At 73.4% G+C, this 56,794-nt stretch carries 50 protein-coding genes (2 of these 50 cut by a window edge); 28 read left to right on the top strand and 22 right to left on the bottom strand.

Annotation, left to right across the window (positions count from 1 at the left end; genetic code table 11):
- Together ABZT47_RS13740 and ABZT47_RS13745 are read left to right on the top strand one after the other, a co-directional pair.
- A protein-coding gene (locus tag ABZT47_RS13740; RefSeq protein ID WP_354840394.1) for a hypothetical protein crosses the window boundary here: on the top strand, positions 1-493 show its 3' portion. 311 nt of this gene lie to the left of the window's left edge; only the last 493 of its 804 coding nucleotides appear in the window; its start codon lies beyond the left edge, outside the window; the stop codon is at positions 491-493.
- Entirely contained in the window at positions 483-1,040 is a 558-nt protein-coding gene (locus tag ABZT47_RS13745; protein WP_354840396.1) for a DNA-3-methyladenine glycosylase I, read from the top strand. Before ABZT47_RS13740 ends, ABZT47_RS13745 begins: the two co-directional genes overlap by 11 nt.
- Before the next feature lie 14 nt (positions 1,041-1,054).
- On the opposite strand, the gene ABZT47_RS13750 is transcribed toward ABZT47_RS13745, so the two are convergent.
- Positions 1,055-1,867: an enoyl-CoA hydratase-related protein gene (locus ABZT47_RS13750; RefSeq protein ID WP_354840399.1), complete on the bottom strand. Its 813-nt coding sequence runs from the start codon at positions 1,865-1,867 to the stop codon at positions 1,055-1,057.
- Positions 1,867-2,691 carry a PaaX family transcriptional regulator C-terminal domain-containing protein gene (locus ABZT47_RS13755; protein ID WP_354840401.1) on the bottom strand — a complete coding sequence of 275 codons (825 nt, stop codon included), beginning with the start codon at positions 2,689-2,691 and terminating at the stop codon, positions 1,867-1,869. Before ABZT47_RS13755 ends, ABZT47_RS13750 begins: the two co-directional genes overlap by 1 nt.
- 143 nt (positions 2,692-2,834) lie before the next feature.
- Here ABZT47_RS13755 and ABZT47_RS13760 point away from each other — a divergent pair, with 143 nt between their 5' ends.
- Both ABZT47_RS13760 and ABZT47_RS13765 read left to right on the top strand, forming a co-directional pair.
- Complete coding sequence (locus tag ABZT47_RS13760) at positions 2,835-3,002, top strand: DUF3117 domain-containing protein (RefSeq protein ID WP_114033903.1); 168 nt, start codon at positions 2,835-2,837, stop codon at positions 3,000-3,002.
- 104 nt (positions 3,003-3,106) lie between these two features.
- On the top strand, positions 3,107-4,546 hold the full coding sequence (locus ABZT47_RS13765) for a leucyl aminopeptidase (protein ID WP_354840403.1): 1,440 nt from the start codon (positions 3,107-3,109) through the stop codon (positions 4,544-4,546).
- A 107-nt stretch (positions 4,547-4,653) separates the two neighbouring features.
- Here the strand turns inward: ABZT47_RS13765 and ABZT47_RS13770 are convergent, their stop codons facing one another.
- Positions 4,654-5,304 (bottom strand): O-methyltransferase, encoded by a 651-nt coding sequence (locus tag ABZT47_RS13770; RefSeq protein WP_354840405.1) that lies wholly within the window; start codon positions 5,302-5,304, stop codon positions 4,654-4,656.
- Positions 5,305-5,491: 187 nt separating this feature from the next.
- On the opposite strand from ABZT47_RS13770, the gene sigE reads away from it, so the two are divergent.
- From sigE to ABZT47_RS13790, 4 genes are all read left to right on the top strand, one after another.
- Positions 5,492-6,151, top strand: a complete 660-nt coding sequence (gene sigE, locus ABZT47_RS13775; RefSeq protein WP_354840408.1) for an RNA polymerase sigma factor SigE — start codon at positions 5,492-5,494, stop codon at positions 6,149-6,151.
- The gene (locus ABZT47_RS13780; RefSeq protein ID WP_354840411.1) at positions 6,148-6,675 is read left to right on the top strand and encodes an anti-sigma factor; all 528 of its coding nucleotides are present in this window, start codon (positions 6,148-6,150) and stop codon (positions 6,673-6,675) included. Before sigE ends, ABZT47_RS13780 begins: the two co-directional genes overlap by 4 nt.
- 227 nt (positions 6,676-6,902) lie before the next feature.
- The gene (locus tag ABZT47_RS13785; protein ID WP_354840414.1) at positions 6,903-8,627 is read left to right on the top strand and encodes a trypsin-like peptidase domain-containing protein; all 1,725 of its coding nucleotides are present in this window, start codon (positions 6,903-6,905) and stop codon (positions 8,625-8,627) included.
- A 119-nt stretch (positions 8,628-8,746) separates the two neighbouring features.
- A complete protein-coding gene (locus ABZT47_RS13790; RefSeq protein WP_354840417.1) occupies positions 8,747-9,142 on the top strand; it encodes a sec-independent translocase in 396 nt (131 codons plus the stop codon).
- Between the two features lie 197 nt (positions 9,143-9,339).
- Here ABZT47_RS13790 and ABZT47_RS13795 read toward each other — a convergent pair whose 3' ends face one another.
- The 3 genes from ABZT47_RS13795 to ABZT47_RS13805 all read right to left on the bottom strand — a co-directional run bounded on the left by ABZT47_RS13795 (position 9,340) and on the right by ABZT47_RS13805 (position 12,537).
- Positions 9,340-10,479, bottom strand: a complete 1,140-nt coding sequence (locus tag ABZT47_RS13795; protein ID WP_354840420.1) for an Mrp/NBP35 family ATP-binding protein — start codon at positions 10,477-10,479, stop codon at positions 9,340-9,342.
- A 272-nt stretch (positions 10,480-10,751) separates the two neighbouring features.
- Positions 10,752-11,255 carry a DUF1003 domain-containing protein gene (locus tag ABZT47_RS13800; protein ID WP_354840423.1) on the bottom strand — a complete coding sequence of 168 codons (504 nt, stop codon included), beginning with the start codon at positions 11,253-11,255 and terminating at the stop codon, positions 10,752-10,754.
- A complete protein-coding gene (locus ABZT47_RS13805) occupies positions 11,245-12,537 on the bottom strand; it encodes a CBS domain-containing protein (protein WP_354840426.1) in 1,293 nt (430 codons plus the stop codon). Before ABZT47_RS13805 ends, ABZT47_RS13800 begins: the two co-directional genes overlap by 11 nt.
- A gap of 143 nt (positions 12,538-12,680) precedes the next feature.
- On the opposite strand from ABZT47_RS13805, the gene ABZT47_RS13810 reads away from it, so the two are divergent.
- Positions 12,681-13,703, top strand: a complete 1,023-nt coding sequence (locus ABZT47_RS13810; RefSeq protein ID WP_354840429.1) for a DMT family transporter — start codon at positions 12,681-12,683, stop codon at positions 13,701-13,703.
- Between the two features lie 407 nt (positions 13,704-14,110).
- Here ABZT47_RS13810 and ABZT47_RS13815 read toward each other — a convergent pair whose 3' ends face one another.
- On the bottom strand, positions 14,111-14,680 hold the full coding sequence (locus ABZT47_RS13815; RefSeq protein WP_354840432.1) for a biotin transporter BioY: 570 nt from the start codon (positions 14,678-14,680) through the stop codon (positions 14,111-14,113).
- 144 nt (positions 14,681-14,824) lie between these two features.
- Here ABZT47_RS13815 and ABZT47_RS13820 point away from each other — a divergent pair, with 144 nt between their 5' ends.
- The gene (locus tag ABZT47_RS13820) at positions 14,825-15,766 is read left to right on the top strand and encodes a CoA ester lyase (protein WP_354840434.1); all 942 of its coding nucleotides are present in this window, start codon (positions 14,825-14,827) and stop codon (positions 15,764-15,766) included.
- A gap of 15 nt (positions 15,767-15,781) precedes the next feature.
- Here ABZT47_RS13820 and ABZT47_RS13825 read toward each other — a convergent pair whose 3' ends face one another.
- Together ABZT47_RS13825 and ABZT47_RS13830 are read right to left on the bottom strand one after the other, a co-directional pair.
- Positions 15,782-16,366, bottom strand: a complete 585-nt coding sequence (locus ABZT47_RS13825) for a DUF6529 family protein (RefSeq protein WP_354840437.1) — start codon at positions 16,364-16,366, stop codon at positions 15,782-15,784.
- A 120-nt stretch (positions 16,367-16,486) separates the two neighbouring features.
- The gene (locus tag ABZT47_RS13830; RefSeq protein ID WP_354840440.1) at positions 16,487-17,179 is read right to left on the bottom strand and encodes a hypothetical protein; all 693 of its coding nucleotides are present in this window, start codon (positions 17,177-17,179) and stop codon (positions 16,487-16,489) included.
- A gap of 823 nt (positions 17,180-18,002) precedes the next feature.
- Here ABZT47_RS13830 and ABZT47_RS13835 point away from each other — a divergent pair.
- Entirely contained in the window at positions 18,003-18,797 is a 795-nt protein-coding gene (locus ABZT47_RS13835; protein ID WP_354840443.1) for a CPBP family intramembrane glutamic endopeptidase, read from the top strand.
- A gap of 272 nt (positions 18,798-19,069) precedes the next feature.
- The gene (locus ABZT47_RS13840) at positions 19,070-22,717 is read left to right on the top strand and encodes a hypothetical protein (protein ID WP_354840446.1); all 3,648 of its coding nucleotides are present in this window, start codon (positions 19,070-19,072) and stop codon (positions 22,715-22,717) included.
- A 114-nt stretch (positions 22,718-22,831) separates the two neighbouring features.
- Here the strand turns inward: ABZT47_RS13840 and ABZT47_RS13845 are convergent, their stop codons facing one another.
- Positions 22,832-23,239, bottom strand: coding sequence for an NUDIX domain-containing protein (locus ABZT47_RS13845; RefSeq protein WP_354840448.1), 408 nt, complete (start codon positions 23,237-23,239; stop codon positions 22,832-22,834).
- 27 nt (positions 23,240-23,266) lie between these two features.
- Between ABZT47_RS13845 and ABZT47_RS13850 the strand changes: the two genes are divergently transcribed.
- The 3 genes from ABZT47_RS13850 (at position 23,267) to ABZT47_RS13860 (ending at position 25,749) form a co-directional block, all read left to right on the top strand.
- Positions 23,267-23,947, top strand: a complete 681-nt coding sequence (locus tag ABZT47_RS13850; protein ID WP_354840451.1) for a DUF6758 family protein — start codon at positions 23,267-23,269, stop codon at positions 23,945-23,947.
- Positions 23,948-24,068: 121 nt separating this feature from the next.
- The gene (locus ABZT47_RS13855) at positions 24,069-24,797 is read left to right on the top strand and encodes an MBL fold metallo-hydrolase (protein ID WP_354840454.1); all 729 of its coding nucleotides are present in this window, start codon (positions 24,069-24,071) and stop codon (positions 24,795-24,797) included.
- Between the two features lies 1 nt (position 24,798).
- A complete protein-coding gene (locus ABZT47_RS13860) occupies positions 24,799-25,749 on the top strand; it encodes a PD-(D/E)XK nuclease family protein (protein ID WP_354840456.1) in 951 nt (316 codons plus the stop codon).
- A 41-nt stretch (positions 25,750-25,790) separates the two neighbouring features.
- Here ABZT47_RS13860 and ABZT47_RS13865 read toward each other — a convergent pair whose 3' ends face one another.
- Positions 25,791-26,666, bottom strand: a complete 876-nt coding sequence (locus ABZT47_RS13865; protein WP_354840458.1) for an alpha/beta hydrolase — start codon at positions 26,664-26,666, stop codon at positions 25,791-25,793.
- A 199-nt stretch (positions 26,667-26,865) separates the two neighbouring features.
- The gene (locus ABZT47_RS13870) at positions 26,866-28,761 is read right to left on the bottom strand and encodes a DEAD/DEAH box helicase (RefSeq protein ID WP_354840461.1); all 1,896 of its coding nucleotides are present in this window, start codon (positions 28,759-28,761) and stop codon (positions 26,866-26,868) included.
- Between the two features lie 466 nt (positions 28,762-29,227).
- Between ABZT47_RS13870 and ABZT47_RS13875 the strand changes: the two genes are divergently transcribed.
- Positions 29,228-29,941, top strand: a complete 714-nt coding sequence (locus ABZT47_RS13875; RefSeq protein ID WP_354840463.1) for a ferritin-like fold-containing protein — start codon at positions 29,228-29,230, stop codon at positions 29,939-29,941.
- Between the two features lie 356 nt (positions 29,942-30,297).
- On the opposite strand, the gene ABZT47_RS13880 is transcribed toward ABZT47_RS13875, so the two are convergent.
- The 4 genes from ABZT47_RS13880 to ligD all read right to left on the bottom strand — a co-directional run bounded on the left by ABZT47_RS13880 (position 30,298) and on the right by ligD (position 32,604).
- Positions 30,298-30,528, bottom strand: a complete 231-nt coding sequence (locus ABZT47_RS13880) for a DUF3107 domain-containing protein (protein ID WP_354840466.1) — start codon at positions 30,526-30,528, stop codon at positions 30,298-30,300.
- Positions 30,529-30,666: 138 nt separating this feature from the next.
- Positions 30,667-31,287, bottom strand: coding sequence for a TetR/AcrR family transcriptional regulator (locus ABZT47_RS13885; RefSeq protein ID WP_214412694.1), 621 nt, complete (start codon positions 31,285-31,287; stop codon positions 30,667-30,669).
- A 111-nt stretch (positions 31,288-31,398) separates the two neighbouring features.
- Positions 31,399-31,632: a hypothetical protein gene (locus ABZT47_RS13890; protein ID WP_354840469.1), complete on the bottom strand. Its 234-nt coding sequence runs from the start codon at positions 31,630-31,632 to the stop codon at positions 31,399-31,401.
- Between the two features lie 63 nt (positions 31,633-31,695).
- Positions 31,696-32,604 carry a non-homologous end-joining DNA ligase gene (ligD, locus tag ABZT47_RS13895; protein ID WP_354840472.1) on the bottom strand — a complete coding sequence of 303 codons (909 nt, stop codon included), beginning with the start codon at positions 32,602-32,604 and terminating at the stop codon, positions 31,696-31,698.
- A 177-nt stretch (positions 32,605-32,781) separates the two neighbouring features.
- On the opposite strand from ligD, the gene ABZT47_RS13900 reads away from it, so the two are divergent.
- Entirely contained in the window at positions 32,782-33,699 is a 918-nt protein-coding gene (locus tag ABZT47_RS13900; protein WP_354840475.1) for a Ku protein, read from the top strand.
- A 255-nt stretch (positions 33,700-33,954) separates the two neighbouring features.
- Here ABZT47_RS13900 and ABZT47_RS13905 read toward each other — a convergent pair whose 3' ends face one another.
- A complete protein-coding gene (locus ABZT47_RS13905) occupies positions 33,955-34,488 on the bottom strand; it encodes a hypothetical protein (protein ID WP_354840477.1) in 534 nt (177 codons plus the stop codon).
- Between the two features lie 327 nt (positions 34,489-34,815).
- Here ABZT47_RS13905 and ABZT47_RS13910 point away from each other — a divergent pair, with 327 nt between their 5' ends.
- Together ABZT47_RS13910 and moeZ are read left to right on the top strand one after the other, a co-directional pair.
- On the top strand, positions 34,816-35,727 hold the full coding sequence (locus ABZT47_RS13910; RefSeq protein ID WP_354840480.1) for an alpha/beta hydrolase: 912 nt from the start codon (positions 34,816-34,818) through the stop codon (positions 35,725-35,727).
- A 166-nt stretch (positions 35,728-35,893) separates the two neighbouring features.
- Entirely contained in the window at positions 35,894-37,072 is a 1,179-nt protein-coding gene (gene moeZ / locus ABZT47_RS13915) for an adenylyltransferase/sulfurtransferase MoeZ (RefSeq protein ID WP_354840483.1), read from the top strand.
- A gap of 271 nt (positions 37,073-37,343) precedes the next feature.
- On the opposite strand, the gene ABZT47_RS13920 is transcribed toward moeZ, so the two are convergent.
- Positions 37,344-37,649 (bottom strand): transcriptional regulator, encoded by a 306-nt coding sequence (locus tag ABZT47_RS13920; RefSeq protein ID WP_354840486.1) that lies wholly within the window; start codon positions 37,647-37,649, stop codon positions 37,344-37,346.
- Positions 37,649-38,263, bottom strand: coding sequence for a hypothetical protein (locus ABZT47_RS13925; RefSeq protein WP_354840488.1), 615 nt, complete (start codon positions 38,261-38,263; stop codon positions 37,649-37,651). The genes ABZT47_RS13920 and ABZT47_RS13925 overlap by 1 nt, the downstream gene beginning before the upstream one ends.
- 125 nt (positions 38,264-38,388) lie before the next feature.
- Here ABZT47_RS13925 and ABZT47_RS13930 point away from each other — a divergent pair, with 125 nt between their 5' ends.
- From ABZT47_RS13930 to ABZT47_RS13965, 8 genes are all read left to right on the top strand, one after another.
- On the top strand, positions 38,389-39,108 hold the full coding sequence (locus tag ABZT47_RS13930; RefSeq protein ID WP_354840491.1) for a hypothetical protein: 720 nt from the start codon (positions 38,389-38,391) through the stop codon (positions 39,106-39,108).
- Positions 39,102-40,544: a S8 family serine peptidase gene (locus ABZT47_RS13935; protein WP_354840493.1), complete on the top strand. Its 1,443-nt coding sequence runs from the start codon at positions 39,102-39,104 to the stop codon at positions 40,542-40,544. Before ABZT47_RS13930 ends, ABZT47_RS13935 begins: the two co-directional genes overlap by 7 nt.
- Positions 40,534-41,478, top strand: coding sequence for a hypothetical protein (locus ABZT47_RS13940; protein ID WP_354840496.1), 945 nt, complete (start codon positions 40,534-40,536; stop codon positions 41,476-41,478). The genes ABZT47_RS13935 and ABZT47_RS13940 overlap by 11 nt, the downstream gene beginning before the upstream one ends.
- Positions 41,472-42,650, top strand: a complete 1,179-nt coding sequence (locus ABZT47_RS13945; protein WP_354840499.1) for a S8 family serine peptidase — start codon at positions 41,472-41,474, stop codon at positions 42,648-42,650. The genes ABZT47_RS13940 and ABZT47_RS13945 overlap by 7 nt, the downstream gene beginning before the upstream one ends.
- Before the next feature lie 124 nt (positions 42,651-42,774).
- On the top strand, positions 42,775-43,149 hold the full coding sequence (locus tag ABZT47_RS13950; RefSeq protein WP_354840502.1) for a hypothetical protein: 375 nt from the start codon (positions 42,775-42,777) through the stop codon (positions 43,147-43,149).
- Positions 43,137-43,451 carry an MGMT family protein gene (locus ABZT47_RS13955; RefSeq protein ID WP_354840505.1) on the top strand — a complete coding sequence of 105 codons (315 nt, stop codon included), beginning with the start codon at positions 43,137-43,139 and terminating at the stop codon, positions 43,449-43,451. Before ABZT47_RS13950 ends, ABZT47_RS13955 begins: the two co-directional genes overlap by 13 nt.
- Before the next feature lie 71 nt (positions 43,452-43,522).
- Positions 43,523-46,501, top strand: coding sequence for a CDP-glycerol glycerophosphotransferase family protein (locus ABZT47_RS13960; protein WP_354840507.1), 2,979 nt, complete (start codon positions 43,523-43,525; stop codon positions 46,499-46,501).
- A gap of 173 nt (positions 46,502-46,674) precedes the next feature.
- Positions 46,675-49,506, top strand: a complete 2,832-nt coding sequence (locus ABZT47_RS13965) for an AAA family ATPase (RefSeq protein WP_354840510.1) — start codon at positions 46,675-46,677, stop codon at positions 49,504-49,506.
- Between the two features lie 91 nt (positions 49,507-49,597).
- Here the strand turns inward: ABZT47_RS13965 and ABZT47_RS13970 are convergent, their stop codons facing one another.
- The 3 genes from ABZT47_RS13970 to ABZT47_RS13980 form a co-directional block, all read right to left on the bottom strand.
- Positions 49,598-51,853 (bottom strand): M4 family metallopeptidase, encoded by a 2,256-nt coding sequence (locus ABZT47_RS13970; RefSeq protein WP_354840513.1) that lies wholly within the window; start codon positions 51,851-51,853, stop codon positions 49,598-49,600.
- 489 nt (positions 51,854-52,342) lie between these two features.
- The gene (locus ABZT47_RS13975; protein ID WP_354840516.1) at positions 52,343-53,320 is read right to left on the bottom strand and encodes a glutathione S-transferase family protein; all 978 of its coding nucleotides are present in this window, start codon (positions 53,318-53,320) and stop codon (positions 52,343-52,345) included.
- Complete coding sequence (locus tag ABZT47_RS13980) at positions 53,317-54,330, bottom strand: DMT family transporter (protein ID WP_354840519.1); 1,014 nt, start codon at positions 54,328-54,330, stop codon at positions 53,317-53,319. The genes ABZT47_RS13975 and ABZT47_RS13980 overlap by 4 nt, the downstream gene beginning before the upstream one ends.
- Positions 54,331-54,677: 347 nt before the next feature.
- Between ABZT47_RS13980 and ABZT47_RS13985 the strand changes: the two genes are divergently transcribed.
- Positions 54,678-56,794 carry the 5' portion of an ATP-dependent DNA helicase gene (locus ABZT47_RS13985; protein WP_354840642.1) on the top strand. 1,057 nt of this gene lie beyond the right edge of the window, so 2,117 of the gene's 3,174 nt are visible here — the first part of the coding sequence; the start codon lies at positions 54,678-54,680; its stop codon lies off the right edge, out of view.

Here is a 56,794-nt window from a genome sequence, read left to right on the forward strand (position 1 = left end):
GGAGGCGCAGACGCGGCCGTCCTGGGCGCCCGCCCCCGAATCGGGGCCGGTCAGGAAGGGCCAGGGGCTGGCCGCCGCGCCGCACCCCCTCGGCGAGTCCGAGACGCTGTCCTCCGGGCCGGAGGGCCCGTCGCGGTACGACGGCGCCACGGGGCCCCGGGTGATCGCGACGTCGGAGCCCATCGCGATGCCGGAGGAGTATCCCGCGCCGCCGAGGACCTTCTCGGGCCTGACGGCCCGCCCGCTGGACGAGCGGCCGGCGGAGGAGGGGACCGCCTCGGGGCTGGGCAGGCGCTCACCGGACCCCGAGCCGGGCTCGAAGCACCACCGGCCGCCCGCGCCGGAGGCGCCGCGGGACGCCGGCGCCGCCGCGCCCGAGCCGGACGGCGAACCGCCCGCAGGGCACGACGCCCCAGGCGGCGACACCGCCACGGCGGACGACCGCCCCGAGTCCACCGGCCAGAGCGGTAACCTCGACGTTCGTGGAACCTGAGCTCATCAGATGCGGCTGGGCGACCAGCGCTCCGGACTACATCTCCTACCACGACGATGAATGGGGCCGGCCGGTCCGCGGCGATGACCTGGTGTTCGAGCGGCTGACGCTCGAAGGCTTCCAGTCGGGCCTGTCGTGGCTGACGATCCTGCGCAAACGCGAGAACTTCCGCAAGGCGTTCTCCGGGTTCTCCATCGAGGCGGTCGCCGCGTTCGGTGAGGCCGACGTGGAGCGGCTGCTCGCCGACGCGGGCATCATCCGCAACCGGGCCAAGATCGAGGCGGCGATCGCCAACGCCCGCGCCGCCGCCGCGATCCCCGGCGGGGTCTCCGAGCTGGTCTGGCGCTACGCCGACCCCTCCTCGCCCGCGCCGCGCACCCTCGCCGACCTGCGGTCGACCACGCCCGGCTCCACGGCCCTGGCCAAGGAGCTCAAGCGCCACGGCCTGCGCTTCATCGGCCCGACCACGGCCTACGCGCTGATGCAGGCCATCGGCCTGGTCAACGACCACGTCGCCGACTGCTGGGTGCGCGACGGCATCGCCTGAGAACGGCGGAGGCGTCAGCGGCCCTCGTAGACAGGCCGCTGCTTGGCCAGGAACGCGCGGGTGGCGCTGTGGTGGTCCTCGGTCTTGGCGCAGGCGTCCTGCAGGTCGGCCTCCATCGAAAGGGCGTCCTCCAGAGGTTGCGCCGCGGAGAAGTCCAGGGCCTGCTTGATGGCGCCGTACGCGAGCGTGGGGCCCTGCGCGAGGCGCACGGCCAGGTCACGGGCGCTCCGCGCCAGCTCCTCGGCCGGCACGACCGAGGTCACCATGCCGAGCCGCGCCGCCTCGGCGGCGTCCACGGGGTCGCCCAGCATCAGCAGCTCGCGCGCCTTGGCCGCTCCGACCAGACGAGGAAGGGTCCACGAGGCGCCGGAGTCGGGGCCGAGGGCGATGGCGCTGAAGGCCATCGCGAAACGGGCGTTCTCCGCCGCGACCCTGAAGTCGCACGCCAGCGCCAGCGACACGCCCGCGCCCGCGGCGTAGCCGTTCACCGCGGCCACCACCGGCTTGCCCATGCCGGTGATCGCCAGGACGATCGGGTTGTAGTGGGCGCGGACGGTGTCGTCCAGACCGGCCCCGGCCGCGAGGTTCTCGGCGTGCTCGCGCAGATCCTGGCCGGCGCAGAACCCGCGCCCGGCGCCGGTGAGCAGCACGGCGCGCACGTCCGCCTCGTCCCGGGCGCGTTCGAGCGCTTCGAGCAGGGCCGCCTTCATCACGATGGTCAGGGCGTTCATCGCGTCGGGACGGTTGAGCGTGATCGTCGCGACGCCCTGCTCGACGGCGTAGAGCACCTGCTCGCCGCCGGGCCGCGCGTCCATCGGCTGCTCCATCAGTGGACTCCTTTGTCCAGGTTGCGGTCGACGAAGGCGGCGGCCGCCGGGAGCAGCCGGGCCGCCTCCTGTTCGAAATAGGCACGGGCCTTGTCGCCCGGCCAGGCGGGCGGGAGGAGCTCGGCCGGCAGGCCGGGATCGCGGAACAGGAAGTTGCGCCATCCGTGGACCAGCCTGCTCCGCGCGGCGAAGATCTGGTCGTCCGGGGCGTCGCACGAGACGGCCCCGACCAGGTCGGCGGCCTGCCCCATCCACTCCTCGTAGGCCCGCGCGATGGCGCCCAGGTCCCACGCGCGGGCCACCAGCTCGCGCGGGTCACCGTCCAGAGTGCTCACGAAGCGGTCGGCGCGGACCCGCTGCTCCTCCAGCAGGGCGTCCAGCTCCGGCGAGGCGCGCGGCCCGACCCAGGTGGTCTCGCACAGGGGGGCGTAGCCGAGGAAGGCCAGGTCGGCACGCAGCCGCTCGCGCCTGGCCCGGTCGCGTACCGGCTGGAAGACCAGCACGTGCCACCGGCCCGGCCACACCGCCGAGCCCGTGCGGTAGATGCGCGAAGCGGCCTCGTCCAGGCGGCGCAGGCACTTCGGCGTGAGCGCGTACCCCGGCCCCTGGGCGAGCCGGACGGGGGTGAGCCAGTCCTGCCGCACCATCCGCGAGATCGCCGTGCGGACCGCCGGAGCGGCGATGTCGAGGGGGGCCAGCAGCCGCACCAGGGCGGCCACGGACGCCCGTCCGGAGCGGATGCGCAGGTGGTCGCCGTAGAGGTCGAAAAGCGCGGCGCGGGCGTTCACATAGACCAGTTTGATCGGCCGCAGGGCCCCGGACAACGCATTCTGGGAGGAGATCGTTACCCATGCGCGCTCGCGAGGCGGGATAATGGGACGTCACAGAAGACGTGAAAGCGGCGGGCGGCCGGGCGCGCACACGGGCGCGGCGGTGTCGTCCGGCCGAGGCAGGAAGGGATACACGCATGGCGGCGATGAAGCCGCGGACTGGCGACGGTCCGCTGGAGGTCACCAAGGAAGGACGGGGCATTGTCATGCGGGTCCCTCTGGAGGGTGGCGGCCGGCTCGTCGTCGAACTCTCACCGGACGAGGCCAGAGCCCTTGGCGACGCTCTGAAGAACGTCGTCGGCTGACATACCCCTGATACGACCCATCGACACAGGCGACTTGACGGCCCCGGCGGCCGGGTCAGACCCCATGCCGGGGCTGTCGCACTTTCCAGGCCGGGGAGGCCACCATGCCCATCGAGACCGAGCTGAGCTTCGTCGACTCGCCCGCGCAGGACGCCGACCTGCTGGCGGTGCCGTTCGGGAGCGAACTCACCGCCGAGGTGGAACTGCCCGTTCCGGTCCCCGCCCTCCTCGCCCACCACGACGCCAAGGGCGAGCCCGGCGAGGTCGTGGAGGTGCCGGTTTCGCACGGCGACGCGGTGCGGCGGGTCCTGCTGTACGGCATCGGCGACGGCGGGCCGCGCGCCCTGCGCAAGGCCGGCGGCGTGCTCGCCCGGCGGGCCCGGGGACGCCGGGCCATCGACATCGCCCTGCCCCCCGGCGCCGGTGAGGCGGGCTGGGCCGCCCTGGCCGAGGGAGCGCTCCTGGGCTCCTACACGATGCGCATCGGGGCGGTCCGGGCCAGGGCCGTCGAGGAGATCCGCCTGTCGGGCCCCGAGCGGGCCCGCGCGGCCGTCGAGCGCGCCGAGGTGACCGCCCGCGCCACGGCCCTCACCCGCGACCTGGCCAACACCCCGTCCTCGGAGAAGAACCCCGCCTGGCTGGCCGCCCGCGCCGCCGAGATCGCCGGGCGCGAGGGCCTCGGGGTCAAGGTGTGGGAGCCGCGCGAGCTGGCCGAGGGCGGGTTCGGCGGCATCCTGGCGGTGGGCCAGGGGTCGGTGAGCACGCCGCGGCTGATCCAGCTCTCCTACGAGCCCGAGGCTCCCGCGGGCCCGCACATCGTGCTGATCGGCAAGGGCATCACCTTCGACAGCGGCGGGTTGTCCCTCAAGCCGACCGAGGGCATGAAGTTCATGAAGACCGACATGGCGGGCGGCGCCGTGGTGATCGCCGTGCTCGGGGCGCTGCGCCGGCTCGGCGTGCGGGCGCGCGTCACCGGCCTGGTCGCCGCCGCCGAGAACATGCCCTCGGGCAGCGCGCAGCGGCCCGGCGACGTGATCACCCACTACGGCGGCCGCACGGTGGAGGTGCTCAACACCGACGCCGAGGGAAGGCTCGTGCTCGCCGACGCCCTGGCCTACGCCGACGACGTGCTGGAGCCCGACACCGTCATCGACCTGGCCACGCTCACGGGCGCCGTCGGCATCGCGCTGGGACGCGACATCGGCGCGGTGTACTCCACCGGCGACGACCTGGCCAAGGAACTGCTGGAGGCGGGCGCGAGGTCCGGCGAGGCGCTGTGGCGGATGCCGCTCATCGACGAGTACCGCGCCGCGCTCGACTCCGAGATCGCCGACCTGACCAACGTGGACTCCGCGAACAAGTACGGCGGGGGCTCCATCACCGCGGCGCTGTTCCTGCGCGAGTTCACCGGCGGGCGGCGCTGGGCCCACCTCGACATCGCCGGCGTGGCCCGCACCACCGCGGACGACGGGGTCTTCACCAAGGGCGCGACGGGGTTCGGCGCCCGCCTGCTGCTCGACTGGTTCACCGCGCACTACGCCTGAGCCGGGCCGGCCGCCGGCCACGCCTCAACCAGGTCGACCGCCGGCCACGCCCGGACCGGGTCCACCGCGCACCACGCCTGAGCCCGGCCCGCCGTCCGTGCCCGCCGTCAGTTGGCGATCTTGACGGCGGCCAGGAGGCCGTCGCCCAGCGGCATCATCAGCGCGCGCAGCCGGTCGTCCGACCTGATCAGCTTGCCCAGCTCGCGGATCGCCACGGTGTCCGGGTCGCGCTGCGCCGGGTCGGCGACCCGGTTGTGCCACAGCGCGTGGTCGAAGGCGACGATGCCGCCGAGCCGCAGCAGGCGCACGGCCTCCGCCAGGTAGTCGCCGTACTCCTGCTTCGCGGCGTCGCAGAACACCATGTCGTAGCCGCCGTCGGCCAGGCGCGGCAGAACGTCCAGGGCCCTGCCGCCGATCAGGCGCACCCTGCTGCCGGAGAACCCGGCTTCCGCGAAGGCGTGCCGTGCGAGCCTCTGGTGCTCGGGCTCGGCGTCGACGCTGGTCAGCGTGCCGTCGGGACGCATGCCGCGCAGCAGCCACAACCCCGAGACGCCGCAGCCGGTGCCGACCTCGACCACGGACCTGGCGCTGATCGCCGTGGCGAGGAAGCACAGGGCCGCGCCGCCGCCGGGCAGGATCGGGACGGCGCCCACCTCCATGCCGCGCCGTCTCGCGGCGCTGAGCACCTCGTCTTCGGAATGGAACTCCTCCGCGTAGGCCAGCGTGGCCTCCACCGGACTGGTCGGCGTCGGGGCCATCGGCCTCTCCTCCCCGCCTTCGCCGTGGCACGTATTGGTCGCAGCCTAGGGGAGTCGGGGCCGAACGGGAACTCACGCCACAACGGGTACGTTGCACGCTTTGAACGACCTTTGTTCAAGGCCTTCGAAGAACACGGTCCGGCCTCAATGGCCGGTGGGTACGCAGGAAGGGACGAAAGCAGGCACTATGGCTGTAGCGGTGGTCCCGGAGAGAGGAGTGCTGGTGGAGGACAACCACCAGGCCGATACTCCCGACAGTGCGTCGCCGGGGAGCGATCCCCGGCTACCCGACGGAGGTTGGACGCCTCCCACATGGGAGGAGGTCGTCCGCGCCCATTCGGCGCGCGTCTATCGCCTCGCCTACCGGCTGACCGGAAACGTCCACGACGCCGAGGACCTCACGCAGGAGGTCTTCGTCCGGGTGTTCAGGTCGCTGTCGAGCTACACGCCGGGCACCTTCGAGGGCTGGCTGCACCGCATCACGACGAACCTGTTCCTCGACATGGCGCGGCGCAGGCAGCGCATCCGCTTCGAGGGGCTCGGCGACGACGCGGGGGAGCGTCTGCGCGGCCGCGAGCCGTCCCCGGCGCAGGTGTACGACGACGCCCAGCTCGAACCGGACATCCAGGCGGCGCTCGACTCGCTGCAGCCGGAGTTCCGCGCCGCGGTGGTGCTCTGCGACATCGAAGGCCTGTCCTATGAGGAGATCGCGGCGACGCTCGGCGTGAAGCTGGGCACCGTCCGCAGCCGGATCCATCGCGGTCGCAGCCAGTTGCGCGAGGCGCTCGAGCACCGTGCGCCCCGTCGCGACGAACTCCCCCCGACCGTCAGCAGGGAGGGAGCATGAGCCATCTCGGAGAGCGCGCCTCAGCGCTGATCGACGGAGAGCTCGGCCACGCCGAGCGCGAGCGCGCCCTGGCGCACCTGACGTTCTGCGCGGACTGCCGCGCGGAGCTGGACGCCATGCGGGCGCTCAAGAGCCGTCTCAGGTCACTCGAACCGCCCGCCGTGCCGGCGGACCTCACCATGTCCCTGCTGCGGATGTCCGAGCCGGGGGGCCCCGTCCCGCCGCGCGTGCGTCCCTTTCCCACTCCGTCGTACTCGCTGAACGGCGCCCCGGCCGACAACCGGCCGGGCCGCCGCGGCGGCTTCTCGGGGCCGGGACGGCAGGCGGGCGGCCGCCGCGCCGGGTACGTCGCGGTCGGCGTCGCCTCGGCGGCCGTCGCGCTCGGCACCTTGTTCATGGTGGGCGGCGTGAACAACCGGCCGCCGGCGCCGCCGGTGGAGATGTTCGCCAACCAGCACCGGGCGACCGCGCCGGCCGGCCAGGTCGTGCCCGGAAGGGGCGTCACGCCCACCAGCCACCCCTGACGCCCGGCCCGCGCAGGGCCGCGCCGTCAGGCCGGGAGCCGGTCCCGTGCGGGCCGCTCCCGGCGCTGTAGTGGCTCCAGAGGCCGGTCAGCGAGCCGTCCGGTCTACGTCACGGCCGGGGCGGGCATACGATCGGGGGGACCCGTCAGGGCGTTTACGGCGCTCGTATGCGGTCCGAGCGACAATCTGTCGTAGCCACGTAGACCGGCCTCGGGAGTGAGCCTTCGATGACCGACGAGACACGTACCTTCGACAGCGGGGACGTGGCCACTCCACCCCAGCGGTCCGGGGATGGCTCGACATCGGAGTCTCCAGGCGGCGGCATGCGGGTCAGGCCCGAGTTCCTGCCCGCGTCCGACGCCTGGCCGTCCGGCGAGCCGGGGCGCGACCCTTTCGCGGGTGAGCACTCCGGCCAGGGGCGTGAGGCCTCCACCGCCCAGTACGGGGCGCAGGGGCGCGATCCGTTCGCCGCCGAGCCCGGCGCCCCGGCGCGCGACCCGTTCACCGCCGAGGGCGGCACCATGGCGTTCGGGGCCGAGGGCCACCGTCCGGCCCCGCACTCCGGCGACGCCACCGGACTGATCCCCTTCGCCGCCGAGGGCAGGCGGCCCGGTGACGACTCCGCCTCCGGGTGGGGCAACCCCGCCGGCGGCCCGCTGCCGCCCTCGCCGGGAGGCCCTGGAGGTCCGGGAGGCCCCGCGGGCTTCGGCGGCCCCGGTGGCTTGTACGGCGCGCCGCCGCCCCCGCCTCCGCGCGGCGCCTACGGCATGGGCCCCGGCTGGGCGCCGCCGCCCGGCGCGCCGCCGGCCGAGACCGGCGGCTCCGGCTCGCGCGGCCCGCGCACCGGCGTGCTGGCCACCCTCGCCGTCGTCATCGCGCTGGTCGCCTCGATTCTCGGCAGCCTCGGCACCTACCTGCTCACCCGGTCCGGCGGCTCGGGCATCAACCCCTCCTACAGCCTCGGCACGCCGAGCGGCGTGGTCGTCAACCGTCCTCCCGACTCCGTGGCCGGCGTGGCCTCGAAGGTCCTGCCGAGCGTCGTCTCCCTCGAGGTGCGAGGCAACAGCGAGGCGGGCACCGGCTCGGGCTTCCTGATCAAGGGCGGGTACATCGTCACCAACAACCACGTGGTGGCCGCCGCGGCCCAGACCGGCACCATCAAGGTGACCTTCAACAACAAGAAGTCCACGACCGGCACGATCGTCGGGCGCGACCCGAGCTCCGACATCGCGGTGGTCAGGCCGGCCGACACCTTCGGCGCCCCCGAGATCTTCCTGGGCAACTCCGACCGGGTCGTCGTGGGCGACCCCGTCATCGCGATCGGCTCGCCGCTCGGGTTGTCCGGCACGGTCACCACGGGCATCGTCAGCTCCCTCAACCGCCCGGTCACCGCCGGCGGCGAGAGCGGCTCGGAGTCGTCGTTCATCAACGCCATCCAGACCGACGCGGCGATCAACCCCGGCAACTCGGGCGGCCCGCTGGTCAACGCCGCGGGCGAGGTGATCGGCGTCAACTCGGCCATCGCGACGCTCGGCAACTCCTCCTTGGGCGGGCAGAGCGGCAGCATCGGGCTCGGGTTCTCCATCCCGGTCAACCACGTCCGGCGCATCGCCGAAGAGCTCGTCACCACCGGCACGGCCAAGAAGTCCCGCATCGGCGTCTCGATCGACGAGAACTACACCGGCGAGGGCGTCCGCATCGCCGCCACTCCGCAGGGCGGCCAGCAGCCGGTCACTCCCGGCGGCCCGGCCGACAAGGCGGGGCTCAAGCCCGGCGACGTCATCCTCTCGGTCGACGACACCCCGGTGACCCAGCCGTCGGAGCTGATCGTCACCATCCGCAGCAAGGCGCCCGGCGACAAGGTCACCATCAAGTACCAGCGGAACGGCAGCGAGCGCACCACCACCGTGACCATCGACGCCGTGCCCGTCCCGACGCCGCAGCCGTCCTGATCGGCGTCGGCTCATTGCGCCCCATGCCGGGTCACGCATTACTCTGGGAAGAACCATGTCGCCGTCGGACGAACCCGGCCGACGCCAGGCGTGGGCGTAGGAAAGCGTAGGAGATCACCGTGTTCGGACTCGGCTGGCCTGAGGTCTTGGCACTCGTGGTCATCGCCCTTCTCGTCTTCGGGCCCGAGAAGCTGCCCCAGGCCGCCGCCCAGGCGGGCCGCACGCTGCGGCAGATCCGCCAGATGGCCAACAACGCCAAGAGCGACCTGCAGGAGAACCTCGGTCCCGAGTTCGCCAACTTCGACCCGACCGACCTGCATCCGAAGAACTTCGTCAGGAAGCACCTGCTCCAAGATCTCGAGGACGACTGGAACCGGCCGGCCGCGGACCACACCCCCGGCCAGAGCGAGCCGTACACCGACGCCTACGGCGGCACGGCCGACGTGTACGCCACCACGGCCGGCGACGAGCTCGGTTACGGCGAGATCCCTCCGTACGACGCCGAGGCCACCTGAGCCGCGACGCCGAGGTCGCCTGAGCCCGTGACGCCGGGCCATCTGGCCGGGTGGCGTCCGAGGTCGGCGCGACGGCGAGGCCGGTCCGAGCCGCACGACATGCCGAAGGGCCGCCCCTGAGACCGGGGGCGGCCCTTTCGCGTGTCCGTCGTAGGACGGGCCCTCCCGGTCGCCGAGCGGCCGGAAGGGCGGGGCGCTCAGCGGCCGGACGGGGACAGGCCCAGTTGCAGGCCCTTGAGGCTGCTGGACCGCCTGCTCAGGCCGTCGGCGATGCGCCGCAGCTCGGTGGCGGCGGGGGAGTCGGGGTCGGTGAGCACGAGCGGCTTGCCCTCGTCGCCGCCCTCGCGCAGGCGCAGGTCGATCGGCACCTGGCCGAGCAGCGGGACGCGCGTGCCGAGGGTGCGGGTGAGGCCGTCGGCGACGGCCTGGCCGCCGCCCTCGCCGAACACCGCGATGCGCTCGTCGCAGTGGGGGCAGGGCAGCCACGCCATGTTCTCGATGACGCCGGCGATCTGCTGGTGGGTCTGCGAGGCGATGGACCCGGCGCGCTCGGCGACCTCGGCCGCGGCCTGCTGCGGGGTGGTCACGACCAGGATCTCGGCGCCGGGCATGCGCTGCGCCACCGAGATCGCGATGTCGCCGGTGCCCGGCGGAAGGTCCATCAGCAGCACGTCCAGGTCACCCCAGTAGACGTCCGCGAGGAACTGGTGGAGCGCGCGGTCGAGCATCGGGCCGCGCCACACCACCGGGCTGTTGCCCGGGGGCTTGAACATGCCGACCGAGATGACCTTGATGTCGTGGGCCACCGGCGGCATGATCATGTCTTCGACCTTGGTCGGCCGGTCGCTCACGCCGAGCATGCGGGGGACGGAGTGCCCGTAGATGTCGGCGTCCACGACGCCGACCTTCAGGCCCGAGGACGCCATCGCCGCGGCCAGGTTGACGGTGACCGACGACTTGCCGACCCCGCCCTTGCCGCTGGCGACGGCGAAGACGCGGGTGAGCGAGCCGGGCTTGGCGAAGGGGATCTCCTTCTCGGGGCCCCGGTTGCCGCGCAGGCTCGTCTGCAGGGTCTTGCGCTGCTCGGCGCTCATGACGTCCAGCTCGACCTGGACGCCGCTGACGCCCTCGACCTTGGAGACGGCGGCGGTGACGTCGCGGGTGATCGTGTCGCGCATCGGGCAGCCGGCGACGGTGAGGTAGACGCCGACCCGCACCACCCCGTCGGGGGAGATATCGACGCTCTTGACCATGCCGAGGTCGGTGATCGGCCGGCGGATCTCCGGGTCGTTGACCGTCGCCAGGGCGGCCGTCACCAAATCTGGGGTGGGTGCCATGGATCCATGCTACGAACCCAGGGCCGATCCGACGAACTCCGCCTCTCCTGTAACGGATGGTGGTGATCGGCGAGGACGCCGCGGCGGCTTCACGCGGCCTTCCGGGACGACCGCGCGACGTCCATGGTGACGGAGATCACTCGCGCGGGAGCGGGCCCCGGCGGGCCGGTGGGGCCGGGGAGCACGGCTCGTGGCGCACACCGACCGGCTCCGCGACGCGACGCGGTCGCGCGCGTGCACTGCTCCCGCTGAGCGCCTACTGCCGCTGAGCCCTACTCCCGCTGAGCGCCGCCGGCGCCGTCGGGATGGGCCGGGGACTCGAGGATGTCCTCCCGCAGGTGTTCCAGCTCGAACCTGATGTAGTCGCGGGTCGCCAGCTCGCCCAGCGCCAGGCGCAGCCCGGCGATCTCCCGGGTCAGGTACTCCACCTCGGCCTGGTTGCGCTCGCCCGCCAACCGGTCCTGCTCGCCCTGCACGCGGTCGCGGTCGGCCTGGCGGTTCTGCGCCAGCAGGATCAGCGGGGCAGCGTACGACGCCTGCAGCGACAGGATCAGCGTCAGGAAGATGAACGGGTAGGGGTCGAACGCCAGGTTCGCCGGGGCCAGGGCGTTCCAAAGCACCCACACGGCGATGAACCCGGTCATGTAGACCAGGAAGCGGGCCGTGCCGAGGAACCGGGCGATCTGCTCCGACAGGCGGCCGAACGCCTCGGGGTCGTAGTGCGGGCGGATGGTGCGGCGGATCTCGCGGGGCTGGTCCAGCCGGTTAACCGCCACCGCCCACCTCCCGCGCCTGGCCGCCGGTCGTCCCGGGGAGGCCGTCCCCGTTCGGCTCGCGTTCGTCGCGCTCGCGCCAGTCCGGCGGCAGCAGGTGGTCCAGCACGTCGTCGACCGTGACGGCGCCCACCAGCCGGCCCAGCTCGTCGACCACCGGGGCCGCCACCAGGTTGTAGGTCGCCAGGTAGGACGTCACCCCGGGCAGGGACAGGTGCGGCCTGATGGGGTCGATGCTGCTGTCGATCGCGCCGCCCACGAGCGAGGACGGCGGCTCGCGCAGGAGCCGCTGGAAGTGCGCCACGCCCAGGAACTTGCCGGTCGGGGTCTCGCTCGGCGGCCGGGCGACGTAGACCTGCGCGGCGACGGCGGGGGTGATGTCCTGGCGGCGCAGCTCCGCGAGCGCCTCGGCGATCGTCGCGTGCGGCGGCAGCACGATCGGCGTGCTGGTCATCATGCCGCCGGCGGTGTTCTCGGCGTAGGTCAGCAGGCGCCGGACCGGGGCCGCCTCGCGGGGCTCCATGCGGGCCAGCAGCGCCTCCGCCTGCGCGGCCGGCAGGTCCTGCAGCAGGTCGGCCGCGTCGTCGGGGTCCATGGCGGCCAGCACGTCCGCCGCGCGCTCGGCGTCCAGCCGGCTGAGGATGCCGATCTGGTCGCGCTCGGGCAGCTCCTCCAGCACGTCGGCGAGCCGCTCGTCCTCCAGCGCCGAGGCGATCTCCGCGCGCCGTTTGTCGGGCAGGTGGCGCAGGGCGTTGGCCAGGTCGGCGGGGCGGGTCTCCTCGAAGGCGGCCAGCAGGCCGGCCGCGCCCTGGTCGGCCTGCGCCACGCCGAACCCGGTGACGTCCGACCAGCCCACGACCAGCGTCTCGCCGCGCCGCCGCCGCAGTCCGCGGCCCGCCGCGCCGCGCAGCACCGCGACCTTGGTGATGAGCCACTCGCCGGTCCTGCTCTGCTCCATGGCCAGGTCGAGCACGGTGACCTTCTCGCCGGCGAGGTCGACCGACAGGTCGAGCAGTTCGCCGATGGCCAGGGACTCGGTGGAGTGCTTCTCGAAGCGCCGCAGGTTGATGGTGCCGGTGAAGATCACGGCGTCGGCCTCGATGCTGCGAACCCGGGTGATCGGCAGGAACACCCGGCGGCGTGGCTGCACCTCGACGACCAGGCCGTGCACGCGGGGCGCGTCGTTGGGGCGCATGGCCACCACGATGTCCCTGGCCCGGCCGATCTGGTCGCCCGCAGGGTCGAACACCGGGGTGCCGGCCAGCCGGGCGACGAAGATCCTCACCTACCGCAGCGTACGAGGTCGCGGCACGCGCGCCGCGCCCGGCCCCCGTAAAAGCCGTCTCAACCTACGGTCGCACCTTGATCCCGCCGGACGCCATGTGACAGGATCAAAAGCATCTGACGGTCATTACAGGACGGTGGCGTATGAGAGGCGGAGTGCTCGCCATAGCGGTCGGGTCGGCCACGTGCTTCGGGTTCTCCGGCTCGATGGCGAAACTCGTCGGCCTGGGCGGCCTGACGCCCCTGCAGGCGGTGTGGGTGCGCATGGCGGGCGCCGCGCTGCTGCTGGCCGCGATCCTCGCCGTCTTCCGGCCGCGGGCGCTGCGCGTCCCCAGGGGGCGCCGCGGCTTCTTCACCGCCTACGCCCTGATCGCCGTCGCCGGGGTGCAGGCGCTGTTCTTCCTGGCCATCACCCGTCTGCCGGTCGGCGTGGTGCTGCTGCTGGAGTACGCCTCGCCCGTCCTGGTCGTGTGCTGGGTGCGGCTGGTCCGCCGCGTGCGGCTGCCACGCGCCGCCTACGCGGGGGCGGTGGTCGTCCTCGCCGGCCTCGGCGTCGTGGTGGAGGTCTGGCACGGGATGGCCCTGGACGGCGTCGGCCTGCTGCTCGGCCTGATCGCCTCGGCGTGCTGCGCCGGGTACTTCCTGATGAGCGACGGCTACGGCGACGACGTCGACCCGCTCGGGCTCATCGCCTGGGGCATGGCCGGCGCCGCGCTGGTGCTCGCGCCGCTCGCCCGGCCCTGGGAGGTGCCCTGGAGCGCCTTCGGGACGAGCGTCACCGTCAACGGCCGCACCATCCCCGTGCTCGCCGCCGCGCTCTGGCTCATCGTCGTCGCGACCGTCCTGGCCTACGTCACCGGCGTCACCGCCGTGCGGCGCCTGTCGGCCGCCATCGGGTCGACCGTGTCGTCCCTGGAGGTGGTCGCGGGCGCGGTGATCGCGTGGGCGCTGCTCGCCGAGCGGCTCGGCGCCGCGCAGATCATCGGCGGCGCGATCGTCCTCGGCGGGGCGCTGCTGGCTCAGACCGCCACGTCGGGCGTCAGCCGCACGATCGAGGCGCCCGAGGCCGCCCACCGGCCCGCCAGCCCCGTCGCGTCCGAGGCGTTGAGCCGTTCCTTGACCAGGGCCGCCAGCGCTCCGGCCTCGGTCTCCGACGGCGCCGACTGATCGACCGGCGTGACGTCGGCCTCGAAGGAGACCAACTCGGCTCCGTTGTCCTTGCTGCGCAGCGTCACCCGCACGCGCGAGGACTCGGCGAGGCCGGGAAGCGCCTGCTCCCCGCCGCCGGTGACCAGGTAGATCGCGCCGTCGTGCCAGACGTGCCACGCCAGCCGGTCGCGGCCCGCCAGCGAGACCCACAGGACGCCCGACTTCTTGGCGCCCTCTTCGATCAGCGAGAGACTCATACCTCGCAATCTACGGCCGGGGTCCCGTGCCGTCCCACACCCCGGGCGCCCGCGGTCGCGCGGGCGCCCGAGGAGTCCGCCGGCTCAACGGCTCGGCGGCTGGGCGGCTGGGCGGGCTCACAGAGCTCAGCGGCTCGTGTGGCTCAGTGGCTCATGTGGCTCGCCGGCTCAGCGGCCGGCGAGCTTCCAGGCCGCGGGGAGCAGGCCCGCGGCCGCGACGACCTTGATCGCGTCGCCGATCAGGAACGGCACCACACCGGCGGCGAAGGCGGCAGGGAAGTCCATGCCGGTGGCCACCATCAGCCACGGCAGGCCGACGGCGTAGATGAGCACCGTGCCGAGCGTCATCGTCGCGAGGGTGCGCGCCGGGGTGCGGTCGCCTCCCCGGCCGGCGAGCACGCCGACGACCGAGGCCGCGAGGATGAAGCCGACGACGTACCCCAGCGTGGCGTTGCCGCCCGAAGAGGCGAACCACGGCACCCCGAGCTGGCCGATCAGCAAGTACAGCGACATGCCGAGGAAGGCGCGGGGCAGGCCGAGCGCCGCGCCGGCCAGCAGGACGGCGAAGGTCTGCAGCGTCAACGGCACGGGGGTGCCCGGCAGCGGGATGCTGACCTGCGCCGCGAGCCCGGTCAGGCCCGCCGCCCCCACGACCAGCACGACATCCCGAACCAGCTTTCCGGGGATGAGATCGGACAATACGGCGGGCCGAAGCGCCGCAGAGGCATCAGAAGCCATGACTATCTCCCTTACCGAGGCTATCTACGTCATTGTCCGTACAAACACTCGGAAATCGGTACAGGATCCGTGCCAACAACGGGTCCCCCCCTTTGTGACCGGCCCACAGCGGGCCGAAGAGGCCGGGGAGGCTAGCGTGTGCGCATGCGCTCACGTCGTTCGTGCCTCGCCGTGCCCGGCAGCAACACGCGTTTCCTGGAGAAGGCGCAGGGCCTGCCGGCCGACGAGGTCTTCCTCGACCTGGAGGACTCCGTCGCGCCGCAGGCCAAGGAGCAGGCCCGCAAGAACGTCGTCCAGGCCCTCCGCGAGGGCGACTGGTCGGGCAGGACGCGGGTCGTGCGGGTGAACGACCTGTCCACCGCGTGGACCTACCGCGACGTGATCGACGTCGTCGAGGGCGCCGGGGACGTGCTCGACTGCCTGATGCTGCCCAAGGTCGAGGACGCCGTCCAGGTCGCCTGGCTCGACCTGCTGCTCACCCAGATCGAGAAGGCGGCCGGGCTGCCGGTCGGGCGCATCGGCGTCGAGGCGCAGATCGAGAGCGCCCGCGGCCTGGTCAACGTCGACGCCATCGCCGCCTCCTCGCCGCGCCTCGAGACGCTCGTGTTCGGCCCGGCCGACTTCATGGCCTCGATCAACATGAGGAGTTTGGTCGTCGGGCGGCAGCCCCCCGGATACACCGAGGGCGACGCCTACCACTATGTGCTGATGCGCATCCTGATGGCCGCGCGTACCTTCGACCTGCAGGCCATCGACGGCCCGTACCTGCAGATCAAGGACCTCGACGGGTTCGGCCTGGCCGCCCGCAGGTCGGCGGCGCTCGGCTTCGACGGCAAATGGGTGCTCCACCCGACGCAGATAGAAGCGGCCAACGAGGTCTTCTCCCCCTCACAGGAGGACTACGACCACGCCGAGCTGATCCTCGACGCCTACGAGCACGCCACGACGGTGGACCGCCGCGGCGCGGTGATGCTCGGCGACGAGATGATCGACGAGGCCTCCCGCAAGATGGCCCTGGTCATCGCCGCCAAGGGCCGCGCCGCCGGTCTTCCCCGCACCAAGGCGTTCGAGCCCCCCGCCTCCTGACCGCGCGGCGCCGGCTCAGAAGGTCACGCCGAACGTCGTGAAGAACCAGAACGACGAGGTCAGCCAGAGGCCGGTCAGCGCGGCGAAGGCCAGCCCGCCGAGCAGGGGCAGCGTCCAACCCGGTAGGTCGCGCTTGGGCAGCGAGAGCATCTTGGCGACGAACACCCCGTAGAAGAACGAGCCCAGCAGCGAGTGGACCAGCACCCGCGGCACGTCGAACTGCGCGCCCAGGGCGTACAGGCAGTGGAAGGCCACCGGCACCGACACCAGGAAGGCCGCGCGGCCCGACCAGCGGTGCAGCGTGCCGGTCCAGGACGGGGCCCGCAGGCCGGGGATCCTGCCGTACATCGCGAGCGCCGAGACCAGTTGGACGATCGCGAGCACGAACGCGGCGGTCGCCAGCCACGACTTCATGGCCTGGGCGCCGGAGAAGCCGGCCAGGCCCACGGCGTATCCGGTCGGGGTGTGCGCGCGCCCGTAGACGCCGAGGGCGACGGCCACCAGTCCGCCGACGATGAGGGGGACGAGGTAGGGAGCGGAAACGGAAACCCGCACGGGCGGGTCCTGCCGCTGAACGGGGGGAAGATCGGGGACGGTCATGGCGGGCGTTCCTTGTCGTGAGGGAGATCGTCTGTCCCGGCGGCGACCGGCGGTCGTACGAACGCGCGGGTCGTCCCGGTAGGGGCTGGTCGGAATCGGCGGTCGTCGGGGGCGGCGGCGTCAGAGGGTGTCGATGAAGGCGTCGGTGTCCTCGGGGATCAGTCGCGTGCCGCCGACGGTCACCGGGGAGCCGGGGGTGAGCCTCGGAGCGGCCTGCGCCGCGTCGCCGACGTCCACCAGGCCTACCTGGCGGCCGCCGGGCAGGACGATCCAGCCGCCGACGACCTTGGCGCCGCGGACGACCGCGGTCGCGCGGTACAGGCCCGACGGCTTCTTCACGAGCGGGGCGGAGAAGCGCCACTTGGCCTTGCCGACCTGGAGCCTGCCCTGGGCCTTCCCGCCGCCGAGCGCCGCGGTGATCAGCGAGCCGCCCTTGCCCGTCAGGGTGAGCGTGTTGTTCTCGGCGGTGCCCTTGAGCCACGACTCGATGCGGCCGTCGCAGAAGTAGGCGACCGCCTTGCCGTTCTTGATCGAGACCGCCACCAGCCCGCCGTTGCCCTGGGCGACGCCCGCGTACTCGGCGCGCTTGGGGGTGGGGTCGGCGGGCTCGGCCGGGGGAGAGGCGGACGCGGTCGCGGCGGCCGTCTCGCCGGGCTCCGGAGCGACCGAGGTGGTCGCCTTGGCGACCGGGGCGGAGGCGGAGGAGGCGGAGGCGTTGTCGGTGCGCGGCATGGTCTGCGCGCTCAGGACGCCGATCCCGAGGGCGAGGACCACCCCCGCGCCGAGCGTGTGAAATGGCCCTGGCCTTTTCATGATCTACTCCTGAAGGATGTCGGGTTGTCGCATGCAGCATCGATCCTGGGCACGGCGGCGTCTATGAAGAAATGCGCACAACGGTTGCCAGGATCGAGAGGTTCTCCCAGAGCGCCGGGCGACCGCCGGGCGGTGAGAGGGTGCGAGGACAATGACGTATATGCACGACCCGTCACAGGCGCACCAGCCACAGCCGGAATCCGGGTCCACGGGCCAGGAGCCTCCGCCCGCCGACCGGCCGCCCCACCGGCACCCCGCGCCCGGGAACGGCCCGGCCCCCGCCCAGGGCACACCGGCCCAGAGCACGCCCGCGCCTGCGTCCGGCACACCGGGCGAAGGCGACCCTGTGAACGATGCCGGCACACCGGATCAGGGCGGTCCCGCGTACGGAGCCGGTGCGCCGGGTCAGGGCGGTCCCGCGTACGGAGCCGGCGCGTCGGGGGAGGGCGGCCCTGTCCGGGACGACGGCGTGCCGGGGGAGGGCGGCCCTGTCCGGGACGACGGCGTGCCGGGGGAGGGCGGGCCGTCGCAGCGGCCGGCCGAGCCGCCGTCGTCGTCGCAGGGTGATCGGTGGCATCGGCCCGGCCCGCCGGCGGGAGGTGATCCGCGGTACCGCCCCGGGTCGCCGCCCGAGGGGGTTCCGCCCTACTACCCGGGTCCGCCGGGCCATCCGGGCGGCCCGCAGGCGTGGCAGGGGCCGCCGGAGCCGGCTCCGTGGGCCGTCCCGCCGTACTGTGGCGCGCGCTATGACCACCTGGCGCGTAACGCGGCCCACCGCTGGTGGCGCCCGATCGTGGGGACGGCCATCATCGCCATCGCCTTTATGGGCGCTGGCCTGGTCGTGATCTTCGTCGGAGTGGTCGTCGCCGAGTTCACCGGCGTCCCCGTTCTCATGTCGGACGACCGGCTCTTCGGGCAGCCGGTGTTCGAGCTGGCCGTCCTGCTGCTGTCGATCGCGGTGGTCCTGCCGGTGGTGTTCCTCACCGCGTGGCTGGTCCAGCGCCGGCGGCCGGGGACGCTCTCGTCGGTGGCCGGGCGGCTGCGCTGGCGGTGGCTGCTGCTGTGCGTCGGGGTGGCCTTCGGGGCGCTGATCCTCGGACAGGCCGCCATGATCGCCACGTACGCCGTGACCGGAGAGGACATCGGCGCCCTGTTCGGCTGGGCCGGGTGGGGCCGCTTCCTGCCCGGGCTCGTGGTCATCCTCCTGCTGGTGCCCTTCCAGGCCGCGGCCGAGGAGTACATGTTCCGGGGCTGGGTGATCCAGGCCTTCGGCGCGTACGTGCGGACGCCGTGGCCGGGCATCCTGCTGGGCGCGGCCCTGTTCACCTCGCTGCACGCCTACACCGACTGGGGCATTCTGGACGTGTTCAGCTTCGGTGTGCTGATGGGCTGGCTGGCGGTGCGCACGGGCGGCCTGGAGGCGCCCATCGCGCTGCACGTGGTCAACAACGTCCTGAGCTTCCTGCCGGCCGCGGCCGCGGGCGAACTGGAGGGCGCGATGCGGCAGGGCGCGGTGCCATGGCAGGCCCTTTCCGGCACCCTGGTCCAGTTGACCTTTTTCGCGGTTGTCGTCGTAATAATCGCCCAAAAGCGGGCAATTCAGGCTGTCGCTCGATAAATCTGACTAGAGAGGTCTCGCCAGAATGCCCCTCGGCGTGTTGCCCTAAAGATGTGCGGGCCGGTGGTCGGCCCCAGGGAGGTGCGCGGTGCCGGCGAGGGCGAGCAGCGGCCATGGTTCTGTCCCGTTATGTGATCACCGGGCAGGGTTTGGGTATCGGTACGATCGCACGTGATCCGTTGCACGGGCGACGGATGCGCTGGAGTCCGGTGGAACGGTCCCAATATGCGGACCGAACGCCGGGGTAGCCTGCCGACGAGGAGGTGCTGAGCGTGGTCTCGGGCCCCCACGACCCGCGCTCGTCATGGCGGCCGGCGGACGACGACGCCGACCGCGACGTCACGCCACACCCTTCCAGGCCCCGCCAGGCCCGGACCTCTCCCCACGTTCTGCACCACTCCCCGCCGGGGCCGTCCGACTCGCCTTCGCGCGGCCTGCCCCTGGACTCCCCGTGGGCCCTTCCGCCCTTCGGCGCGCCGACCCCGGACGAGCGGCCCCCGGCGGACGATGACGACGAGCGCGCCGAGGCGTCCAGGCCGTCCTCGGCGGGCCGCCATCCCTACGCGCGGCCGTACGGGGGCGGAGCCGCCGAGCCGCGCCACAGCGCCGGCCGGGCGTCGCCGGAGCCGCCGGTGGAGACCTCCTCCGCCTGGGCCCCCGAGGCCCCCTCCCCGCGCGGCGTCCCGTCCGAGCACACCCCCCAGTACGACTACGACGCCCATCCCGAGTACAGCGCCGAACCCGGGTACGGCGCCCGGCGCGACCATGGCGCCCGCTCCGACTACGGCGCTCCGGCCGAGTCCGACTACGGCACTCCGCCGGAGCCCGACTACGGCGCTCCGGCGGAGTACGAGCACGAGGCGGCGCGGGCGCAGGACGAGCCGGCCTGGCCGCCGCGCCGCATCGTCGACCGGCCGGACAAGCTGGTCGCCTCCGGGCCCCCGCGCACACCGTCCGGCGGGCCGCCGGCGCAGGGGATCTCGCGGGACCTGCCGGAGATCCGGGTCGAGCCCAGCATCCCGGCCGAACCCGAAGACGAGCCCCGCGCCCCGCGCCGATCGCGCTCCCACGGCGCCTCGTCCCCAGGCGCGCCCCAGCAGAGCGACCCTTACACGCCCGGTGACCCGTTCCCGCGTGACCCGTACGCGACCGGCGGCGCGTCCGAGAGCGACCCGTACGCGCCCGGTGACCCGTTCCCGCGTGACCCGTACGCGACCGGCGACGCCGCCCAGAGCGACCCATACGCGCCCGGTGACCCGTTCCCGCGTGACCCGTACGCGACCGGCGGCGCGTCCGGGAGGGACCGGTACGCGACCGGCGGGTTGTCCGCGCAGGGGGATCCGTACGCGGCCTACGACGACCCCCACGCTTTCGGCGATCTCTCCGATGAGGCCGCCACGGCGGGTGACCCCTACGCGGCCGGCCACGGGGCTCACGACGTCCCGGCGTTCGGCGCGCAGCCCGAGGAGCGCATCGGCCGGCCTCCCGCGGGACGGACGGTGCCGCCCGACGTCCTGGTCGCCTCGGGCCCGCCCCGACCGCGCGGCGGGCGCGGCCGCCACCACCGCGACCAGCCCGCCCCCCGGACTCCGCGCCAGACCCGCCGCCCCCGGTGGCGTGGCCCGGGACGCGGCGTGCTGACCCCGATCTTTGTGGTCGTCGTGCTGCTCGCGGCGGCCGGCCTCGGACTGGTGATCGTCAACTGGGTGAACTCCCCGGCCAGTTCAGGACTGCGGCTGGCCGCGGGCGACGGCGGCTCGGGCGACCAGGCGTTCGTGGCCCCGCCGGGCGTCAGCGGCAACGGCTCCAGCCAGGTGCTCAACGCCGTCACCTCCGTCGGCTCGACCGTCGTCGCGGTCGGCAGCGACACCACCAGCCCGGTGCCGAGGCCGCTGTTCCTGGTCTCCTCCGACCGCGGCAGGACCTGGCAACTCGGCCGGGTGAGCGGCGCCACCGGCTACCAGCCCGCCGGGTCGGCCGGCCTGGTCACCGGCGGAGAGGGCCGCTGGCTCGCCGCGGGCACCGAGGTGCCCGGCGCGGCCGGGGTCAGGGGCATGTGGACCAGCACCGACGGGCGTTCGTGGACGGCCGTCGACCCCTCCCGGCTGTCGGCCTTCTGGAGCGGCGACCGGATCACCGACCTGGCGCGCACCGCCGGCGGCTTCGTGGCCGTCGGCTCCACGACCTTGACGGACGGCGGCAGCGGCCCGGTGGCCTGGGTCTCGCCGGACGGGCTCGCCTGGAGCCGCGTCGACACCGGCGAGATCGGCGCCACCGACAAGGTGCGCGCCATCCGCGCCGTCGTGGCCAGGGGGGACGCCGTCGTGGCGCTCGCCGACCCGGGCAAGGGCGACACGACCTCGGTCATCCTGCGCTCCCCCGACGGCGGCAGGACCTGGCTGCGCACCGCCGCCGCGCTGCCCGGCGTCCGCCCGGAGCCCGGCGCGCTCGCGGTGACCGGCAAGGGGTTCCTGCTGGTCCCGACCCTGCAGAAGTCCGGCGCGGGCGAGGTGCGGGTCTACTGTTCCGAGCTCGGGGACGAGTGGCGCCAGTGCGGGGTGATCGGCGGGCTCGGGCGCGAGGCGACCGGCGTGCGCGGCCTGGCCTCCTCCGCGGCGGGCGTCGCGGCGGTCGCCGAGTCGGGCTGGGAGAGGTACGCCGTGTTCACCAGCACCGACGGCGAGAGCTGGACCGAGAGCACCGACCTCGGCCAGATCCCCGGCACCCTGCGGGGCCTGGCGATCACCGACGCGGGCACGCTGGTGGCGGCCGGCGACCAGCGGTCCGGCGGCCTGGACAACCTGCCGGTGCTGATGATGGCCGGCAAGGGCGAGCCCGCCGCCCCGGTGCCGCTCGCGCAGATCAGCGGGCTCACCCGCTCGGCTCGCGAGACCACCGCGCTGGTCACCGCCGGGGAGTCCTTCGTCGCGGTCGGCTCGGTCAAGGGCGACGCCGGCATCTGGACCAGCGCGACCGGGCAGAGCTGGAAGCCGGTCGCCTCGCCCGCACTGGGAGGGGCGGGCCGGCAGGCGTTCAACGACGTCGTCCACGGCCCCCACGGCTGGCTCGCGGTGGGCAGCACGACCGCCGACTCGGCGTTCGTCCGTCCGCTGCTCGCCACCTCCAGCGACGGCAGAACCTGGCGCGCGGGCCCCGAGTCGCCCGCGCTCGGGGCCTCCGGGCGGTACGCCGTGGTCCCGCGCGTGGTCGCGGCCGGGCGGAAGGGCTACGTCCTGGCCGGTGACGACAGCGGTCCCGGCGGCGTGGTGGCCGCCCTGTGGTTCTCGCCCGATCTCAAGCGCTTCTCGCGGGCCGCGCCGCAGAGCCTCCCGGCGGGCGGCGCCGACGTGCGCGTCGAGGACATCGTCGCCACGGGCGACGGCTACCTCGCGGTCGGCGGGTCGGGCGCGGCGGGCCGCACGTCCGGGGTGGTCTGGTCGTCGCGTGACGGGCTGAACTGGACGGCGCGCAAGCGGGTGATCCCCGAGGGGGCCCGCTCGGCGAGCCTGCGCAGGGTCGTGGTGCACGATCAGCGCATCGTGGCGGTGGGCGGCGCGACCGACGACAAGGGTGTGGAGCGGCCCTTCGCGGCCGTTTCGACCGACGACGGTGTGACCTGGGCGTACTCCTGGCTGCCTGCCGACGCGACGGCGACCGTGCTCGATGTCGCGGCATCCGGTGACGGGCTGGTGGCCGTCGGCTCCTACGGGCCGCCGGCCACCGAGGACAGCGCGGTCTGGACGTCCCAGGACGGCACCGACTGGCAGCGGCACACGCTGACCGGCGACGGCATGACCGGGGACGGCGCCCAGTGGCTCGGCGCCATCGCCGTCGACGGCGACCGCGTCGTGGCCGTCGGCCGCTCGACGACCTACGCCTCCGACCACCTCACCTTGTGGCGCACCTCCTTCAGCCGCTGACCTCCCGTCCGGCCCGCCCGGGACCGTGGCCCGCCCGCCCGGGACCGTGTCCTGTCCGCCCGGGACCGTGGCGCGTCCGCCGAGGATCGTGGCCTGCCTGCCCGGGACCCCGGCTCACGCGCCGGATGCGGCGGGGAGGACGTGCCAGGTGGTCAGGACCTCGAGGAGGCCGGAGGTGAGAGGGAGACCGGCGAGCTCGTCCGGGGCGAACCAGCCCACGGCGGCGGCGTCGTCGCCCGCATGCGGCGTCCCCGCCCCTGCGGTGGCGAAGTAGTCGTGGATCTCGTACACCACCCCGCCGGGACCCGGGCGCTCCACGGTGCCCGCGAGCCCGCCGACCGACACGGTGAGCCCCGTCTCCTCCAGCAGCTCGCGCCGCAGCGCCGAGTCGTCCGACTCGCCCGACTCCACCCGGCCGCCGGGCAGTGACCACAGCCCCTCGCCCGGCGGCCGCCCGCGCCGGACGAGAAGCAACCGGCCCGCGCCGTCGAGCACCACTCCGCCAACGCACCTCTCCCGCATGTGCCAAGATTACGCCGCGATAACGGGATGGCCCTTGACTTACCCGCGCCGGCGGAAGCACCGTGGGTAACTGTGAGAGCCGCGCCCACCTGCCCTCGGTGTTTCGGCACGCTACGGCCGCCAAGCGCATGGTCAAGCGCTTGGCGTTGCGGCGTGCACGGTGCCGTACTGCCCTTCCACACCCGGCGTCCCTCCAGCGAGGCGCTGGAGGCGATCCGCAAGGAATCCGCGGTCCCCTTCTGGCTGCCGTGGCCGCTGCCGCCGAACTGGCTGGTGACCGGCTTCGGCGACGCGGGCGACGAGCGCACGGGCGCCCGCGCGGGCGTGGTGGTCTGCTCGGGCCCCTCGGTCACCCACGGGCCCGCCGACCTGATCATCGTCGCGGAGGAGCCCGGCATGGGGCTCGGCGCGGCCTTCGCCGGCCTGGACGGTCCCGACCCGGGTCCCGGCTTCGACGCGGGGCCGCCCAACGCCAAGGTCGAGGCGCACGGGCACCCCACGGCGCTGTGGTGGGTCGAGGGGCGGCCCGACCGCGCCGTCTATGTCGGCGAGGCGATGGGCGACTGGCTGTGGGTGATCGGCTGGCCGGCCGAGGCGGGGTGCCTGGTCGCCCTGGCCCAGCTCTCGCTGCGTGACCTCCGCGAGCACGACCAGGAACTCGACCTGCCCTACGGGGCCTTCTCGCCCCGGCTGGGCGAGGAACCGTGACCCCCTCGGCGAGGCTCCACGGCCGTCCCCGGCGGGGGGACGGGCGCGCCGGAGCCGATCGGCGACAATGCGTCCCCGGTAAATATCGAGACGGGCACGAGTGTTCGGTAAGGTCGTGGCCGTGACAGCGCGTATCGAGCGAGTGGTGACCGAAGGCGTCGTGACGATCGACGGCGCCGAGCACAAGGTCGAGAACAACACCTGGATCGTGGGTGACGACGAGGAAGTCATCGTCATCGACCCCGCGCGCGACGCGGAGACGATCCTCTCCAACGTGGGCGACCGCGAGATCCTCGCCGTCGTCTGCACCCACGGCCTGCCCGACCACGTGGGCGGGGCCATCGAGGTGGCGGCGCGCGACGAGGCGGTCGTGGCGCTCAACCGCAAGGACCGCCAGCTCTGGCGTGAGACCTGGGCGGAGACCTACCCCGACATCGACATGGAGGACGAGGGCATCTTCGGCGTCGCCGATGTCGAGCTGGAGGTCATGGCCACGCCCGGCGTCACGCAGGGCGGCGTCTCGCTGTACGTCGAGGCGCTCGGGGTGGTCTTCACCGGCAAGACCCTGCTGGCCGACGGCCCCGGCAAGCTCGGCGGGGAGTATCCCGCCCTGGCCGACCAGCTCACCGCCATCGGCGAGCGGCTGTTCACGCTGCCGCCGGACACGCGGGTGCTGCCCGCGCACGGCGAAGAGACCACCATCGGCGAGCAGGAGCCGCACTTCGACGACTGGCTGGCCGGGTCGCTCACCCGCACGGGAGCGGCCGACGACGATGACGAGGCCGTGGCCGAGGGGCCGCTGGCCGACGGCACGCGCGTGTCGGGGATCAAGCTGAGCTTCGACGAGTGACGTGCAGCAACTCGGCCTGGAAGGCATGCCGCGACGGCTGTACTCCTGCACGCCGTCGAGGCTGAACACCTGGCTCGACTGCCCCCGTCGCTACCGCTTCACCTACCTCGACCGGCCGGCCCCGCCGAAGGGGCCGCCATGGGCGCACAACAGCGTCGGCGCCTCGGTCCACAACGCCCTGGCCGGCTGGTGGCGCGAGCCGTACGAGCGCAGGACCCCCGCCATGGCGGGGATCCTGCTCACCAAGGGCTGGATCACCGAGGGTTTTCGCGACCAGGAGCAGTCCACGCTGTGGCGCGACCGCGCCAGGGCCATGGTGTCGGGCTACACCAGCACGCTCGACCCGGCGGACGAGCCGGTCGGCGTCGAGCGAACCGTGGCCACGCGCACGGCGGTGATCGCGGTGTCCGGGCGGGTCGACCGCATCGACCGGCGCGGCGACGAGCTGGTCATCGTCGACTACAAGACCGGCCGGCGCCCGCTGACCGAGGACGACGCCCGCTCGTCGCTCGCGCTGGCCATCTATGCCGTGGCGTCCTCGCGCGTCCTGCACCGCCCGTGCCACAAGGTCGAGCTGCACCACGTGCCGACCGGCGAGGTCCTCGCGTGGGAGCACACCGCCGAGTCGCTCGGCCGGCACCTGAGCCGCGCCGAGGACATCGCCACGGAGGCCTCCGAGGCCGACGAGCGCTACCGCGAATGGTCCGCCGCCACGGCGACGGCCGGCGCGAGGACGGCCGGTGCGGGTTCGGCCGGTTCGAGGGCGGTCGGCGCGCCGAGGGCCGTCCCGGCCGGCGGGCCCGTCACCGTGCCGCCGCAGATCGACGCCGGCTTCCCGCCGCGTCCCGGCCCGGTCTGCTCATGGTGCGACTACCGGCGCCACTGCCCCGAAGGTCAGGCTGCCGGCTCCCCGCACCAGCCCTGGGACGGCCTGGCCGCCGAATCCGGCTGACCCCGCCCCCCGGCCTGGCCGGCGGCCGGTGGCGCCGCAGGTCAGGTGTGGGGGAGATGTTGTTCGGCGTGGTTCCAGAAGCGGGTCAGGGCGTGAGCGGTGGTCTCGGGTGCCTCCACGGCGGGGGAGTGAAGGGCGCCGGGGACCACGACGCATTCGGCGTCGAGCCGCTTGGCCATCTCCGACTGGATCGAGGGGGACCAGCCGTCGTCGTGCTCGCCGTAGAGCACCAGCGTGGCCAGGCCGACCTCACGGAGGTCCTCCAGCCGGTCGGCGGTGTCGAGCACCTGCCGGGCCATCGCGACCAGCCCGGTCAGCGAGTTGGAGAACAGCCTCCTGCGCAGGAAGGCGAGGATGTCGTCGGGCAGGCCGGCGACGATGGCCTCGGGTTCGAGGCGGTGCGTCCACAGGTGCGCGAGGCCGACCTCGGGTAGCTCGCGGAGCATGAGGCGGCACGCCTGTTCTCTGGGCCCGGTGATGCCGGACGGGCCCGAGCTCATCAGCGTGTACGAGGCGAGCTTCGTGGCCCCGCCGATGACGGCCTCGCGGGTGACCAGGCCGCCGAAGGAGTGCCCGAGCAGGTGGACGGGCTCGCCGTCGCCGACGGCCGCGGCGACGTGGTCGATGTCCTCGCCGAGGGCCTCACAGGTGTAGGCGGCCGGATCGTCGGGCCCCTCGGTCTCGTACTGCCCGCGCATGTCGATCGCCACGACGCGGCGCCCGGCCTGGGCGAGCGTCTGGAAGATCGCGATGAAGTCTTCCTTGCTGCCGGTGTACCCGGGCACCAGCAGAGCGGGCCAGCGCTCGGGGACGCCGCTGACGGGCAGCGCCTCCAGGGCCGCGAACGTGCCCACGGGAGTCGTGATCCGCTGCGCGCGGACACCGGGAGGCAGGGTCAGGAATCGCGGCGTGCTCACGCGGCACCACAATACTGACGGTCCATCAGCGCGACACCGTCAAACGCCCTATGCCGGTTTGCTGGTTGACTTTCCACTCTCTCACCCGATCAGATGGCGGTTCACCGCGATCAGCGCGCGCCGCTCGAACGGCGGGCCGCCCCCGAGGGCGTCCCGCCGTTCCGGCCGCTCAGGCCACGGAACTTCATGTGCCGCCTGGTCAGCCCCTCCGGGGACGCTGGTTGGACGGCCTGCGGCGCTGCTGCTGGCGCTCGGAGGCCGCGGAGGGGGCCACGTCATCGTCGGTCGCCAGGTCGGGCGACCGGAAGATGATCGAGAACGGAGAGGGCGGGATGATCCGCTCCGGCTCGGGGTGCGCGACGGGCGCCTCGTGCTCGATGGGCGCGACGGGCGCGACGGGCCCGGGAGGCGCCGCCGCGTCGAGCTCGTCGACGCCGATCAGCGCCTCCTGGGCTACAGGCGCGATCGCGTCGTCGTCCCGCACGACGGGAGAGGCGACCTCGGCCAGGGCCTCGGTGAGGGCAGCCCTGTTCGCGCCCCTGCGGGAGCGCTTGAGGACCGGCGCCTCGGCGGCGGCCGGCTCGGGAGCCCGCTCGACCGTGGACGGCTCGGGAGCCTGGCTGACCGCGACCGGCTCCGGAGCCTGCACGGCCGTGGACGGCACGGGCTCCGGTGAGGTCGTCACGGGTGCCGGGGCGGTGAGGACGGCCGGATCGGCGGGCTCGGGGGCGAGGATGTCGCCCTCGAACACCGTGCCGGCGTCCGTGCCCACGGGCTGTCCCGCCTCCGCCGCCTGGCCGGCGCGGGTGCGGCGGCGCTGGCGGTTGCGGGCCGGCCGTTCGCGGCGCTCCTCGCGCTCGCGGCGGTCGTCGCGGTCACGGCGGTCGTCGCGGTCACGTCGATCGTCACGGTCGCGGCGCGAGCGGTGCCGGCCGGTCTCGCCGAGGTCCTCGATCTGCTCGGCCTCCAGGCCCGCACGGGACCGCTGCGCACGCGGGAGCACGCCCTTGGTGCCCTCGGGGATGTGCAGGTCGGTGTAGACGTGCGGGGAGGTCGAGTAGGTCTCCACCGGCTCGGCGAAGTCGAGGCCGAGGGCGTTGTTGATGACCTTCCAGCGGGTGAGCTCCTCCCACTCGACGAAGGTCACCGCCACGCCGGTGCGCCCGGCCCGGCCGGTACGGCCGATGCGGTGCACATAGGTCTTCTCGTCCTGCGGGCAGTCGTAGTTGACGACGTGGGTGACGTCGTCGATGTCGATGCCGCGCGCCGCCACGTCGGTGGCGACCAGGACGTCGACCTTGCCGTTGCGGAAGGCGCGCAGCGCCTGCTCGCGCTGCCCCTGCCCGAGGTCGCCGTGCACGGCCGCCGCGGCGAAACCGCGCTCTTTGAGCTGCTCTGAGACCATGTCGCAGGCGCGCTTGGTCTCGCAGAACACCATCGTCAGGCCATGGCCCTCGCACTGGAGCATGCGGCCGACGATCTCGATCTTGTCCATGCGGTGGGTACGCCAGACGAACTGGATCGTCTTGGAGACGTCCTCGCTGTCGGCGTCGGCGTTCTCGGCGCGCACATGGGTCGGGCGCGACAGGTAGCGGCGCGACAGCTGGACGATCTCGCCCGGCATGGTGGCCGAGAACAGCATGGTCTGCCGCTCGGCCGGGACGAGCTTGATGATGCGCTCGATGTCGGGCAGGAAGCCCAGGTCGAGCATGCGGTCGGCCTCGTCCAGGACCAGCATGGACACTTGACCGAGGTCGAGGTGCTTCTGCTTCACCAGGTCCAGCAGGCGGCCGGGCGTGCCGACGACGACGTCCACGCCCTGCTTGAGCGCCTCGATCTGCGGCTCGTACGCCCGTCCGCCGTACACGGTGAGGATGCGGGAGCCGAGCTTGCCGCCGGCGACCACGAGGTCCTCGGTGACCTGCAGGGCCAGCTCGCGGGTGGGCACGACCACCAGGCCGCGGGGCTTCTTGCGGTTCTTGCGGGGTTTGCCGACGCGCTGGAGCATCGCCACGCCGAAGGCGTAGGTCTTGCCGGTGCCGGTGCGCGCCTGGCCGATGACGTCCTGCCCGCTGATCGCGAGGGGTAGGGCCATCTCTTGAATCGGGAACGGGGAGACGATGCCCTCGGTCTCCAGGGCATCGGCGATCTCGGGTATGACTCCAAGGTCTCGGAACGTGGTCAGCTCGGCCTGCCTAAGTCTCCTGCGAAGGCGGGCTTCCGGGACCGCTGGCAGAAGGAACCTCATGCCGGGTCCGCGCGGAAAAGCCAACCTTCATCTCGTCTCGGCGACCGCCCGCGGCGTAACGCGCGTGGGGGCTATCAGGCGATGATCTCCCTGAAGACATACTGCGGTCGCACTCTTACAGAGCAGTGTACTCGATACCACAAGAGTGAGCCGATTTCTTGGTGTTCGACATCGCGAACGGCCGTGTCTTCAGGGGTTTCTCCCGCCTCGAGGCCATCCCCTGCCCCCCAGAACGGGCTCCGCGGACAAGGTTCGCGGCCGGGGTGCGCGGGCGGCGGCCCACGGGCCGGGGCGGGACTCGTACCCTGCATCCATGAGTGATTCCCCTGCCGGTGTGGTCGATCTGCTCGGCGTCCTCGCCTACGCCGAGCTGACCGCGTTCCTCAGGCTCGCCGAGGACGCCGCCACTCTCGCCCCCACGCTGACCGACCGCGCCGAGCTCAGCGATCTCGCCGCCGCCGAATACGCCAACTTCCGGCTCCTGCGCGACCGGCTGTCCTCGCTCGGCGTGGACCCCGAGGGCGCCATGGCGCCGTTCGTGGCGGCGCTGGACGACTGGCACGCGCAGACCAGGCCGGGCGACTGGCTGGAGGCACTGGTGAAGGCGTACGTCGGCACGGGCATCGCGGCCGACTTCTACCGCGAGGCGGCCCGGCACGTGGACAAGGAGACCCGCGAGATCGTCGACGAGGCGCTGGCGGAGGAGGTTCGCTCGCAGTTCGTGGTGGAGCGGGTGCGCGCGGCTTTGGCGGACAACCCCAAGCTGGGCGGCAGGCTCGCGCTGTGGGCGCGGCGCATGGTCGGCGAGGCGCTCAGCCAGGCCCACCGGGTGGCGGCGGCGCGCCCCGACCTGGCCCTGCTGCTGGTCTCGGCCATCGCGCAGGCCCAGGACGACGCCGCCTCCGAGGCCGCCGGCGGACGGGCCGAAGCGGTGACCGACCTGGTGGAGATCGGGCGGTTGTTCGCCCGGCTCACCGAGGAGCACGGCCGGCGCATGTCGGCACTCGGCCTCGTCCCGGGGCCCTGAACGCGGAGTTTCGGACTTCTGGCGGAACAGGTGCCGTGATCGAGGGGCGCGAATGCCCCGAGCGGTTGTAGCGTGCGAACATGAGGGCCTCGCGCCGCTACGGCAGTTTCCTGATGAGATGTGGACCGAACCGCTGGACATCCCGGCCGGTGTTGCGAAGGGGGAGCGCCGGCTGCCCGGCGGTCAGTCACAAGCGGGACGAGGTGCGGCCCGCACGCCGTCCCTGTGGTTGCTCGCTCCAGTCGCGAGAAGAGTGCGCGGGCGTGTAGAGCCCGCGACGGTCGTCGCCGGGGGCCTCAGCGCGGGCCCCCGCTTCACCGCCCGCGCCCCGGGGGACACGCCCCCGAAGCGGACGGTCAGACGGTGCCGCCGAACCCGACAGGACGCGTCTCGTCGCCGCCGATCTCGACGAAGCCGAGCGCGGACACCGGGACGACGATGCGCTTGCCCTTCACATCGGTGAGGGAGAAGACCCCTCGATCGGCCGCCAGGGCGTTGCGCAGCTCCTGCTCCACGTCTTCGACGGACATCTCGGTCTCGACGATGATCTCTCGGTGCACGGAGCGCACGCCTATCTTGACTTCCATCGGGCTGCCTTTCGACGTCGGCGGGGAAGATGTGCTGGTGCCATCGTTACTCTTCGGCGGGCGGGCGACCGGCGTTGATCGCGTCAAGCGAACAGCCGGAGGCCGTTGATCGCCGCAGGCGAACAGCGGGACAAGGGCTCAGGTGGTGCGGGGGAAGCCGCCGATGCCCCGCCAGGCGAGGCGGGCCATGAGCTGCGTCGCGACGTCCTTGGGGATGGAGCCGTGGCTGGCGAGCCAGTAGCGGGCGCTCACCTCGGCCATGCCGACCAGGCCGACGCCGAGCAGGTGGGCCTCGTCGCTGGAGCAGCCGGTGTCCTCCTGGATCACCTGGCTGATCATCTCGGCGCTCTCGCGCAGCGAGCGCTCCATGCGCTGGCGCACCGGCGCGACGTTGCGCAGGTCGGACTCGAAGACCAGGCGGAAGGCCTCACCCTGGCTGGAGACGAAGTCGAAGAACGCCCCGATGGCGGCCTGGACGCGCTGCTTGTTGTCGGTCGTGGAGGCCAGCGCCTCGCGGCAGCGGTTGGCCATGTCGTCGACGTGCAGGTCGAGCAGGGCCAGGTAGAGCTCGAGCTTGCCCGGGAAGTGCTGGTAGAGCACCGGCTTGCTGACGCCGGCCCGCTCGGCGATCTCGTCCATCGCGGCCGCGTGGTAGCCGTTCTCCACGAAGACCTCCTGCGCCGCGTTCAGCAACTGGCGGCGACGGGCCATCCGGGGCAGCCGGGTGCCCCGGGGCTTGGCGTCCGGGGTAGCGGTCACGGGTCTCTCCTTGAGGACGGTTCACCCGCCGCGCGGCCGCTGGCAGCGCGGCGGTCGGTGCTGATCATGGTTCCGGTGCGAGGTTGACATCCTACGCGCGGGTAATCGGGATCAGCGATAGTCGTCGTCGTCCAGGTCCACGACGCGCTCCTGGTCGGCGGCGTCGGCCGGGTCGGCGTCATAGGGGATCTCGAGCGGCCACTCGCGCCGTTCGCCGCGAATGATGAGGTGCTGCTCGATGGCGTCGGCCTCGGGGACCTCGGTCCGCAGTTCCTCGGCGACATCGTCGAGGGGCTCCAGCGCGTCCAGCGGGACCTCGCGGCCGCTCAGGTCCATCTCCGACATCTTCCGTCCCTCCGTAGGCGGTGAGCGCTCGGTTCGCGCGCTCCATACCCCGATGCGTCCAGACTACGGCCCCTCCCCGGCCTGACTTCGCTCCGGCGGCGTCATGAGGTCGCCGAGTCGTGCGACGCGGTCGAGGACGTCCTCGGCGGTGAAGACCAGATCGCCCGGACGGGCGCAGCCGGCGACCTCCTCCCAGGTGATCGGCGTGGAGGCGGTGGGGACGGGGTTGGCGCGCAGCGAGTAAGGGGTGACGGTGGTCTTGGCCGGGTTGTTCTGGCTCCAGTCGATGAAGACCTTGCCGGGGCGGAGCTTCCTGGCCATCTGGCTGACGATCTCCTCCGGGCTCTCCTTCTCCAGCCGCTGGGCGAGGGCCTTGGCGTACCCGGACGGGTCGTCCTCGCGGCCGGTCCACGGCACATACACCTGCATGCCCTTGTTGCCGCTGGTCTTGGGGCACCCCGTGAGGCCGTCCTCGGCCAGCGCCTCGCGCAGCCGCAGCGCGACCCGGCAGCACTCGACGATCGTCGCGGGGGCGCCCGGGTCCAGGTCGAAGACCATGGTGTCCGGCGGCAGCGCGCGGCCCTCCTCGTCCACCCGCCACATCGGGGTGTGGAACTCCAGCGCGGCGAGGCCGGCGAAGTAGACCAGCGTGGGCAGGTCGTCGACGATCGCGTACTCGATGGTGTCGCGGTCCTTGGTGCTGCCCGGGGCGGGCAGGCGGGCCGTGCGCACCCACGCCGGCGTGTGCGCGGGGCGGTTCTTCTCGAAGAAGAACTGGCCGTCCACGCCGCCGGGGTAGCGCTTGACGGTGAGCGGGCGCCCGCTGAGGTGGGCGAGCATCGCGGGTGCGACCCGGCTGTAGTAGTCGATCACCTCTGCCTTGGTGAACCCCGCCTCGGGATACAGCACTTTGCCCAGGTTCGTCAGGGTCAGTTCCCGTTGATCGACCTTGACCCGGACCTTGTCCGCCACTCGCACCACTTCCCCTGAGGTTTCTTTTCCCGTGCTCTCGTCCATCACCGTTCGAGCAGATAGTGGCTTGACCGGATACGGCATTCCACACTGGGTATCTGCCCATTTGGATACTGCTTTGCGCCCTTGCCGCTAGCGAACATGCGTTCGATAGTGGGGCTGAGGTGAGGAGAGGTCATGCGTAGCATCTGGAAGGGTGCCATCTCGTTCGGTCTTGTCACGATTCCCGTGAAGCTGTACTCGGCCACCGAGCAGAAGGACGTGTCGTTCCACCAGGTGCACCGCGAGGACGCCGGCCGCATCCGGTACAAGCGGGTGTGTTCGGTGGACGGCGAGGAGGTCCCGTACTCCGAGATCGCCAAGGGCTACGAACTGGCCGGCGGCGAGATCGTGGTGCTCACCGACGAGGACTTCGCCGACCTGCCGCTCAGCACCTCGCGCCGCATCGACGTGCTGCAGTTCACCCCGGCCGAGCAGCTCGACCCGATCTTGTTCAACAAGTCGTACTACCTGGAGCCCGAGTCCGCGGGCGTGAAGCCGTACGTCCTGCTGCGGGACGCCCTCGAACGGACGGGGCAGGTGGCGATCGTGAAGGTCGCGCTGCGCCAGCGCGAGTCGCTGGCCGCCCTGCGCATCCGCGAGGGGGTGTTCGTGCTGGAGACGATGCTCTGGCCCGACGAGGTCCGCGAGCCCGGCTTCGAGTTCGTGGACGAGGACGTCGAGGTCCGCCCGCAGGAGCTGCAGATGGCCGAGTCGCTGATCGAGACCATGGCCGGGGAGTTCGACCCCACCGAGTACCACGACGCCTACCGCGAGGCGCTCCAGCAGGTCATCGAGGCCAAGGTCGCGGGCAAGGAGCTCGTGCGGCCTGAGGCGGCCGAGCAGGCCGGCCCGGCGGTCGACCTGATGGCCGCGCTGCGCGCCAGCGTCGACGCGGCCAAGCGCGAGCGCGAGGGCGGGCGCGAGAAGGCCCCGGCGGACAAGAGGAAGCCGGCCGCGAAGGCCGCCGCCGGCCAGGCTGAGGAGAAATCGGAAAAGGCGGAGAAGGACACCAAGAAGCAGGCGCCGAAGCGTCGCGCCCGCAAGTCCGCCTGAGGCCGCCGTTTCCGCCGTGGGTCATCCACGGCGGGGACGGCGGGTAACGGGCAGACCGGGCAGGGGGTGTGCCGGGACTTTTCCCGAAATGGACGGAATCAACCCTGAATGGTGGCGTCGTCGAAACGCCTGCGGTCACCGAGCGCGGGGAAGGCCCCGGAGCGGAAATCGCTCCGGGGCCTTCCATTAGGTGCTAAGCGGCCCGTCGTGCCTCCGGGTGGGCTCGCCACCCGGAGGGCCGCCTAGGATCTTCGATCAACGGTCGCCGTGGTCGTCGTGCTTGCCGTGGTGCTTGTGCCCGTGCCAGTGGTGCTCGGGCTTCCAGTGACGGCGGTCGTCGCGGAACCAGTTGTTGTGCCCGCCGCCGTGGCTGTTGTGGCCGATGATGGCGCGGAAGAAGCGCGCCTCGACGACCTTGAAGAAGCAGTTGCGGTGGCCGCCCCCGCGGCTGTGGTGGTGACGACGGTGCTTGCTGAAGCCCTTGCCGCCGCCCCAGTCGCCGTCGCCGTCGTCGTCTCCGTAGCCGCCCCAGCCGCCGTGGCCGCCGTGGTGGCCGCCCTGGCCGCCCCCGTGGTGGCACTGGCCGCCGCCGAAGCCGCCGCCGAAGCCGCCGCCACCGCCGCCGAAGCCGCCGTCGAAGCCGCCGAAGTCGTCGCCCCAGCCGAAGTTGGTGGTGACGGCCGCGGACGCGGACGCGCTCGTGGCCGTGGTCGCGCCGAGGCCGACGACACCACCGGTGAGTGCAGCGGTGACGGTCAGCATGGCCGCGTATTTCTTGACGTCGGGCATTGCGTTTTCCCCCTTGACGCATCGGGTTGCCCAGCGGACGCATTTACTGGATTAGGAAGTAAATGCCGGATGACTCGTTATGAGTCTTCCCACATGTCTAGTTTTCCGGGCGACCCATACGACAAACGGTGATCGCTGCCTTTTGGCAGCTACTTAACCTGCCCTTATATCTTTCAGATCGTTATTTCCCGATTTGTCCGATATTTCCCGCGATCTTGTACCCTCTCCCCCCACCCCTCAGGACCCCAGCCCCGGCCCACAGGGGCCCCGGCAGCCCTGGACGGGGGTTATCGTCGAAACCGAGGGTGAACGCGAGGGGGAAAGACGGTGGACGAACCGATACCGCACTGGCCAGGAGAGCTGCTCGACCTCGGCGACCTGGCCGTCTATGTGCGCTCGACGCCCGAGGGGCCGCCCGAGAAGGCCGTGTTCGTGCACGGGCTGGCGGGTTCGGCCACCAACTGGACCGACCTGATGGGCGAGCTGCGGGACGAGGTCAGGGGTTACGCCCTCGACCTGCCCGGAGCGGGCTACTCGCCCGAGCATCCCGGCGGCGACTACTCCGTGGCGGCGCACGCCGCGGCGGTGACGTCGCTGATCGAGCTGCTCGGCGGCCCGGTCCACCTGCTCGGCAACTCCATGGGCGGCGCCGTCTCGGTGCGGGTCGCGGCCACCCGGCCCGACCTGGTCCGCACGCTCACCCTCGTCTCACCCGCGCTGCCCGACCTGCTGCCCCGCTACGGTCCCGCCCGCGTCGCGATGTCGGCCACCCCGCGCATCGGCGAATGGGCGATGACCCGGCTGCGGGCGCTGCCGGCCGAACGGCGCATCCGCGCGACCATGGAGATGTGCTACGCCGACACCGGCCGGGTGCATCCCGACCGGCTGGAGGACGCCGTGGCCGAACTGCGCCGCCGCGACGAACTGCCCTACGCGGGCCCGGCCCTGGTCGGCTCCGCCCGCGCCCTGGTCGGCGAGTACTTCCGCCGGGGCGAGGAGAACCTGTGGCGGCTGGCCGGGCAGGTCACGGCGCCCACGCTGGTCGTCCACGGCCGGCACGACCGCCTCGTGCACCCGCGGATGGCCGCGCGCGCGGGCCGCACGTTCCCCGACGTGCGCCTGGTGCTGCTGCCGCACGCGGCGCACGTCGCACAGATGGAGTGTCCCGGCCTCGTGGCCCGCCACGTGCGCCTCCTGCTGCAGGACGGCGCCCGACGGCCGCTGGCGAGGACGGGGTGAAATATCCGCAGAAAGCCCAGAAGTCGAGGGATACGACCTTCGTCGGATAAGATCGCCGATTCGGGAATGCGGGGGCGACCGGGTTAGGTTGTGACAGACGGCGGGGCGCGTAGCCTGACGGGCGAGCCGCCAATTAGTGAATCCCCTGAAACGGGAGCGTAGAACTGTGTCGTTGCCACCGCTGGTAGAGCCGGCCGACGAGCTGACCGTTGACGAGGTGCGCCGCTACTCTCGCCACCTGATCATCCCCGACGTCGGGATGGCCGGGCAGAAGCGGCTGAAGAACGCCAAGGTGCTGTGTGTGGGCGCCGGCGGCCTCGGTTCCCCGGCCTTGATGTACCTCGCCGCGGCCGGAATCGGCACGCTCGGCGTCGTCGACTTCGATGTCGTTGATGAGTCAAACCTTCAGCGGCAGATCATCCACGGCCAGTCGGACGTCGGCCGGCTGAAGGCCGAGAGCGCCGCGGCGAGCGTGCGCGAGATCAACCCCCTGGTCAACGTCGTCATCCACAACGTCGCCCTCACGACCGACAACGTGATGGACATCTTCGCCGCCTACGACCTCATCGTGGACGGCACCGACAACTTCGCCACCCGCTACATGGTCAACGACGCGGCCGTGTTGCTGGGCAAGCCCTACATCTGGGGCTCGATCTACCGCTTCGACGGCCAGGCGAGCGTCTTCTGGGCCGAGTACGGGCCCTGCTACCGCTGCCTGTACCCCGAGCCGCCCCCTCCCGGCATGGTCCCCTCGTGCGCCGAGGGCGGCGTGCTCGGCGTCCTGTGCGCCTCCATCGGCTCCATCCAGGTCAACGAGGCCATCAAGGTGCTGACCGGCATCGGCGAGCCGCTGGTCGGCCGTCTGATGATCTACGACGCGCTGGAGATGAAGTACCGGGACGTCAAGGTCCGCAAGGACCCCGAGTGCCCGCTGTGCGGCAAGAACCCGACGATCACCGAGCTGATCGACTACGAGGCGTTCTGCGGCACGATCTCCGACGAGGCGGCGCAGGCCGCGACGGGCTCGACGATCACCGCCCAGGAGCTCAAGGACATGATGGACCGCGGCGACGACATCTTCGTCGTGGACGTCCGCGAGCAGAACGAGTACGAGATCGTCAACATCCCCGGCGCCGTGCTGATCCCCAAGGGCGAGTTCCTGCGGGGCACGGCCCTTGAGCGGCTGCCGCAGGACAGGAAGATCGTCCTGCACTGCAAGTCGGGCGCCCGCTCCGCCGAGGCGCTGGCGGTCGTCAAGAGCGCCGGCTTCTCCGACGCCGTCCACGTGGGCGGCGGCGTGCTGAGCTGGATCAAGACGGTGGACCCCTCGCTGCCCACCTACTGACGCGACCTCGAAACGCGACCCGCCCTCCCCAGCGGAGGGCGGGTCGCGTTTTTCTTGGCCTCGCTCCGCTCGGCGTGCTCGGGGCGCCTTTGAGGCGGCGCCGTTCGTCGTCGTCCGCGAGCGCTCGTTCCTCGCACTCGCTCCCTCCTCCTCACAGCACCGCCGCGCCCCGAGCGGGTCCTTTCGGCCGATCCGTGGGATGGTTCGACGGGCTTAGTGCCCTTGATGCGGCCGGCTTCGGGTGTTGCCGGGACGAGGTGGGGTCCGGGGGTCATCCGTCGGTGAGGGAGAGGCCGGAGCGGGCGACGATGTCGCGGAGGGCGGCGACGTGGGAGGTGTAGGCCCGGCGGCCCTCCGGGGTGAGCCGGAGCCAGGTGCGGGGACGCTTGCCGACGTGGCCCTTGCGGATCGCCACGTACCCGGCCGACTCCAGCGCGGCGGCGTGCTTGGACATCACCGAATCGCTCACCTCGACCTCGTCGCGGACGAAGGCGAACTCGGCCTCCTCCACCGCCGCGAGCAGCGACATGACGCGCAGCCGCACAGGGGCGTGGATCGCCGGGTCCAGTTCGGCCATCAGCCGGCCTCGACGGCGGCCGCGATGCGCCGGGTGATCCACCGGCCGACGAGCGGGCCGGTGACCGCCATGAACGCCGTCATCGCCAGGCCCGCGTAGGTGCGGGCGTAGGGCACCCCGGCCCCGGACAGGGGCAGGGCGACCGCCAGGCACAGGCCGACGCAGACCGCCACCCAGGCCATGAACCAGAGCAGGATCGAGCCGGTGATCAGGCTGCGGTGGGGTCGCTGCCGCTCGAAGAGCACCAGCGCGCCCACCGACCCCGCGAGCGCGAGCGTCAGGACGACGATGCCCGTCGCGGTCGCCGCCCCGGGGGTGCCGGGTTCGGTGAGGAACTGCATGCCGGTGACGAACAGGGCGACGCCGGTGGTGTACCAGGCGGGGAACCAGGGCCGGGACCTGATCATCCGGGCCTGCGACTCGCGGATCTCGCGCAGGGCGCGCGCGGCCTCCTCGGGCGAGATGTCCGACGCGGGCCCCGAAGGGGTGTGTGCAGCACCCCTTGGGGTGGTGCGCGACGCGTGCTCGGAAAGGGTGTGCGCGGCGTCTTGCGGGGTGGTGTGGGCGGGGTCTCGGGGGGTGACGCGGGGGGCGTCTTCGGGGGTGGCGTCCATGTCGGCTCCTCACTTTCCACTTAGGAAAGTACTTTCCACTTTCCAAAGCGTCAAGTACTTTCCAATGGGGTTTATGCGGATGGAACGCCGGATGTCCGCTTGTCCGGGGCGTTAAGGTCGGGCAGGTGAGTGTCCTGCGTACGTGGCCGTCCCTGGTGGTGGCGTCAGCGCTCACTCTGGTCTGCGCGGTGGCCGCCGCCGTGTCCGCCGGAGCCGCGGGCACCGAGTTGACCCGCGGCCCGAGCGCCGCCGAGGTCCATCGGGCGTCGGCCGAGGAGACCGCGCGCCGCTGGCAGGTGTGGCCCGCGGGCAGGATCTTCCCCGCGGCCCTGCCGTACGTCGCCGAGCAGGGCGGGCAGGAGTACGCCCGCAGGGTCGGCATCTCCTCCCGCACCGACTGCTCGGCCGCGGTGGACGCCGCGCTCCGCGCGGCGCTGAAGGCCGCCCGCTGCCGGGCCGTGCTCCGGGCGACCTACCTGGACGCCCTCCAGGGCGTGGTCGTGACCGTGGGCGTCGCGGCCTTCCCCGACCAGGACTCCGCGCTCAGGGCCCGCGCCGCGTTCCCGCCGGGCGGCGTGCCCTCGCCGGGGCTGCGCGCCCTGACCTTCCCGCAAACCGTCGCCGACCGCTTCACGGCCGCCGCCCGCCAGGCGTCCTCGCTGGCGCAGGCGGGCCCGTACCTGGTGGTCACCACGGCGGGCCAGGTCGACGGCAGGCCGGCCCGGTCGGTCGGGCACCAGCGCTCCACGATCTTCGCCTTCGCCTCCGACCTGGCCGAGCGGGTGCTGACCGCGCTTTCCACCCCGGCGCGGCCCGACTGCGCCGGCAAGGACTGGCAGTGCTGAGCACGACGCCCGTCCGCGCCGGGCGGTCGCGAGAAGCGGCGCGAGGGCCGGTGCGAGGAGCGGCGCGAAGGCCGTCGCGAGAACCGTCGCGAGGATCGGCGTGGCGACCGCGCGCGACGCTGTTCCTCGCCGGGGCCGTGATCCTGGCCCTGGCCGTGCTCGCGCCCGCGCTCGTCCTGGCCGCCGCGCCCGCCCGCGCCGACCAGGTGCGCGGCAGCCAGCGCCAGGTGCTGCGCACCCTGGACGTGGCGCACGCCTGGCGGCTGACCCGGGGGGCCGGCGTCCTGGTCGCGGTCCTGGACTCGGGGGTCGACCCCCGGCACCACGACCTGGTGGGCTCGGTGGTCACCGGTCCCGACCTCACCCGGGGCGCCAACCCGCGCGGCACCCCGCCCCGCCGCCTGCACGGCACGTACATGGCCTCGCTGATCGCCGGGCACGGGCACGGGCCTGGACGTTCCGACGGGGTGATCGGGGTGGCGCCCGCCGCCCGCGTGCTGTCGGTCCGGGTGATCCTGGAGGACGACGAGCCGGGCTTCCACGCCTTCAACTCCCAAGCGCGGTTCGAGAACGTCGTCGCGCGCGGCATCCGGTACGCCGTCGACAAGGGCGCGCGGGTCATCAACATGTCGATCTCCAAGGACCGGCCCACCCGGCAGGAGCGGGCGGCCATCCGGTACGCGGTCTCCAAGGGCGTGGTGCTGGTGGCCGCCGCGGGCAACGACGGCGCGGGCCGCCGCGACGGGCCGTACTCCTACCCGGCGTCGCTGCCCGGGGTGATCTCCGTCGGCGCCGCCGACCACGGGCTGCACAAGGCGTCGTTCTCCAACCGCAACTCGCTGGTGCAGGTGGCGGCGCCCGGCGTCGACGTCTTCGGGGCCGGGCCCGGCGACCAATACTGGGTCGGGCGGGGCACCTCGCAGGCCACGGCGCTGGTGTCCGGCGTCGCCGCGCTGATCAAGGCCAGGTATCCGCGGATGTCCCCGGCGCTGGTCGCCCAGGCGCTCACGACCGGGGTCACGCGCAGGCCCGCCCGCGGGTACGACCCGGGCGTGGGCTTCGGCGTCGTGAACGCCGCCCGCGCGCTCGCCGAGGCGTCGAGGCTGGCGCGCCACCGCCACACCGCCTCGGGGCCCGGCGCCCAGGACGCCGACCTGCCCATGTCCGCCGGGCTCGGCGCCGGGCCCGCGCCGCTGCCGCCGGTGCGTGTGGTGCGCCGCGACACGGGCATGATCACTCTGTACGGCGGGATCGCCCTGGCCGCGACCGCGGGCACGGGGGTGAGCCTGGCGGCGGTGGTGGTGCTCCTGCGGCGCGGCGGGCGCGGCAGGCGGGCGAGGGCCGCCAGAGGCGCGAGGCGGACACCAGGCAATGTAAGGGAGGCGAGGGGGCCGGTGGCGGCGGGCGCCGACGTAGCATCGAAGTATGTCGCCTGAGGAGCCACGGGCGCGGCCGGTGACGCCCTGGCCCGCGCGTGCCGGTGGCGCGCGCGGCGCGCCCCGGCTCCCCACGGGCGGCCTTCGCCCGCGCTCGGGGCCCTTCCGGTCCGAGGCCGGCCCGGCCGGTGGGGGAGCGCGGTCGTGGAGCGGCTCGCGTGCCCGCGCGGCGGGCCTGCGGGCGGCGCGAGACCGCGAGGAGCTCGAGCGCGGCATCCGGTTTCGCTCCCTGTTCTTGCTGATCATGGGCACGATCCTGGCCATCGCCGCGATCAACGTGCTGCTCGGCGCGGTCGGGGTGCTGCAGGAGACGCGTTCCCGGCCGCTGACGGTCGCGGAGCGCGCCCGCTACGCCGAGCAGGACGTCGCGCGGCGCTGGCAGGCGTGGCGGGCCGACGCCGTCTTCCCGGCCCAGGTCGAGTACCTCGGGCTCTCCCGGGTCCGCCAGTTCGCCCGCCGCGTGGGCATCGCTCCCGAGGCGCGGTGCCCCTCCGTGGTCGACGCCCCCGTCGCCTCGGTGCTGCGCGAGCACGGCTGCCGCACCATGCTGCGCGCGACCTACGTCGACCAGACCTCGACCTTCGTGGTGACCGTGGGGGTGGCCGTGCTGGCCGATGAGGAGAAAAGGGTGGACACCGCCGCCGACCTTCCCGTGGACGACCGCGTCGGCGTCCGGCCGGTGGCCTTCCCCGGCACGGCCACCGACCGGTTCGGGGCCGCGCAGCGCCAGCGCACCGGCTGGACCGGCGCGGGCCCGTACATCGTCTTCTCCACCGCCGGGTACGCCGACGGCCGCACCCGCGCCGCCGTGCCGCCCGAGGAGATCACCCACAGCGAGCTGTGGCCGACGGCCCAGTCGATCGCCGGGCACATCGCCCGCGGTCTCGCCGCGCCTCCCGACATCCCCCGGTGCACCCAGGGGAACGTGTGTTGAGGGCGGCCGGCGCGCTCGGCGCGGCGCTCGCGCTCGCCGGGCTGCTCGCCGGGCCGGCGGCGGGGCAGGACGTGCGCGACCGGCAGCGGTGGGTGCTCGACGCGATCAACGCCGAGCAGGCGTGGAAGACCAGCCGCGGCGCGGGCGTGACCGTCGCCGTGATCGACAGCATCGTCGACGTCAAGACCCCGGTCCTGAAGGACAAGGTCACCGTCGCGCCCGACATGCGGTCGAGCATCTTCGACGACGAGACCATCTCCTCCGGCCCGCACGGCACCGCGATGGCCTCGCTCATCGCGGGTTCGGGGCGCGACGGCGGGCTCATCGGCGTGGCGCCCGAGGCGCGCATCCTGTCGGTCCCGGTGATCGACGAGGGCGAGCCCGAGGACAACCTGGTCGCGCCCGACGACGGCCTCGGCCTGCCGGCCGAGAGCCCGCTGTCGCGGGCGGTGCGGTACGCCACCGACCACGGGGTCCAGGTCATCAGCATGTCGCTGGGTGAGTACGCCGCCCAGCGCGCCGACCGCGAGGCGGTCGCGTACGCGCTGGCGCGCGGGGTGGTGCTGGTGGCGGCCGTGGGCAACGACGGCGACACGCAGGCGGCGCAGAAGCGCGGCACCTCCTTCTGGAGCTTCCCGGCGGGCTACGCCGGGGTGATCGGCGTCGGCGCCGTCGACCGCCGCGGCCGGCCGGCCGCGTTCAGCAGCGACAACCTCTCGGTGCTGGTCGGCGCGCCCGGCGTCGACGTCCCGGCGGCGGTCCCGGGCGGCGGCTACGTGGAGGTGGAGGGGAGCAGCGCCTCCACGGCCCTGGTGGCCGGGGTGGCCGCCCTGATCAAGGCGAGATACCCGAGCCTCACCCCCGACCTGGTCTCCCGGGCGGTCTCCTCCTCCACCAAGGGGGGGCCGCGCGGCGGCTATGACGACAAGGCCGGGTTCGGCGTCGTCGACGCCGCCGCCGCGCTCGCCCGCGCGGGCGAGCTCGTCGGCTACCGCGGCTCGGTGGCGGTGCGCAAGGGCCTGCACTTCGGCGGCGGCACGACCGCCCCGGCCCCCACCCCGCCGGGGGCCGACCCCGTGCGGCTGTGGGTCTACGGCGCCGGCATTCTGCTCGGCCTGCTCGGGTTCGGCGGAGCCGTCGTCGTGCTCACCCGGCGGGCCGAACGGCAATGATCACATGCGGGCCGCGAACAGGGCGCTGTTTGGCGGAGGTTCGGTGGCATTTCGGATGCGTTCTGACCGTTGTGGCCCTTTTCCATACCGGCGAGCGGTCAAGATTCGCTAGGGTTCCCGTCTCGTGGGATACGAGTTGCGCGTACAACGCCTATCGCCGCTCGCCTACGCCGAGCTCACCGAGGTGACGGCGTCGGCGGACGCCGGCCTGGAACTGCGGGGAACGCCGGAGTCCGGCCAGATCTTCGCCCGCCACGGCGAGACCGAGCACGCCGTCGCCCTATGGCAGGGGCGCCTGTACGGGGAGCCGACCTCCGACTGGCAGGTCGCCCAGCTCGCCCGCCTGGCCGAGATGCTGGGCGGCAGCCTGGTCGGCGAGGACGGCGAGGCGTACGGCATCCGTGAGGGCATCGTCGAGCAGGTCAACGGGGAGGCGACCTACGAGTTCGGCAAGCTGGAGGAGATCATCTCCCTCGGGCCCGCCCAGTGGAGCACGTGACCGGAGACCCGACCCCCTTCGCCGAGCGGGTGCTCGACCTGGTCGAGCGCATCCCGCCGGGCAAGGTCATGTCCTACGGTGACGTCGCCGAGTACCTCGGCGAGGGCGGGCCGCGGCAGGTCGGCCGGGTGATGTCCACCTGGGGCGGCGGTGTCCCCTGGTGGCGCGTCGTCCGCGCGGACGGCCATCCGGTGCGGGGGCACGAGAACCGGTGCCTGTCCCGCTGGCGCGAGGAGGGCACGCCGATGAGGGGGGAAAGAGCAGATATGCGCCACGCCCGGTGGCAGGGAGATCATCAGTGATTTCTCAGTAACTCGCATTACCATTCCAGAAACGCCCCTCGCGGTGAGACTGGAAAGGCGGTGCCTCCCCGATGGCCACCGGTGCCACGCCCGCGCGGAACGGTGACATCGTCGCCGACCGGCTGCGGGCCGCCCAGGACCTCCATGACAGGGGAGATCCGCTCGACGCCGTGATCGCGGCGGTCGACCCCGCGGGGCTGACCCGCGCCCAGCGCCGCAGGCTGCACTACGAGGCGCTCAACGGGCCGCTCGGCCTGCGCCTCGAGACGGCCGCCCGCCGGGACGCCAGCCGCCTGCGCCAGGCCATCGACCTGCTGCGCGACTATCTGTCCGGCGTCGACGCCTCGGTCAAGCGGCGCCTGCCGGTCGCGCGCCGGCTCGCCTACCACCTCATCGAGCACCGCGACCCGCGCGAGCTCGCCGAGGGCGACGAGCTCGCGGGGCTGGTCGCGGCGACCGCCGAGCCGTCCAAGCGGGTGCGCCGGGGCCTGGCCTGGTACGCCGACCTGCCGGTCATCGCGCCGCGGCCGCTGTTCCGGCTGCGCAGGTCCGACCTGGTCCCGCTGACCGAGGTCGCCGACGTCTCCTGGCACGAGGGGCGGCTGCGGGTCACCGGGCACGCCTATCTGGTGGGGCTGTCGGTGCGCAGCCGGCGCCTCAACCGCGCCACCGTGGTGCTGCGCGGCCCGCGCTGGGTGCCGCCCATCACGGCCCGCACCCGCCGCGCCTACCGGCCGCAGGCCACGCACGACGCCGCCGAGCCCGGGTGCAACTACGACTGGGCCGGCTTCGTCGCCGAGGTCCGCCCGTGGTCGCTGCGCTGGCGCGCGGCCCTCCGTGCCGCCGTCCACGGCGCCCAGCGCATGCTGCGCGGCCGCCCGGCGGTCCCCGACACCACGACCTGGTGGGCCGACATCGTCATCTGGAGCCGCGGCGCCCGGGCCACCGGCGCCCTGCGCGGTCCGGTGATGGGCCGCACCGAGCGGCCCGCGGGCCTGCAGGTCCGTCCCGGGTGGTGGGTGCGGCCGGCGTGGACCTCCGACCGGGTGTTCCAGGTGGTGCTGCAGCCGACGCGCGCCGAGCTGACCGGCGTGACCCACGACGGCGACCAGGTCGAGCTGACCGGTTTCCTTCCCGGGGTCAAGGCCACCAAGGGCCGGGCCCGTCTCGGCGGCCACCGCATGGCCGCCGACTTCACCCCGGTCGAGGGGGGCACGCGCTTCTCGGTCGCGCTGGCCGTGCCGGCGCTGATGAAGGAGCAGGACGCCCGCAGGCTGTGGGTGGAGCCGCGGGGCGATCCGGCCGCGCCGGTGATGATGGACGACGACGCCGAGACCCGCATCGGGGTCGGACGCCGCGAGATCACCGTGCTGCGCGACCGCCGCGACCGCGCCGTCGTCGCGGCGCACCGCGTCTGGCCGGTCATCACCTCGGCCGGGTGGGGCGACGACGGGGTCCTCACCCTGGCGGGCACCTACCCCGACACCGAGCCCGGCCAGCGCGACCTGGTGCTGCGCCAGCGCGCGGGCCTGACCTACCGCGTGCCGCTGGCGCGTTCCGGGGCCGGTTTCTCCGTGCGCGTGCCGCCGGGCGCGCTGCCGCGTTTCGGCGGCACGGTGGCGCTGGGGTCGGGCACCTGGAGCCTGTCGGTCGCGGGCGGCAAGGGCACCACCGCGCCGCTGCGCGTCGACCACCGCCTGCTCGACACCCTGGACGAGGGCGTCCACATCGTCGACGGCCGCGAGTACCGCCTGGTGGCGACGCGTTTCGACGTGCCCGTCCTGGTCGCGGCCGAGCGCCGTCCCGACGACGAGAAGGGCGCGGGCGGCCTGTGGGCGCTGCGCCGGGTGCACTACCCCGCCGAGCGGCGCCGCGAGCTGCGCGACGCGACGGTGTACCTCTCCTTCGACGGCCGGTCCTACTCCGACAACGCCCGGGCGGTGTACGAGGAGCGGCTGCGCCGCGGCGACGACCGCGAGCACATCTGGGTGGTCAAGGACGGCGCGTTCGTCCCGCCGGACTCCGCCGCGCTCGGCCTCGGCCCGGGCATCGCGCCGACCATCGTGCGCGAGGGCAGCCGCGAGCACTACACCGCGCTGGCCCGGTCGCGGCACATCATCACCAACACGCTGCTGCCCCAGTGGTTCCGGGCCCGCGAGGACCAGATCTGCGTGCAGACCTGGCACGGCACGCCGCTCAAGCGCGTCGGCGGCGACCAGCGCCACATGTCCCGCGAACCCCGGCCGGCCGCCTGGTACCGCCAGGCCGCCGAGGTCGCGAACTGGGACCTTCTGGTCACCCAGAGTCCGTGGGCGTCGGAGGTGCTGCGCCGGGCCTTCGGGTACGGCGGGGAGATCCTTTCCTCCGGCCTGCCGCGCAACGACGTGCTGTCCTCGCCCGAGCGGGCGGAGCTGGCGGCGGCCGTGCGGCGCGGTCTGGGCATCCCGGCGGGCAGGCGGGTGGTGCTGTACGCGCCCACGTGGCGCGACCACGACCGCAGGAACTCCTCGGTGCGCCTCGATCTGGCCGAGGCCCGGCGGGTGCTCGGCCGCGACCACGTGCTGCTGGTGCGGGGCCACATGATGCAGGCGCCGCCGGTGGGCGCCGGGCTGGTGGTGCCGGGGCCGGCTTCGCTGGTCCGGCCGGGGCCGGTCAGTCGGGAGTACCCCTTCGCCCTCGACGTCACCACTTATCCCGATATCGCCGACCTGCTGCTGATCGCGGACGTGCTGATCACCGACTACTCCTCGGTCATGTTCGACTTCGCCGCCACCGGCCGCCCGATGATCTTCTTCGGCTACGACTTGGAGCGTTACCGCAACTCCCGCGGTCTCTATCTCGACCTGCGCACCCAGGCCCCCGGGCCGCTGCTGAGCGAGAGCGGCGACGTCATCGAGGCCGTGCGCCTGATCGACGCCCTCTCCGGCGACTTCACCGACCGCTACGACGAGTTCGTCCGCACCTACGCCCCCCGCGACGACGGCAAGGCCACCACCCGTCTCGTCGACCACACCTTCACGGCGGACCCCCACCACACCCCCGCCCGCTGACGCCGCCGACGCCGCCCGGGGGGCGCGTCGCGCGGCACCGGGGGAACATGAGCCCCCCTTGTGCCGCTTGACCGCATCCGCAACAAGCCTGTTACGCCCAAGGGTTGACCTTGACCGACGGTACGTGGATAACTGACCCGGGGGGTCATGCAACCCGTACCTTGGAGCAGTGGATGAGCGGCGTGCCCGCGCCCGCACTGGTAGGCCGCGCCTCCGAGTTGCGGGCTCTGATCGACGCGATGACCCGCCCGCCGGCCGTGGTCCTCGTCGAGGGCGAGGCCGGCATCGGCAAGACGCGTCTGGTCCGCGCCGCGCTCGGCCGTCTGGCCTCGGGCGACCGGGTCGTCCTGCTCGGCCACTGCCACCAGATCCGCGAGCCCTTTCCCTACGGCCCGGTGTTCGAGGCGCTGCGCGACATCGCCGGCCGGCTCCCCGAGCCTGGGGCGCTCAACCCGGTGACCGGCGCCCTGCGCGGTTACCTGCCCGAGCTGTCCGGCGCGCTGCCGCCGTCACCGCCCCCGCTCGAGGACCCCCGGGCCGAGCGGCACCGGGTGTTCCGCGCCATCCGCGCCCTGCTGGCCGCCGTCGCGCCCGCCGTCCTGGTCATCGAGGACCTCCACTGGGCCGACGACGGCACCCGCGATCTGCTGCGCTTCCTGGCCGACCAGCCGCCCGCCGGGGTCGCCCTCGTGGCCACCTATCGGCGCGAGGACCAGGGCGCGGGCCGCTCGCCCCTCGGCCGCGCCTACCGCCACCAGCCCGACACCACCAGCGTCGTGGTGCCGCTCGCCCCGCTGGACGTCTCGGACGTGGCGAGCCTGGCCGGGGCGCTGCTCGACCGGTCCGACCTGTCGTCCCGGTTCGTCGAGCGGCTGCATGAGCGCACGGCCGGCATCCCGTTCGTCGTGGAGGAGGTCGTGCGGTCCCTGCCCGGCGCGCTGGACCCGGACGCGCTCGACCGCGTCGCCGTGCCGCTGCTGCTGCGCGAGGCCATGGCCGACCGCATGGCCGGGCTGTCGGCGGCGGCCGTCGGCGCGGTGCAGGCGGCGGCGCTGCTGCGGCTCCCCGCGGGCGAGCAGTTACTCACGGCCGTCGGCGGCACCTCGGCCGGGCTCGGCGAGGCGCTGCGGGCCGGGGTCCTGCACGAGCACGCGGGCGGCCGGTACGGCTTCCGCCACGCGCTGGCCCAGCAGGCGGTGTACGACGCGATCCCCGGGCCGGAGCGCAGGTCCGGGCACGAACGGGCGATGGGCGCGCTGCTGGCGATGGACTCCCCGCCCATGGTGCAGCTGGCCTTCCACGCGCGGCACGCCGGCGACACCGAGGCGTGGCTGCGCCACGGCACCGCCGCCGCCCAGCAGGCCGCCGCCCTCGGCGACACCGCCGTGGCGGTCGAGGTCATCGAGGGCATGCTGGACGACCCCGGCCTGCCCGCGCCCGAACGCGGCCCGCTCGCCCTGATGCTCGGCCGCTTCGCGGCGACCGGCCTGTCCCACCAGCGGGTGGTGCGGCTGCTGCGCCACGTGCTGCGGGACGACTTCCTGTCCCGCGACCTGCGCGCCGAGGCCCGGCTGAGCCTGGGGGTCGTGCTGTCCAACCAGGCGGGCGACACCGCGGCGGGCCGTCCCGAGATCATGGCGGCCTGCGCCGAGCTGAGCCACCGGCCGACCCTGGCCGCCCGCGGCTGGGCCAGCTTGGCCATGCCGGGGTGGGGCGTCGAGCCGCTGGCCAAGCACCAGGAGTGGATGGAGCGTGCCGAGGCGCTCGTGGCGACCGCCGACGACCCCGAGCTGACCGCGGCCGTCCTGGCCAACCGGGCCTCCCTGGAGATGATCATCGGCTCGCCCCGCGCCTTCGCCGTGGCGGCGACGCTGCCCTCCGGCGACCCATCGACGGCGGTCCGCCGCGAGGCCGCCCGCGCGTACTGCAACCTGCACGACTCGGCGACGACGCTCGGCCACTACGCCGCCGCCGAGAGGTTCGGCCGGGAGGGGCGGCGGCTGGCCGCGGAGACCGGCGCGAAGTACCCCGCCTACCTGCTGGACGTCTCGACCATCCGCAGAGAGTGGCTGACCGGCCGCTGGGAGGGCCTGCGCGACCGCGCGGCCGCCCTCGGGGAGCTGGCGACCGAGACGCCGCTCATCGTGGTGGACCTGTGGCTGGTGCTGGGCTGGCTCGCCGTGGCCACCGGAGAGTGGGACGAGGCGACCAAGCACTTCCACAGCGCCGGCCTCGACGCGCCCGAGGCGCGGTACGTCCCCATCGTGCTGGCCGCCGCCGGCGGGATGATCGAGCTGCACCTGGCCCGCGGCGCGCTCGACCGCGCGGTCGCCGAGGCCGAACGGGCGGTGGGCCTGCTGCGCCGCAAGGGGGTCTGGGTGTGGGGCGCCGGCCTGGTGCCCTCGGCCGTCGCGGCCATGGTCTGGGGCGGGCGGACGGGCCGGGCCGCCGACCTGGTCGCCGAGTACGCCCGCGGCATCGCCGGGCGCATCGCGCCCAACGCCGACGCCGCGCTGGAGGTGGCACGCGGCGCCCTGGCCGCCGCCGAACGCCGGCACGCCGACGCCGCCGCCCGCTACGCGCAGGCCCGCGAGGCCTACACGGCCATGCCGCAGCCGTACGCGGCGGCGCGGGCCGGCGAGGGGGAGGCGAGGGCCAGGCTCGCCCTCGGCGACGGCGGCGCCGCAGCGGCCTTCACCGAACTGGCCGAGCGGTACGGCGAGATGGGCGCCACCCACGACGCCGCCCGGTGCCGGCGCGTGCTGCGCGACATCGGCGTGGAGATCCACCTTCCCCGTCCGCGCGCCAACCGGCCGCTGCGCAACGGCGCCGGCGCGCTGTCGCAGCGCGAGCGGGAGGTGGCCCGGCTGGTCGCGCTCGGCCGCACCAACCGGGAGATCGCGGACGTGCTGTTCCTGTCCAGGCGCACGGTCGAGAGCCACGTCGCCACCGTGCTGCGCAAGCTCGGCGTCCGCTCCAGGACCGAGGTCACTCTGCCCGTCTGACCGAGCCGTCCAGGCCGCAGACGCGCAGGCGCCGGGCAGGGAGAAGCCCCCGGGACCAGGTGCGATCCCGGGGGCCTCGAAGTGAGCCGGCCTAGACGGTGATGGTCCAGCTGTCCAGGTAGCCGGTGTCGAGGAGGTAGTTGTCGCTGACCTCCAGCGCCCACTGGCCCGCCGCCACCTGGCTCACGGCGACCGAGTAGGTACGGGTGCCGAAGGACGCGCAGCTTCCGCTGCCGCTGGACTTCAGCGTGTAGTAGGTCCCGCTCGGCCCGCGCAGCCGGATGCCCAGGTCGTACGCGCAGGGGTGGTTGATGGTCACGCTGACCTGCACCGGGGACACCGCGTTCCCGCTGGCGGTCGAGGTGACCGGGCTGGTGACCGTGGATCCGTCGTTGATGGTGTAGTCGGTGCCGTTGGTGAACGTGCGGGTGCCGGAGGTGCCCGTCACGGTCAGCGAGTACACCGCGGTGTGGGTGGCGCCCGTCCCGGTTCCGGTGATCGTCACGCTGTAGGTGCCGGCCGGGGTCGAGCTACTGGTGGAGATGGTCAGCGTGGACGACGAGCCCGAGGTGACCGAGGACGGGCTGAAGCTCGCGCTCGCGCCGGAGGGCAGGCCGGACGCCGACAGCGCGACCGTCTGCGCGCTGCCCGCGGTGGTCGCCGTGGCGACCGTCGAAGTGGCCGACGAGCCCGGGGCCACCGAACCCGCGGTCGGGCTCAGCGCCAGCGAGAAGTCGTTGCTGGAACTGGGGGTGCAGGACGGCTCACCGGACTGCGCGGGCACGTTGATCGAGTTCCACGCCGCCTTGGTGGTCGCGCACTCCGTGCTCGTCGCGCCGTACAGCTCCACGGCCGCCGCGAGGGAGGCCGAGCGGATGTTGGCGTACCGCCAGCTCGACGTCTTGCGCTGCAGGGCGCCCATGTAGATCTTGCCGGCCTTCTGGATGCCGAGACCGGTCACCGAGGAGGGGCCGCTGGAGCAGATCGGGCTGTTCGGCTTGCCGCCGCCCGGCGCGGAGCCCTCGGCCAGCAGGTAGAACCAGTGGTTGAGCGGGCCGGCCGCCGAGTGCACCTCGGTGCTCGGGATCGAGGACGACCAGCAGTTGGGGTCGCCGGCGAGCGACGGGTTGTACATGTACCTGATCGGCCCGTCCCCGACGAGGTCGACCTCCTCGCCGACCTGGTAGTCCGGCGGGTCGTTGGGATTGTTGGCGTAGGCCTCGGTGAGCGAGCCGAAGATGTCGCCGGTGGACTCGTTGATGCCGCCGTTCTCGTTGCCCGAGCCGGCGCCGCCGGGGGTGGTCTGGAAGATCGCGTGGCCGAACTCGTGGGACACCACGTCGATCGGCGTGGCCTGGCGGGCGCCGTCCTGCGAGTGCCCGAAGTTGGTGTAGCTGCCGTTCCAGTAGGCGTTGACGTCGTTCAGGCCCACGCGGGTCGGGAAGCCGCCGCCGCTGCCGTTGATGCCGTTGCGGCCGAGCCACGAGCCCAGCATGTCCCACTCGCGCTGGACGCCGTACAGGGCGTCGACGCAGGCGGTCTCCAGGTTCGTCCCCGAGCCGTTGCCCCAGGCGTCGTCGGTGCCGGTGTACGCCGAGCCGTTCTGCCCGCCGCAGCGCAGGCCGCTGCGGGTGGAGTCGGTCATCGAGTACGAGCTGCCCGAGCCGCTGGTGTTGATCGTGACGCTGCCGTAGTAGTAGCCGGTGCCCGTACCCGCGCGCACGTCGTCGTAGGAGTCGGCGATCTCGCCGGTGGCGGCGTCGACGAAGACGTGCTGGATGCTCGGCTTGCCGGCGGCGATGCCGGAGACCGTCGCCTCCCACGTCAGGCGCGGCTTCTTGCCCCAGGCGAGCATCACCAGGCGTGGGGCGGCGCTGTCGTCCACCCGCTCCAGCTTGGTCTTGGCGGTCGCGGTGGCGCTCTCCGCGCTCACCGCAGGCGTGGTCGACAGGCCGGTGGGCATGGCGGCGGAGGCGGCCGCGGTGTCGCGCACCCGTCCCGAGGAGTCGGCGATCACGACCGCGTCGCCGCCGACCACCGGAAGGCCCTTGTAGGAGCGCTCGTAGGCGACGGAGTAGACGCCGCCCGCGCCGGCGGTCACGTTGGTGCGCTTGTAGACCTCGTTCAGGCTCAGCCGGAGGTCGTCGAGGCCGCTGGCCACGGCCTGGTCCGCGGCGGCCGCGGCACGCTGCGACGGGTCCGCGGCGGCGCGCTCGGCCGCGGCGACGGAGGAGTTGACCTCTTTCTTGGCCCCGGGCGAGGGCTTGGCGCCCGCGGGGGTGGCGGGTGCCACCACGGCGACCGTGGCCACGCAGGCCACGGCGGCCAGTAGAGCTCTGCGCCTCATGCGCATTCTTCCTTTCTCTGCCTCCCACCTGCGCCGGTCGCCGGTCGGGCGGGCACGGCCGTCGCACCGCAGGGGGGTAGCCCGGCGGCATGACAGGTGGGATTGGGGGGTGATGAGAGAAATGAATGGCGAGCCCGGCGGACGGAGCGGTATGGGCGGGGGGTCTGGCCGCGCCATCCGCCGGAGAACATCTCCCATGGCGGGAGCGACGGCTACGGCGGGAGGGGCGGGAATGTCACGTCAGGGCGCTCCTGTTCTCGCGTCCCGGGCCGGGAGCGAACCGGCCCGCGCCCGAGACGCTAGGTGCGCGCGTGAGGCTTGAACATCCGTAGGTACATCCGTACATGTACGGAAAAATGCTCTGAAGTGGCTCTTATCCGGGTGGAGAGCACGCGGGAACAGCGCGCCACTCTTCGGCCGGCTGATCGCGGGCCGGGTGGTGGAGGGCCGGGTGGTCAGGGGCCGGGGGTCGGGGGACGGGCGGCTCGGTCAGCCGCGGCCGTGCGGGGCGGTCCAGTCGGTCAGCGGACCGGCCGGGACGATGCGGGACGGGTTGATCTGAGGGTGGGTCTGGTAGTAGTGCCGCTTGATGTGGTCGAAGTCGGTCGTCCCGCCGAAGGCCGGGCGCTGGTAGAGATCGCGGGCGTACGCCCACAGGTTCGGGTAGTCGACCAGGCGGCGCAGGTTGGCCTTGAAGTGGGTGACGTACACCGCGTCGAAACGCACCAGCGTCACCCACAGCCGCACGTCCGCCTCGGTCAGCCGGTCGCCGAACAGGTACCGGCCGGAGGCGAGGCGCTCCTCCAGCTCGTCCAGGGTCGCGAACAGGGCCTGGACCGCCTCGTCGTAGGGCTGCTGGCCGGTGGCGAAGCCGCAGCGGTACACCCCGTTGTTGACGGTGGCGTACACCCGGTCGTTCAGCTCGTCGATCTGCGGCCGCAGGTCGGCGGGGTAGAGGTCGACGGAGGTGTCGGCCCACCGCTCGAACTGGGTGCCGAGGTCGATCGAGATGTCGGGGAAGTTGTTGCTGACGATGCGCCCGCTCTGGCGGTCCCACAGCACGGGGACCGACACGTGCCCGTCGTACCCCGGATCGCTCGCCTCGTACGCCTCGCGCAGCAGGGTGAACCCGTTGACCGGGTCGGCCGTGTGGCCGGGGCCCTCGCGGAACGCCCAGCCGCGCCCGTCGCGGACCGGGTCCACGACCGACATCGACACGACGTCCTCCAGCCCCTTCAGCGCCCGTACGATGACCGACCGGTGCGCCCAGGGGCAGGCCAGCGACACGTAGAGGTGGTAGCGACCCGGCTCGGCCGGGTACCCGCCGCCGCCGTCGGCGCTCACGCGGTCGCGGAAGCTGTACGGCGGGCGGGTGAACGCGCCGGTCGCGCTGGTGGACTTCTTCAGGCCGTAGTCCCCGTGGACGGTGAAGTCCACCGGGCTCGCCACGGCTGCCGTATCTGTCACCGAGGTGCTCCTTCCTGGCCGGCACAGGGCCTCCCGCTCAGGACTACACCATCGCCGCCCGGCTCGGGCGGCGGGGCCGCCTCCGGGCGGCGGCGGCGCGGGCGCAGCCCGAACACCAGGCCGGCGACGACCAGCGCCGCGCCCGCGATCTCGGCGCCGTTGGGCCGGCCGGTGCCGAGGACGACGGTCCCGACGATGGCCCCGACCGGCAGGAAACCGGAGAACAGCCCCGCGCGCTCGGCCCCGAGGCGGGGCAGCGCGTCGTACCAGCAGAAGAACGCGAACGCGGTCACCACGACCGCCAGGTAGACCAGCGCCGTCGCCTCGCCCGCCGTGGGAACGCGCAGCGCCGCCCGTCCGTCCACCACCACGCCCGCCACCAGCAGCAGCGGCACCGCCGCGATCGTCGCGTACGCCGAGACGCGCACCGCGCCCAGGCGCGCCAGCAGGGGGACGGCGAGCAGCGAGAACCCCACCTCGCACGCGAGCACGCCCAGAGCCAGCACGACGCCGAGGGGCGTGCCCCCGCCGAGCCCGGTGGCCACCCCGGCGCCGCCCGCCACGATCGCGGCCGCCGCCACCAGGTGCGGGGTGGGCCGTCGCCGCTCCATGAGCGGCCCGGCGAGGGCGAGGACGACCGGCACGGTCGCGACGACCGTCCCCACGGTCGCGGGGTCGGCGTGCCGGGTGGACTCGATGACCAGGACGTTGAAGACGGCCAGCCCGACGACGGCCAGCAACGTGATCAGCCCCATCTCCCTGCCGGTCAGCCGCAGGTGGGGCAGCCCGCGCGCCCGCATGACCGCCAGCAGCACCAGCCCGCCCAGCGCGTAGCGCAGGGCCTGGCCGCCGTAGACGGGGTAGTGGTGCAACGCCGGGGACACCGCGGTCAGCGTCCCGACGCAGAACATCGCCGTCGCGGCGCCCGCCGCGCCCCGCGCCCGGCCCCACCGGCCGGCCGCCGCCCGCACGCCGCCGGGCGGCCGGCCGTTCTGCTTCCGCGGTCCCATGGCCACCGCGCTCCTTTCCGCGTGGCCGGTCGGGTGCCCCGCGGGGTCCGGCCGGTCGGCGCTTTTCCTGAACGGTTTCGGTCCGGTCAGCCTGGCAACGGAAGGGCCGGGTCAACAGGTCCAAACGCGTGCCAACCCGCAGGGCCAACGAATGACCGGCGCGGTCGGCGTGTCGGATCGGCGATGCGGAGAATGCCTCGATATCGTGACCTGTCACCCAGGTCGGCGGCCGGATCGGGCACCGTACCGCTCGAGTCGGCACGATCTACACCTGTGGTCTGGTGGAATAGCGTGCTGTGAGTGGTCAGACGTACCGGCTGGTGCGGCGGGGAAGCGCGGGGCAGGCGATGCCTCCTGCTCTCGACGAGCACCAGCGAGCGGTCGTGCGCCACCAGGGCGGCCCGCTGCTCGTGCTCGCGGGCCCCGGCACCGGCAAGACCACCACGATCGTCGAGAGCGTCGTCGACCGCGTCGAGCGGCGCGGCACCGACCCCGAGCGGGTGCTCGTCCTCACCTTCAGCCGCAAGGCCGCCGAAGAGCTGCGCGAGCGTATCACCGCGCGCATGCGCCGCACCACGAGAACGCCGCTCGCGCTCACCTTCCACAGCTACGCCTACGCCCTGCTGCGCCGCGAGGCCGTGCTCGCGGGCGACCCGCCCCCCCGGCTGCTGACCGGCCCCGAACAGCTCCTGGAGGTCCGCCGCCTGCTGCACGGCGAGCTGGAGGACGGCGCGGCGCAGTGGCCCCCCGGCATGCGCGAGGCGCTCAAGACGCGCGGGTTCGCCGAAGAGCTGCGCGACTTCCTCGCCCGTGCCGCCGAACGCGGCCTGGACGGCGACGACCTGGTCGTCCTCGGCCGCGAGCACGGCCGGCCCGACTGGGCGGCGGCCGGCCGGTTCGCCTACCGGTACGCCGACCGCTTCGACCTGGACCCCACCCCCGCCCTCGACTACGCCGAGCTGATCCGCGCCGCCGCCGGCCTGCTGAACGACGTGGAGGTGCGGCGGCGCGAGCGCGCGGCCTACGACGTCGTGTTCGTGGACGAGTACCAGGACACCGACCCCGCGCAGGAGTTCCTGCTGCGGCGCCTGGCCGGCGACGGCCGCGACCTGGTCGCCGTGGGCGACCCCGACCAGTCCATCTACGGCTTCCGCGGCGCCGACGTGCGCGGCATCCTCGGCTTCCCCGATCGGTTCCGCACCACCGAGGGCCGCGAGGCGCCGGTCATCGCGCTGCGGGTGTGCCGCAGGAGCGGTCCCGATCTGCTCGCCGCCTCGCGCCGCGTCGCCGCCCGCCTGCCGGCCCCGCCCGCCGTCCCCGGCGCCGAGCCGCCTTCCTCGCCCGCGCGCTCGCGCGGTGACGGCCATCGCGAGCTCACCACCCCCGAGGGCGCCGACCCTGGCGAGGTCCGGGTGCTGCTGGCCGACAGCGAGAGCCAGGAGGCCGCCGTGGTGGCCGACACCCTACGCCGCGCCCACCTCCTCGAAGGGGTGCCCTGGAGCCGCATGGCCGTCCTGGTGCGCTCGGCGAGCCGGCAGGTGCCCATGCTGCGCCGCGCGCTGCTCACCGCCGGAGTGCCGGTCGTGGTGGCCGGCGACGAGGCGCCGCTGGTCCAGCAGTCCGGCGTCCGGCCGCTGGTCACCCTGCTGCGCGTGGCGCTCCACCGCTCCGCGCTCGACGTCGCGACGGCCGAAGACCTGCTGACCGGCCCGGTCGGCGGCACCGACGCCATCGGCGTGCGGCGCCTGCGCCGCGCGCTGAGGGCCGCCGAGCTCGCGGCGGCCTCCGCGGACGACGGCACGCCGCAGCCGCCCCCGCGCTCGTCCGACGAGTTGCTGGTGGCGGCCCTGCGCGACGTCCGCGAGCTGGTCCCGGTCGAAGACCACGTCGCCGCCTGCGCCGAGCGCGTCGCCCGGCTGATCGCCGTCGCCCGCGAGGCGGTCCAGCGCGGCGACACCGCCGAGGAGGCTCTGTGGGCGGTCTGGCAGGCGTCCGGGCTGGGCGACGCCTGGACCGAGGCCAGCATGGCCGGTGGCGCGCGGGGCGCCCAGGCCGACCGCGACCTCGACGCCGTGGTGGCGCTGTTCGACCAGGCCGCGCGGTTCGTCGACCGCCTCCCGCACGCCGGGCCCGAGGTCTTTTTGGACGACCTGTCCTCCCAGGAGATCCCCGGAGACACCCTGGCCGAGCACGCGCCCGACGGCGAGGCCGTCCGCGTCCTGACCGCCCACCGCTCCAAGGGCCTCGAGTGGGACATCGTGGTCGTCGCCGGCGTGCAGGAGGGCGTCTGGCCCGACCTGCGCCTGCGCGGGTCGCTGCTCGGCGTCCAGGAGATGGTCGAGCGGGCCGGCGGCTCCGCGCTCGACGGCGCCGACGCCGCCGGGGCCGCTCTGGCCTCCAAGCTGCTGGCCGAGGAGCGCCGGCTGTTCTACGTGGCCGCCACCCGGGCCCGCCGCCGGCTGGT

The sequence above is a fragment of the Sphaerisporangium sp. NPDC005289 genome, assembly GCF_040607455.1.
GTDB classification, from domain to species: domain Bacteria; phylum Actinomycetota; class Actinomycetes; order Streptosporangiales; family Streptosporangiaceae; genus Sphaerisporangium; species Sphaerisporangium rhizosphaerae.

What these genes read in the sequence shown, in the direction of transcription:
- ABZT47_RS13750 (WP_354840399.1), bottom strand. Translation starts at nt 1,867, where the DNA reads ATGGAGCAGCCGATGGACGCGCGGCCCGGCGGCGAGCAGGTGCTCTAC.
- ABZT47_RS13760 (WP_114033903.1), top strand. Translation starts at nt 2,835, where the DNA reads ATGGCGGCGATGAAGCCGCGGACTGGCGACGGTCCGCTGGAGGTCACC.
- ABZT47_RS13765 (WP_354840403.1), top strand. Translation starts at nt 3,107, where the DNA reads ATGCCCATCGAGACCGAGCTGAGCTTCGTCGACTCGCCCGCGCAGGAC.
- ABZT47_RS13770 (WP_354840405.1), bottom strand. Translation starts at nt 5,304, where the DNA reads ATGGCCCCGACGCCGACCAGTCCGGTGGAGGCCACGCTGGCCTACGCG.
- sigE (WP_354840408.1), top strand. Translation starts at nt 5,492, where the DNA reads ATGGCTGTAGCGGTGGTCCCGGAGAGAGGAGTGCTGGTGGAGGACAAC.
- ABZT47_RS13780 (WP_354840411.1), top strand. Translation starts at nt 6,148, where the DNA reads ATGAGCCATCTCGGAGAGCGCGCCTCAGCGCTGATCGACGGAGAGCTC.
- ABZT47_RS13785 (WP_354840414.1), top strand. Translation starts at nt 6,903, where the DNA reads ATGACCGACGAGACACGTACCTTCGACAGCGGGGACGTGGCCACTCCA.
- ABZT47_RS13795 (WP_354840420.1), bottom strand. Translation starts at nt 10,479, where the DNA reads ATGGCACCCACCCCAGATTTGGTGACGGCCGCCCTGGCGACGGTCAAC.
- ABZT47_RS13810 (WP_354840429.1), top strand. Translation starts at nt 12,681, where the DNA reads ATGAGAGGCGGAGTGCTCGCCATAGCGGTCGGGTCGGCCACGTGCTTC.
- ABZT47_RS13815 (WP_354840432.1), bottom strand. Translation starts at nt 14,680, where the DNA reads ATGGCTTCTGATGCCTCTGCGGCGCTTCGGCCCGCCGTATTGTCCGAT.
- ABZT47_RS13820 (WP_354840434.1), top strand. Translation starts at nt 14,825, where the DNA reads ATGCGCTCACGTCGTTCGTGCCTCGCCGTGCCCGGCAGCAACACGCGT.
- ABZT47_RS13825 (WP_354840437.1), bottom strand. Translation starts at nt 16,366, where the DNA reads ATGACCGTCCCCGATCTTCCCCCCGTTCAGCGGCAGGACCCGCCCGTG.
- ABZT47_RS13830 (WP_354840440.1), bottom strand. Translation starts at nt 17,179, where the DNA reads ATGAAAAGGCCAGGGCCATTTCACACGCTCGGCGCGGGGGTGGTCCTC.
- ABZT47_RS13835 (WP_354840443.1), top strand. Translation starts at nt 18,003, where the DNA reads ATGGGCGCTGGCCTGGTCGTGATCTTCGTCGGAGTGGTCGTCGCCGAG.
- ABZT47_RS13845 (WP_354840448.1), bottom strand. Translation starts at nt 23,239, where the DNA reads ATGCGGGAGAGGTGCGTTGGCGGAGTGGTGCTCGACGGCGCGGGCCGG.
- ABZT47_RS13850 (WP_354840451.1), top strand. Translation starts at nt 23,267, where the DNA reads ATGGCCCTTGACTTACCCGCGCCGGCGGAAGCACCGTGGGTAACTGTG.
- ABZT47_RS13870 (WP_354840461.1), bottom strand. Translation starts at nt 28,761, where the DNA reads ATGGCCCTACCCCTCGCGATCAGCGGGCAGGACGTCATCGGCCAGGCG.
- ABZT47_RS13875 (WP_354840463.1), top strand. Translation starts at nt 29,228, where the DNA reads ATGAGTGATTCCCCTGCCGGTGTGGTCGATCTGCTCGGCGTCCTCGCC.
- ABZT47_RS13880 (WP_354840466.1), bottom strand. Translation starts at nt 30,528, where the DNA reads ATGGAAGTCAAGATAGGCGTGCGCTCCGTGCACCGAGAGATCATCGTC.
- ABZT47_RS13890 (WP_354840469.1), bottom strand. Translation starts at nt 31,632, where the DNA reads ATGTCGGAGATGGACCTGAGCGGCCGCGAGGTCCCGCTGGACGCGCTG.
- ABZT47_RS13900 (WP_354840475.1), top strand. Translation starts at nt 32,782, where the DNA reads ATGCGTAGCATCTGGAAGGGTGCCATCTCGTTCGGTCTTGTCACGATT.
- ABZT47_RS13905 (WP_354840477.1), bottom strand. Translation starts at nt 34,488, where the DNA reads ATGCCCGACGTCAAGAAATACGCGGCCATGCTGACCGTCACCGCTGCA.
- ABZT47_RS13920 (WP_354840486.1), bottom strand. Translation starts at nt 37,649, where the DNA reads ATGGCCGAACTGGACCCGGCGATCCACGCCCCTGTGCGGCTGCGCGTC.
- ABZT47_RS13925 (WP_354840488.1), bottom strand. Translation starts at nt 38,263, where the DNA reads ATGGACGCCACCCCCGAAGACGCCCCCCGCGTCACCCCCCGAGACCCC.
- ABZT47_RS13940 (WP_354840496.1), top strand. Translation starts at nt 40,534, where the DNA reads ATGTCGCCTGAGGAGCCACGGGCGCGGCCGGTGACGCCCTGGCCCGCG.
- ABZT47_RS13960 (WP_354840507.1), top strand. Translation starts at nt 43,523, where the DNA reads ATGGCCACCGGTGCCACGCCCGCGCGGAACGGTGACATCGTCGCCGAC.
- ABZT47_RS13965 (WP_354840510.1), top strand. Translation starts at nt 46,675, where the DNA reads ATGAGCGGCGTGCCCGCGCCCGCACTGGTAGGCCGCGCCTCCGAGTTG.
- ABZT47_RS13970 (WP_354840513.1), bottom strand. Translation starts at nt 51,853, where the DNA reads ATGAGGCGCAGAGCTCTACTGGCCGCCGTGGCCTGCGTGGCCACGGTC.
- ABZT47_RS13980 (WP_354840519.1), bottom strand. Translation starts at nt 54,330, where the DNA reads ATGGGACCGCGGAAGCAGAACGGCCGGCCGCCCGGCGGCGTGCGGGCG.